This is a genomic window from Motilimonas thetidivivens (genome assembly GCF_046452435.1).
GTDB lineage: Bacteria > Pseudomonadota > Gammaproteobacteria > Enterobacterales > CBDFNC01 > Motilimonas.
Genome location: NZ_JBKFDK010000014.1, coordinates 56762 through 114432 on the forward strand (window position 1 = coordinate 56762; position 57671 = coordinate 114432).

51 protein-coding genes (2 of these 51 running past the window's edge) are annotated in these 57671 nt (G+C 46.7%); 20 read left to right on the top strand and 31 right to left on the bottom strand.

Translation table 11 applies throughout. From position 1 onward, the window contains the following. Positions 1-220, top strand: the 3' end of a protein-coding gene (locus ACK8OT_RS11900; protein ID WP_410196739.1) for a LysR family transcriptional regulator. It extends 671 nt beyond the left edge of the window; the window shows 220 of its 891 coding nt (coding positions 672-891); the start codon falls outside the window, past its left edge; its stop codon occupies positions 218-220. A gap of 85 nt (positions 221-305) precedes the next feature. Here ACK8OT_RS11900 and ACK8OT_RS11905 read toward each other — a convergent pair whose 3' ends face one another. The 6 genes from ACK8OT_RS11905 to ACK8OT_RS11930 all read right to left on the bottom strand — a co-directional run bounded on the left by ACK8OT_RS11905 (position 306) and on the right by ACK8OT_RS11930 (position 10069). Continuing rightward, on the bottom strand, positions 306-5801 hold the full coding sequence (locus ACK8OT_RS11905; RefSeq protein WP_410196740.1) for a choice-of-anchor U domain-containing protein: 5496 nt from the start codon (positions 5799-5801) through the stop codon (positions 306-308). Continuing rightward, complete coding sequence (locus ACK8OT_RS11910; RefSeq protein ID WP_410196741.1) at positions 5791-6933, bottom strand: TIGR03032 family protein; 1143 nt, start codon at positions 6931-6933, stop codon at positions 5791-5793. The genes ACK8OT_RS11905 and ACK8OT_RS11910 overlap by 11 nt, the downstream gene beginning before the upstream one ends. 4 nt (positions 6934-6937) lie before the next feature. After that, the gene (locus ACK8OT_RS11915) at positions 6938-7894 is read right to left on the bottom strand and encodes a S8 family serine peptidase (RefSeq protein WP_410196742.1); all 957 of its coding nucleotides are present in this window, start codon (positions 7892-7894) and stop codon (positions 6938-6940) included. Positions 7895-8433: 539 nt separating this feature from the next. Continuing rightward, complete coding sequence (locus ACK8OT_RS11920) at positions 8434-8958, bottom strand: phage tail protein (protein ID WP_410196743.1); 525 nt, start codon at positions 8956-8958, stop codon at positions 8434-8436. Positions 8959-8966: 8 nt separating this feature from the next. Further along, positions 8967-9494 (bottom strand): phage tail protein, encoded by a 528-nt coding sequence (locus tag ACK8OT_RS11925; protein WP_410196744.1) that lies wholly within the window; start codon positions 9492-9494, stop codon positions 8967-8969. Positions 9495-9520: 26 nt separating this feature from the next. Continuing rightward, positions 9521-10069, bottom strand: coding sequence for a phage tail protein (locus ACK8OT_RS11930; protein ID WP_410196745.1), 549 nt, complete (start codon positions 10067-10069; stop codon positions 9521-9523). A gap of 65 nt (positions 10070-10134) precedes the next feature. Between ACK8OT_RS11930 and ACK8OT_RS11935 the strand changes: the two genes are divergently transcribed. Further along, a complete protein-coding gene (locus ACK8OT_RS11935) occupies positions 10135-10677 on the top strand; it encodes a GNAT family N-acetyltransferase (protein WP_410196746.1) in 543 nt (180 codons plus the stop codon). Positions 10678-10688: 11 nt separating this feature from the next. Here the strand turns inward: ACK8OT_RS11935 and ACK8OT_RS11940 are convergent, their stop codons facing one another. From ACK8OT_RS11940 to ACK8OT_RS11955, 4 genes are all read right to left on the bottom strand, one after another. Further along, positions 10689-10976: a DUF6916 family protein gene (locus tag ACK8OT_RS11940; RefSeq protein ID WP_410196747.1), complete on the bottom strand. Its 288-nt coding sequence runs from the start codon at positions 10974-10976 to the stop codon at positions 10689-10691. A gap of 12 nt (positions 10977-10988) precedes the next feature. Then, a complete protein-coding gene (locus ACK8OT_RS11945; RefSeq protein ID WP_410196748.1) occupies positions 10989-11699 on the bottom strand; it encodes an NHL repeat-containing protein in 711 nt (236 codons plus the stop codon). Between the two features lie 533 nt (positions 11700-12232). Then, positions 12233-12505, bottom strand: a complete 273-nt coding sequence (locus ACK8OT_RS11950) for a hypothetical protein (RefSeq protein WP_410196749.1) — start codon at positions 12503-12505, stop codon at positions 12233-12235. Between the two features lie 158 nt (positions 12506-12663). Continuing rightward, positions 12664-14430: a M61 family metallopeptidase gene (locus tag ACK8OT_RS11955; RefSeq protein WP_410196750.1), complete on the bottom strand. Its 1767-nt coding sequence runs from the start codon at positions 14428-14430 to the stop codon at positions 12664-12666. A 174-nt stretch (positions 14431-14604) separates the two neighbouring features. Between ACK8OT_RS11955 and ACK8OT_RS11960 the strand changes: the two genes are divergently transcribed. Next, the gene (locus ACK8OT_RS11960) at positions 14605-15267 is read left to right on the top strand and encodes an HAD family hydrolase (RefSeq protein WP_410196751.1); all 663 of its coding nucleotides are present in this window, start codon (positions 14605-14607) and stop codon (positions 15265-15267) included. Positions 15268-15358: 91 nt separating this feature from the next. On the opposite strand, the gene ACK8OT_RS11965 is transcribed toward ACK8OT_RS11960, so the two are convergent. Next, positions 15359-15886 carry a hypothetical protein gene (locus tag ACK8OT_RS11965; RefSeq protein WP_410196752.1) on the bottom strand — a complete coding sequence of 176 codons (528 nt, stop codon included), beginning with the start codon at positions 15884-15886 and terminating at the stop codon, positions 15359-15361. Between the two features lie 149 nt (positions 15887-16035). On the opposite strand from ACK8OT_RS11965, the gene ACK8OT_RS11970 reads away from it, so the two are divergent. From ACK8OT_RS11970 to ACK8OT_RS11990, 5 genes are all read left to right on the top strand, one after another. After that, a complete protein-coding gene (locus tag ACK8OT_RS11970; protein WP_410196753.1) occupies positions 16036-17331 on the top strand; it encodes a protein kinase in 1296 nt (431 codons plus the stop codon). A 122-nt stretch (positions 17332-17453) separates the two neighbouring features. After that, positions 17454-18242 carry an ABC transporter permease gene (locus ACK8OT_RS11975; RefSeq protein WP_410196754.1) on the top strand — a complete coding sequence of 263 codons (789 nt, stop codon included), beginning with the start codon at positions 17454-17456 and terminating at the stop codon, positions 18240-18242. 643 nt (positions 18243-18885) lie between these two features. Next, positions 18886-19404 (top strand): methylated-DNA--[protein]-cysteine S-methyltransferase, encoded by a 519-nt coding sequence (locus ACK8OT_RS11980; RefSeq protein WP_410196755.1) that lies wholly within the window; start codon positions 18886-18888, stop codon positions 19402-19404. A gap of 10 nt (positions 19405-19414) precedes the next feature. Beyond that, the gene (locus ACK8OT_RS11985; RefSeq protein ID WP_410196756.1) at positions 19415-19675 is read left to right on the top strand and encodes a nicotinamide mononucleotide transporter; all 261 of its coding nucleotides are present in this window, start codon (positions 19415-19417) and stop codon (positions 19673-19675) included. A gap of 381 nt (positions 19676-20056) precedes the next feature. Next, a complete protein-coding gene (locus ACK8OT_RS11990; protein ID WP_410196757.1) occupies positions 20057-20443 on the top strand; it encodes an MmcQ/YjbR family DNA-binding protein in 387 nt (128 codons plus the stop codon). Here the strand turns inward: ACK8OT_RS11990 and ACK8OT_RS11995 are convergent. After that, complete coding sequence (locus tag ACK8OT_RS11995) at positions 20440-21720, bottom strand: MipA/OmpV family protein (RefSeq protein WP_410196758.1); 1281 nt, start codon at positions 21718-21720, stop codon at positions 20440-20442. The genes ACK8OT_RS11990 and ACK8OT_RS11995 overlap by 4 nt on opposite strands. A gap of 87 nt (positions 21721-21807) precedes the next feature. Further along, entirely contained in the window at positions 21808-23745 is a 1938-nt protein-coding gene (locus tag ACK8OT_RS12000) for an alkaline phosphatase D family protein (RefSeq protein WP_410196759.1), read from the bottom strand. Between the two features lie 186 nt (positions 23746-23931). Between ACK8OT_RS12000 and ACK8OT_RS12005 the strand changes: the two genes are divergently transcribed. Further along, entirely contained in the window at positions 23932-24573 is a 642-nt protein-coding gene (locus tag ACK8OT_RS12005) for an FXYD domain-containing ion transport regulator (protein WP_410196760.1), read from the top strand. 55 nt (positions 24574-24628) lie between these two features. Here the strand turns inward: ACK8OT_RS12005 and ubiK are convergent, their stop codons facing one another. The 3 genes from ubiK to ilvY all read right to left on the bottom strand — a co-directional run bounded on the left by ubiK (position 24629) and on the right by ilvY (position 26786). Continuing rightward, the gene (ubiK, locus tag ACK8OT_RS12010) at positions 24629-24913 is read right to left on the bottom strand and encodes a ubiquinone biosynthesis accessory factor UbiK (protein WP_410196761.1); all 285 of its coding nucleotides are present in this window, start codon (positions 24911-24913) and stop codon (positions 24629-24631) included. A 66-nt stretch (positions 24914-24979) separates the two neighbouring features. Then, complete coding sequence (locus ACK8OT_RS12015; protein ID WP_410196762.1) at positions 24980-25801, bottom strand: AAC(3) family N-acetyltransferase; 822 nt, start codon at positions 25799-25801, stop codon at positions 24980-24982. Between the two features lie 106 nt (positions 25802-25907). Next, complete coding sequence (gene ilvY, locus ACK8OT_RS12020) at positions 25908-26786, bottom strand: HTH-type transcriptional activator IlvY (RefSeq protein ID WP_410196763.1); 879 nt, start codon at positions 26784-26786, stop codon at positions 25908-25910. Positions 26787-26955: 169 nt separating this feature from the next. On the opposite strand from ilvY, the gene ilvC reads away from it, so the two are divergent. Further along, a complete protein-coding gene (gene ilvC, locus ACK8OT_RS12025) occupies positions 26956-28443 on the top strand; it encodes a ketol-acid reductoisomerase (protein WP_410196764.1) in 1488 nt (495 codons plus the stop codon). A 163-nt stretch (positions 28444-28606) separates the two neighbouring features. Then, complete coding sequence (locus ACK8OT_RS12030; protein ID WP_410196765.1) at positions 28607-28975, top strand: DUF2799 domain-containing protein; 369 nt, start codon at positions 28607-28609, stop codon at positions 28973-28975. Between the two features lie 99 nt (positions 28976-29074). Here ACK8OT_RS12030 and ACK8OT_RS12035 read toward each other — a convergent pair whose 3' ends face one another. After that, the gene (locus tag ACK8OT_RS12035) at positions 29075-29914 is read right to left on the bottom strand and encodes a substrate-binding periplasmic protein (RefSeq protein ID WP_410196766.1); all 840 of its coding nucleotides are present in this window, start codon (positions 29912-29914) and stop codon (positions 29075-29077) included. A gap of 226 nt (positions 29915-30140) precedes the next feature. On the opposite strand from ACK8OT_RS12035, the gene tcdA reads away from it, so the two are divergent. Beyond that, entirely contained in the window at positions 30141-30944 is an 804-nt protein-coding gene (gene tcdA / locus ACK8OT_RS12040) for a tRNA cyclic N6-threonylcarbamoyladenosine(37) synthase TcdA (protein WP_410196767.1), read from the top strand. Here the strand turns inward: tcdA and ACK8OT_RS12045 are convergent. Both ACK8OT_RS12045 and ACK8OT_RS12050 read right to left on the bottom strand, forming a co-directional pair. Beyond that, positions 30925-31356 carry a SufE family protein gene (locus ACK8OT_RS12045; protein WP_410196768.1) on the bottom strand — a complete coding sequence of 144 codons (432 nt, stop codon included), beginning with the start codon at positions 31354-31356 and terminating at the stop codon, positions 30925-30927. The two genes, tcdA and ACK8OT_RS12045, sit on opposite strands and share 20 nt — an antisense overlap. Continuing rightward, on the bottom strand, positions 31356-32576 hold the full coding sequence (locus ACK8OT_RS12050; RefSeq protein WP_410196769.1) for an aminotransferase class V-fold PLP-dependent enzyme: 1221 nt from the start codon (positions 32574-32576) through the stop codon (positions 31356-31358). The genes ACK8OT_RS12045 and ACK8OT_RS12050 overlap by 1 nt, the downstream gene beginning before the upstream one ends. Before the next feature lie 150 nt (positions 32577-32726). On the opposite strand from ACK8OT_RS12050, the gene acuI reads away from it, so the two are divergent. Together acuI and ACK8OT_RS12060 are read left to right on the top strand one after the other, a co-directional pair. Next, positions 32727-33713 carry an acrylyl-CoA reductase (NADPH) gene (gene acuI, locus ACK8OT_RS12055; RefSeq protein ID WP_410196770.1) on the top strand — a complete coding sequence of 329 codons (987 nt, stop codon included), beginning with the start codon at positions 32727-32729 and terminating at the stop codon, positions 33711-33713. A gap of 325 nt (positions 33714-34038) precedes the next feature. After that, complete coding sequence (locus ACK8OT_RS12060) at positions 34039-35061, top strand: GGDEF domain-containing protein (RefSeq protein ID WP_410196771.1); 1023 nt, start codon at positions 34039-34041, stop codon at positions 35059-35061. 4 nt (positions 35062-35065) lie between these two features. On the opposite strand, the gene ACK8OT_RS12065 is transcribed toward ACK8OT_RS12060, so the two are convergent. Then, positions 35066-35779 (bottom strand): hypothetical protein, encoded by a 714-nt coding sequence (locus ACK8OT_RS12065; RefSeq protein ID WP_410196772.1) that lies wholly within the window; start codon positions 35777-35779, stop codon positions 35066-35068. A 131-nt stretch (positions 35780-35910) separates the two neighbouring features. Continuing rightward, on the bottom strand, positions 35911-37413 hold the full coding sequence (dacB, locus tag ACK8OT_RS12070; RefSeq protein ID WP_410196773.1) for a D-alanyl-D-alanine carboxypeptidase/D-alanyl-D-alanine endopeptidase: 1503 nt from the start codon (positions 37411-37413) through the stop codon (positions 35911-35913). Between the two features lie 172 nt (positions 37414-37585). Here dacB and ACK8OT_RS12075 point away from each other — a divergent pair, with 172 nt between their 5' ends. The 6 genes from ACK8OT_RS12075 to ACK8OT_RS12100 all read left to right on the top strand — a co-directional run bounded on the left by ACK8OT_RS12075 (position 37586) and on the right by ACK8OT_RS12100 (position 41237). Continuing rightward, positions 37586-38140, top strand: coding sequence for a sigma-70 family RNA polymerase sigma factor (locus tag ACK8OT_RS12075; protein WP_410196774.1), 555 nt, complete (start codon positions 37586-37588; stop codon positions 38138-38140). After that, positions 38130-38696: a hypothetical protein gene (locus tag ACK8OT_RS12080; RefSeq protein WP_410196775.1), complete on the top strand. Its 567-nt coding sequence runs from the start codon at positions 38130-38132 to the stop codon at positions 38694-38696. Before ACK8OT_RS12075 ends, ACK8OT_RS12080 begins: the two co-directional genes overlap by 11 nt. Before the next feature lie 8 nt (positions 38697-38704). Beyond that, positions 38705-38932: a hypothetical protein gene (locus ACK8OT_RS12085; RefSeq protein ID WP_410196776.1), complete on the top strand. Its 228-nt coding sequence runs from the start codon at positions 38705-38707 to the stop codon at positions 38930-38932. 115 nt (positions 38933-39047) lie between these two features. After that, on the top strand, positions 39048-39983 hold the full coding sequence (gene pyrB, locus ACK8OT_RS12090) for an aspartate carbamoyltransferase (protein ID WP_410196777.1): 936 nt from the start codon (positions 39048-39050) through the stop codon (positions 39981-39983). Beyond that, complete coding sequence (gene pyrI, locus ACK8OT_RS12095; protein ID WP_233071079.1) at positions 39980-40435, top strand: aspartate carbamoyltransferase regulatory subunit; 456 nt, start codon at positions 39980-39982, stop codon at positions 40433-40435. Before pyrB ends, pyrI begins: the two co-directional genes overlap by 4 nt. 325 nt (positions 40436-40760) lie before the next feature. Then, positions 40761-41237 (top strand): Lrp/AsnC family transcriptional regulator, encoded by a 477-nt coding sequence (locus ACK8OT_RS12100; protein WP_410196778.1) that lies wholly within the window; start codon positions 40761-40763, stop codon positions 41235-41237. Positions 41238-41243: 6 nt separating this feature from the next. Here ACK8OT_RS12100 and cobD read toward each other — a convergent pair whose 3' ends face one another. The 10 genes from cobD to metA all read right to left on the bottom strand — a co-directional run. Beyond that, positions 41244-42326 carry a threonine-phosphate decarboxylase CobD gene (gene cobD / locus ACK8OT_RS12105; RefSeq protein ID WP_410196779.1) on the bottom strand — a complete coding sequence of 361 codons (1083 nt, stop codon included), beginning with the start codon at positions 42324-42326 and terminating at the stop codon, positions 41244-41246. A 17-nt stretch (positions 42327-42343) separates the two neighbouring features. Next, positions 42344-43300: an adenosylcobinamide-phosphate synthase CbiB gene (cbiB, locus tag ACK8OT_RS12110; protein ID WP_410196789.1), complete on the bottom strand. Its 957-nt coding sequence runs from the start codon at positions 43298-43300 to the stop codon at positions 42344-42346. A gap of 76 nt (positions 43301-43376) precedes the next feature. Continuing rightward, complete coding sequence (prsT, locus tag ACK8OT_RS12115) at positions 43377-46190, bottom strand: XrtA/PEP-CTERM system TPR-repeat protein PrsT (protein WP_410196780.1); 2814 nt, start codon at positions 46188-46190, stop codon at positions 43377-43379. Between the two features lie 24 nt (positions 46191-46214). Continuing rightward, positions 46215-47810 carry an FAD-binding oxidoreductase gene (locus ACK8OT_RS12120; protein WP_410196781.1) on the bottom strand — a complete coding sequence of 532 codons (1596 nt, stop codon included), beginning with the start codon at positions 47808-47810 and terminating at the stop codon, positions 46215-46217. A 99-nt stretch (positions 47811-47909) separates the two neighbouring features. Then, on the bottom strand, positions 47910-48725 hold the full coding sequence (locus tag ACK8OT_RS12125; protein WP_410196782.1) for a PEP-CTERM/exosortase system-associated acyltransferase: 816 nt from the start codon (positions 48723-48725) through the stop codon (positions 47910-47912). A 241-nt stretch (positions 48726-48966) separates the two neighbouring features. Then, complete coding sequence (locus ACK8OT_RS12130; RefSeq protein WP_410196783.1) at positions 48967-50046, bottom strand: EDSAP-1 family PEP-CTERM protein; 1080 nt, start codon at positions 50044-50046, stop codon at positions 48967-48969. A 194-nt stretch (positions 50047-50240) separates the two neighbouring features. Beyond that, positions 50241-52982, bottom strand: coding sequence for an XrtA/PEP-CTERM system TPR-repeat protein PrsT (prsT, locus tag ACK8OT_RS12135; RefSeq protein ID WP_410196784.1), 2742 nt, complete (start codon positions 52980-52982; stop codon positions 50241-50243). A gap of 12 nt (positions 52983-52994) precedes the next feature. Continuing rightward, a complete protein-coding gene (locus ACK8OT_RS12140) occupies positions 52995-53210 on the bottom strand; it encodes a rubredoxin (RefSeq protein ID WP_410196785.1) in 216 nt (71 codons plus the stop codon). A gap of 99 nt (positions 53211-53309) precedes the next feature. Continuing rightward, positions 53310-57002 carry a methionine synthase gene (gene metH / locus ACK8OT_RS12145; protein WP_410196786.1) on the bottom strand — a complete coding sequence of 1231 codons (3693 nt, stop codon included), beginning with the start codon at positions 57000-57002 and terminating at the stop codon, positions 53310-53312. A gap of 101 nt (positions 57003-57103) precedes the next feature. Beyond that, positions 57104-57671 carry the 3' portion of a homoserine O-acetyltransferase MetA gene (gene metA / locus ACK8OT_RS12150; RefSeq protein WP_410196787.1) on the bottom strand. The gene runs 359 nt beyond the window's last position, so 568 of the gene's 927 nt are visible here — the last part of the coding sequence; its start codon lies beyond the right edge, outside the window; the stop codon is at positions 57104-57106.

The window sequence follows — 57671 nt, forward strand, 5'->3', positions numbered from 1 at the left end:
AGATAAGTATCAACTGATCAAAGCGGGAGTGGGATGGGGCCGAGTGCCTTTCTATCTGGTTAAACAAGATCTAGCAAAAGGCAGGCTGCAAAAGTTAGCGCTTAATGATGCCCACAATGAGTTAGTGGGCGATATATACCTGATCAAAAGCAAACACCAAGTGCTAGGGCCAGTGGCTGATTTTATTTGGCAAACACTAAGCAGGGGCCTTGTTACTTAACATAGACAGTAAACAATGCCACCCACTCTGCCACCAAAGGTAAACAAGTGAACAGCATTGGCACCTTACTTCAAGTTATCTGAAATTATTGATTTCCTTTAGTGACGCGTCGCAACCACAGCCAACCAAGCGCAAAAATGCTTAACCAGCCTGTTGAGCCTCCCCCCCCAGAAGAAGTTGGTGTTTCCTCTTCAGGCTCACTTTTACGCACCATAATGCCACCTGGGTCAACCACAGCATTATTCGCTACGCCGTCCGCGTCGTTCGGGCCACCATCTTCAATTCGTAAGCTGACACACCAATGGCCTTCTGTTAAACCACTGGTGTAGGCAACGTCGCCAGGAGGAGGACAGAAGCCCATCGCCCCTGTCGCAGAGTATATCGAGTTATTCGCATCTTCCACGAAATCAACCCAACCATTTGAAGGAGTTAATTTACGATAAACCCCATCAGCAGGAATTGGCGCCAGCTGTGGGATCACGATTTCGACCGTTTGTCCCCGAACGGGTAACTCTTTAACCTCAAAATCAAAAACCCCACCCGAATTCTGATCGGTATCATCAAGTTGAATAAGGCCTTCTTCAGGCAGTAACGCGCCCCCATTACCTCCTTGTAAAGAGAATTGTCCTAACGTTGCTTTGGTGCCAGGCTCCGTTTCCAATATAAAGGTATCGCTTTGGCTTGCCTTATGGGCAAGCACGTTTGCCGCCAGTGCTACATTATCGAGAAAATCAGGCACCCCATCCAAATCGCTGTCACCAGTTCCTTCCTCGCGATCACTCAGGCCGTCGCCATCACTGTCTTCGTTATCCGAAAGTGTCGGCAGTGATTCTTTAATCACTAGGTTGATTTGTAGCGAATCTGAGCCCGAAGGCGAGCCTGAATCCGTCACCGCTAGGTTGAATGAGTAAGCCCCCGCAGCCAAGGACGCAGGACTGAAACCAATAGCAGTTAGGCTGGTGTCAGCCAGCTCAATTTGTTCCGGCACAGTCCAAGTAAAGCTGTGAGTGTCATCCGCGTTAGCATCGGTTACCGATGCGGTCAACGTAACATCACCGCCAGATTGATCAATCCACGTTTTTACTTGCTCGTCCTGAGTGACAACAACCGTTAATTCAGGGGCAATATTTTGCTCACTGACGGTGATGCTCTGGCTCACTTTGCTGCCTAAGTTAATTTGCTGCTGCGCGAGTGCATTCTCAGAAGGCAAAATGCGAATAATAAATTGCTCATCGCCCTCTGCAAAATCATCTGCAAAGGTGTTAAAGGTTATTGCGGCCTCACGACCCTCGTTGATTTCCAGCTCACCCGAGACTAAATCATGGTCACTGTTGTCTGCTGTTAATGACTCAACCTGATATCGCACAGTTAGGGGATAGAATGGCGAATCGCCATTTAAGATCACCCGCGCTTTCACTTGCGCGCCTTCCGCGACGATTTGATCTTTGCTTAGATTAATCAGCGGACGAATATGCAGCATTTGCTCAGCCGTTGCGATATTGCCAACAGCATTGATGGCTTGCCATGTTAACGTATGAGTACCCGGAGCCAGTTTAGGCTCATCCCCCAAGCCATCGGTGACAGTCAATACAACTTCATTATCAGTTGCATCGCTCACAGTCACATCGTCACGATTGATAACCGTAAATAAGCCTGTTGCATTCACCCAGCGCTCTGCTTCAACGTTAATAACAGGCACTACACTGTTAACACTAAAGGTTGCTTCTGGTGTGAAAACTTGGGTGTTGCCAGCATCATCAACAAGAGTAAGGGTTAGTTGCTGTGAAGAAGCTGAAATATCACCCGCTTCAACCTGATAGGCTGCGGTCCACACCCCATCAGAGAAGCTCGCAGCAACAGCCGATGAGCCGCCAGCCGCACTAAAATCAACCCACACATTAACCACATCTGGATTTGGGTCTTGCCAATTCAGTTGAATAAAATCGCCTACCTTGTAAGCTTCACCTGCCCCTGTTCCAGTATTGAAGGAAACTTGACCTTCCTCAATAACAGGCAGTTTGGTATCCAGTGTCGCATTGGCATTATCGGTGATTTGCACTCGATTACCCGCGCTGTAATCAACCGTGATAACCACATTGGTATTGGTGCTATCAAGATCGCCCGCTGTAATGGTGTACGAAGCTTGCCATAAACCATCTACTTTAACGGCATTTACCTGACCACCACCAAAGGCGCTAAAATCCACCGTGACACCCGCTATTTCTTGGCTCGCATCACTGCCTTGCCAAACAGCGGTTACGGTATCGCCTACTCGATAACTCGCATTGTCACCCGTAGCCCCAGTAAGGCTCACCTCCTCAGCTGAAATCGTTGGTAACACACCATCAATTTGCACATTACTTGAAGCAGATAACGAGCCTACTTGCCCCACGTTTGGCAATACCAAGGATACGGGCACATCATCGCTGTCTTGAATACTTCCGCCATTCAATACCAATGGCTCTGTGGTGACATAGGATAATTGCGTCGCCACATCACCCGACTGTATTGTGTATTTAAAAGTTAGCTTGTCTGAGCCTGAGCCGCCTTGATAACTTGCATTAACCTGCTTGTCGCTAAGTTGTAAGGCTAAGTATGGGCTGCCACTAACCGTGACTGCGGCATCAAAATCCAACTCGATAATGATTTCATCACCGATAATATATGCCCCATCTGCGACCAGCGCAGACACTTTGTCTACTTTTACCTTAGGACGTACGGTCAGAGTCGCGTCAATGTTCGTTACAAGGGTGTCTTGTCCGCCATTAAAGCTGCCACCATCATCACTGACACTTAGCAGCTGAACCCTCTGTTCAAATGGCTCAGTGATAGACGCTAAATGTTCATAGGTCATGCTCTCAAGTAAGGTTGCAAATACCTCTGCCGCCACTGAGCCACTTGATACAGTAAGCACTAAGTTTTCGTTAGCAACTGCAACTTGATAGCTAAAGCCAGTTTCCGTGGTGCCTTGTTCGCCAGCATTGAATGGGATAGCGGTGCCATCAAAACTCAACTGCGCGCCAGTTGCCAAAGTCTGAGCTATCGCTAAGGTGAAGCCGGACATTCTTTGGGTCGACTCCACAGGGGAAGCGCTAATGTCAGCAAACAATGCAACCCCTGGTTCACCGATAACAAATAATGCCTCATTGCCCGTGGCACTGAACACTGGGGCTAGGTTTACACTTCCCACAAGCGAAGTTAAGCTGCTACTAATTTGCTCTGATGCACCAAAGCCATCAACATAACTCACTCGCACCGCAATCGCCTTACCCACATCGGCAGCGGTTAAAGTATAGGTGTTTTGATTTTCGCCAACGGCCTGTCCGCCTGACAGCCACTGGTAATTCAGTGAACCCAAACCATCAAGGTCAACCAAACCACTGACATCCGCCGTTAAGCTAGCCCCCTCAATCAGAGTGCCCATGATGGTGATATCGCCAGTTGGCGCATCGTTAGCATTAGCAACGGCTGCGGTGGCATTCGACGTTTTACTTTCTGCTGTGCTGCCGCCATCGGTATAACTGACCGTGACCGCGATGGTTTCACCCACATCGTCCTGAGTCAGTGTATAGGTGCTGCTGGTTGCACCTGAGATATTTGCGCCGCCACGCTTCCACTGGTAGCTCAGGGCACCTAAACCGTCGGCATCAGCTAACGTATTGTTGGCTGTTAAGGTTTGGCCTTGAGTGGCCGTGCCTGAAATGGTGACCGTTCCTGTCGGGGCGTCATTAGTGTCCGTTACAACTGCGGTAGCATCCGACGTTTTACTTTCTGCTGTGCTGCCGCCATCGGTGTAACTGACCGTGACCGTGATGGTTTCACCTACATCGTCTTGGGTTAAAGTATAACTGCTGCTTGTCGCGCCGCTGACATCACTGCCACCACGTTTCCACTGGTAACTCAGGGTTCCTAAACCATCTGCATCGGCTAAGGTGTTATTTGCCGTTAAGGTTTCGCCTTGAGTGGCCGTACCTGAAATGGTGACCGAGCCAGTTGGCGCATCGTTAACATTAGCAACGGCTGCGGTAGCATTGGACGTTTTACTTTCTAAGGTGCTACCGCCATCGGTGTAACTGACCGTGACCGTGATAGCTTGACCCACATCATCTTGGGTTAAGGTATAAGTACTGCTGGTTGCACCGCTGATATTGCTACCACCACGTTTCCACTGGTAACTCAGGGTTCCTAAACCATCTGCATCGGCTAAGGTGTTATTGGCCGTTAAGGTTTCGCCTTGAGTGGCCGTGCCTGAAATGGTGACTGAACCGGTTGGGTTGTCATTCTGTGCTGTGATATTGATGCTTACAGCTGGATTTGATGCCAACGAAGCTACGCCATCACTGGCGCTGATGGTCAGGGTTGCGGCAGCGTTACCGCTGACATTACTTGCCCCTGTGTATTTCAGGTTGCTGGCGGTATCCAGCCAGGTATTGATATTGGCAGCACTGCCAACCAGCTTCACCTGAGTAGCACTCTCCAGCGTGGCGGTCACGCCCCCTGCACTGGTCACGGCACTAAAGGTACCGCTGTCGATATCCAGGGTTACCGTCAGGTCACTGCCCTCTACATCGGCAAACGTCAGGGCAGACAGATCTACATTGGATTCGGTATCTTCCGTTACCGTCACCGAAGCCGGTGCACCTGAAACAGTTGGCGCGTCATTTTGCGCTGTAATATTAATATCGACCGCAGGATTTGAGGCCAGATTGTCGGTACCATCGTTGGCACTGATGGTCAGGGTTGCGGCAGCGTTACCGCTGACATTACTTGCCCCTGTGTATTTCAGGTTGCTGGCGGTATCCAGCCAGGTATTGATATTGGCAGCACTGCCAACCAGCTTCACCTGAGTGGAACTCACCCGCGTGGCGGTCACGCCCCCTGCACTGGTCACCGCGCTAAAGGTACCGCTGTTGATATCGAGGGTTACTGTTAGATCGTCGCCATCGCTGTCGGCAAATACCAATGCCGACAGGTCAAGGTTGCTTTCAGTATCTTCAACCGCATTCACGGATCCCGGCACACTGCTAACCGTTGGTGCACTGTTAGGTACTGGCGTTGGAGTAGGCGCAGGGCAAGTATTATCAGCTGGATAACCATTGGAAACATATGTCGTGCCGCTAGTGGTGAACAAGCAATTATCCCCCCCGTTGGAGCACTTACCCCTGCCATTGCCAGGGCTTGAAGTGTAAGTGGCATTACACCCACCTGAGGAAAATCTCGGTTTACCAACAATGCCGACTAGTTCTTGATCCCTAGCGGCAATATGAAACCGACTGCTTAGCCTAGCGCTTTGTTGGCGACTCTGTTGCAGAATTTGTAATATTTTTCCTTCGTTAACAGAGCGATGAGGCTGTGCAGGTGTTTGCGTGGATAATGATTTGGTCGCGAAATTATTAAATACGTTGGCGCTAGCTGTTGATGTATCAGCGGCTTGTTGCTGTAAATACACCGCCCTTTTTTTATCCCCGCGGCTTGAGCTGGCTCGGCTTCCCGCAGCAGCGTGACCAGCCAGAGCGATGGCGGCAACCGGCACTAACCCTTTGATCATCCCTGTAAGTGGCTTTTTGGTTTTATTTTTCATGTGTAACCTCGGTGTTTTGCTGCGCCGCTCTGCTATCCGCAGGCAAAGGCAAAAAAGTAAATATGTCACGAACTTTTTCATCATCCCAATGTAATAGCTCGGGAAAATGGGTGTTTTGTAAAATAGCAACGTCATATATCTGGCTAACATCACCGTCAAATATAAGCTGGCCAACCACTTCTTCTTGCTCCAAATCGATAAACCAAATGCCCGCCAACGTCTCATCAACGGCTTCATTGAGTGGCAATGGACTAGCTCGCTCTGAAGGGCGCGATTCAGACGTACCCACCACCATCAGCGGGCCATAAAATGCCAGCCCACGAGTAAATCCGGGCAAGGTGACAATAGTGCGCCGCGTTTTGGTCACAGGATCCAGCGTACATACTTGGCCGTAACCCGAATGGCAAAAGTAGATTTTATCGCGGTAGTAACGAGGCGAATGAGGCATTATCAAATCATCTGCCAACATTTCATTGGTTTCGATGTCGATAAGCGTGCCTGCTAAACGCTGCTGATCACGCCATGCTCTGGGGGTATTGGATTGATCAAAAGTGGTCACGTATTTAGGTTTACCCTCTTTCATTGCCATACCATTTAAGTGACAACGGTCTTCAGGGGCTAAATCGGTAATAAATTCAGGCTTCCACTGGGGGATAAAACTGTAATCAGACGATAAGGTTGCCAAGCAAGAAAAGTTGGAGTTAACAATCCACAATCCTGCATCTCCCCAAGCGATATCATGAATATTGACCATGCCCGTAATATGCGAAGCGCGAGGCACATAGCAAGCATCTATCTTATCGGCTTGGTCACAACCTGAGATGACGGTGTCGTTACGCCTAAAGTCCAGCACCTGAGACCAAATACCCAATACTATCCGGCTTTCATCCACCGCCAGTCCCATCGGGCGTGGATATTGCTGAAAGCTTACGTCAACTTGCAGGCCATCGGAGCGCACCAGCATCACCTGACCCGCTTGATAAGAGGTCAAGATTAATGAAATATTAAGCTCATAGAGTAATGCTGGTAAGTTAGCACTGTAAGAGCTAGCGTAATCAAAGGAAGGTACTTCCTCTTCATTCGAGAGCGTCCCTTGCTCAAATTGAGCATCGTTATTTTTATTGTCTGTCATTTACTTATTCGTTATTGGTTTTGTCAGGTAAATCAGAGGAAAGGACTGAAAGCAATCGATGTGGTTCAAACAGTCCTTTGCCACGCACTCTTAAATCTAGTTCATCTTTATGGGTTACCGATTGTTTTAATCTGGTTATCACTTGTTGAGCCGTTAGGTTAGGGTGGCGAGCGAGTAATAGCCCTGCCGTTCCAGCCACCAAAGGAGCAGCCCCCGAGGTATAGCCTAAGGTGGTGTAATGCCATTTAAAGATGTCCGAACGCTGGGTGGTGGGTAGCTGGGTGCGTGCAGCAAGATCAACCGAGTCTCCCCAAGCCCCAACTAATTGGCCTTGTTGGTCAACTGCAGCCACTGTTAATGCATATTCAGTGGCGGCCAAATCGTGTTTAGTTAGTTCGCCGGCTTGGTTACCCGCTGCAAATACAATCAAGGTTCCTTTACCACCACGACCATTGAGAGCCAGACTCGCAATCACATCGGCAATCGGTTGACGATTTAGCTTTACACTCCAACTGCAATTGATGATGTCTGCTTCTGCTGAGCCTGCCACCAAAAATGCATTGATAATGTCTGTGGTCCAGCTTGAGGCAAGACGAATCAGTACCGCTTCACTATCGGGGATCAGCCCTAGCACCTTAGGCACTGCAAGACCATCGACTTGGTGTTGCGCAAATAAAATGCCCGCCACTTTAGTACCGTGGGTGTCTTGGCGCGATTGCGGCGCAGCATCCATGACCCCTCGCGTGACATCAACAGCCACAACTGTATTTAATTTTTGCAATGCGGGGTGGTTTAAATCAAATCCATCATCAATCACTGCCACCCGGACCCCGGCACCTTTAGTCAATTGCCAGAATTGCTCCATTTCCGGCAACGGATAACTACGTTGTGCCTGTTCATCATCTTGAGTGTTTTTCCTGTTGCCTGGCTCGGCCAGCTCAGGCCCGGCTACCTGCCTCACTATCGACCTTTTTTGTGCTTTATTTTGGCTTACACTGGCCAGGTCAGGCTGAGCGTAGACAACACCTTCCTCCTCGTTAAGGGCTGACGCCAACTTAACAGCATGGAGCGCTGTCTCGGTATGAATGAGGTATAGTGACGTGGGATAGGCTACAGCTGAAACATGAGCGGGAATGTGTGTAAGGGGAAGAGCCCTGAAGTTGTAACGTTGCTGCAATGCCTCAATACGTTTACCTGTGGCTCTGAGCAGCAGCCTATTCCGGGAGAATACAAACTCTTCAGGCCCAAACTGCCAGTAAATAAGCGGCGCATTAAGGGTGTCTCCCTTAATCGTAAGCTCAATGTTACGTTGATAGTTTTTAATATAAAATCCTGTCTCAGGCTCTGTGGCGCAGACTAGTCCTGACGCAATCACGGTGACAGCGCAGCACAGGAACGACCTTGTGCTGCGCTGACAAGCCGAATAAAACCGCCTTATGCAGGCCAGAAAAAACGATACCAACACTGATAATAACTTCACAGCAAGCAACGCCATACAGACTAACTTCTCACTGGAAAGACGCCATCCAACGCAATACAAAAAGGGACCACCAGATAGGGCTGACGATTTTCATGTGCTGCGCCCAAGCCGGCACTTTTTAACGATTCGGAGTGCATTGGTACCATTCCAGTTGCCTCATCAGCATTCTTAAAACCTGCTGCTTTAATTCTGGATACCAGCATATTTCCAGCTGAGGACTCCTCCCCAAAATACTGATATGCGGAAACAGTATGGCTGTGCTCAGGCATCTCATCAGTCGATAACTCAACTCGGGGAAAACCCCATTTTTCAGATACATATCTAGGTGTCAGACCCGGCCCGTTACCCGCATGCATGGGGGCTCTGCCCCGCAAATCTGGTAAAGCCATGGAAGTTTGGCCATTGCCGCCATAATAATCTGCAATGACTGCGAACAAAATCGTATTTTGAGCGATGGGAATTAAGGAACCATCACAATACGCCCAGTTTCTGGGCGCAAAACCATAGGGCATCATTCGAATTTCGCCAACAAAGGGTTCCGCCATAACTCCTCCTAATTTCGAGATGGGTATACCCCGATCAGGGATATAATAAAACGCATACCAAGGTACGGCATCATGTTGTAATGTTTAGTATCCCCGCCCTCACTCCCCTCTGCCGATGCATTCAGGGGAGCAATGCCGGTTTCATCTTTTGCTGGTGCGTTATACGTGACAACACCCGATTCAGCCAACACTGCACCATATAAATCGTCAGTGCTTCCCTGCTGGATTGATACCTGCATAGGGTGATTATGTTCAGGTAACTGATTTGCAGTTAAAGCGACATCTTCGGCTCCCATTTTCTGCCCCTGGATACGAGGTTTTAGCCCCGGGCCTGTGCCACTATGCACCGGCACTCTCCCTCTCAGATCCGGTAAACCAAAGGTTTGTCTGCCATCCCCCCCAAATTGGGTTCCAAGTAGGGAAAACAACGCATTGTAATCCTTGATGCTAAGCAACTGCCCGTCACAATAGGTCCAGTTTCGCGGTGGATAATTGCCGGCGAACATTCGAATTTCGCCCAGATAAGGTTCAGCCATAACGACTTCTCCAATTGTTCACTAAATTAGGATCGAGGCGGAAAAACGCCCGTCTGAGCGATGCAGAAATTCATCACTAAACTGGGCTGCATATTTTCATGGGACAGCCCCTTCCCTACCACTTCAGAGCTTTTAGGATCCAGCGCTATCATGTTGGTAGCAGGACCGTAAGGAGGATCCCCAAAAATAGAGGAACGATTGGGATCCGTACTTTTCAGGATGCGCGTACCCACCAATCCCGGGGCAGTTCTTCCGCCGCTAGGGTCCCTATCCCCGTATAGTTCATGTGTATGCGCAGGCATTTCAGCCAAAGACAAGGCAACGCTTTCCAGCCCTCCCTTATTACCACGCTGATAAGCATCACTACCAAGGGTTCCTGGCCCTATTGGAACTCGACCGCGCATATCGGGAAGGCCAAAGTTGGATTGGCCATCTCCCCCATAATGATTGCCGAGAAGAGCAAACAGTGCAGGGTTCTGCGAAATTGGCACGATGGTGCCATCACACATAGCCCAGTGTTTTGGCGCAAACGTATAAGGGAAAATTCTCATTTCTCCCAGAAAGGGCTCTGCCATTGTTTAGTTCCTTTTTTACCGTTAAACAGTCTATTATCTAAAAAACATCAATTTTGGAGCTAATCTTGCGTAACGAGCATTTACCCGACATCGAACAAACGGATATAAAACAAGGTACTGGTATATCTTCAAACATCCTAAACCGACTAACACAGCGTCGTTTCAAGCCTGACGACCTTTCATTTCTGACCAGGCTATATGGTGCACTGCGCGAGCCAGAGCTGAGACATGCTGCTATGAGTCCGGCTCAAAAAACAGAATTTGTTGCCATGCAATTCCAGGCCCAGCAGCATCACTACACTAACCACTACAGCACCGAACACTTCAATATAATAGAGCTGTCGGGGCTCCCTATAGGCCGCCTATTTGTAGACTTCTGGCCCTCTGAAATTCGTATCGTAGATATCGCGCTAATGCCTGAATATAGAAACCAAGGCATTGGTGCTCATCTGCTTAGTGAGCTTCTCCATTCAGGAAAAGCACGCAATGTTCCGGTTTCAATCCATGTCGAACGCCACAATCCAGCAAGACACCTATACGAGCGACTTGGCTTCGTGCACAAGTCTGACTTTGATGAAGTGTATCTGCTGATGGAATGGCGTCCCTGAACAAAACTGGCTCATTCCGAAACCCGGCTAAAAATCAACTCATATTCCAACTCTGACTTGGGAGAAACAAATAGAGGGTGTTCCCCCAGTTCAGAGTGAGAAAAAATATATGTGCCCTGGGGTATGTGTTCCCCCTCGAGGCCGTCCAGCATGACTGTAAACGACTGCACACTTCCAGCGTCATTTGCTCTTACTTCCCGTACGTTAACAGTGGCGCTTGTCCCTGCTCCGTCCCGGACCGCGATAGGCTCGCCCAACAAACGCGTGAATAATTCGGGTGTTAATATTGTTTCTGACATTAAAAGGGCTCATCAAACTGCTGATAAAAACATACCATGGGACGAAAAATACCAGGCGTTATCTCTGTGCGTACCACCTGTCACTCGTATCTCCTCAAGACCATCAATTTCATGAAACTGACGGTCTTTCAACCACCTCGACTGACCATACTCGTGCTCAGGTTGTCCCTTGGCATTGAATACCTTAATGGTTCGACTGCCTGTATTGAGTACATGAATTCTGTTTTCTCTATCCAGCGTCAGGCTTGTCGGGCCATTGAGATGATGGGAAAGCGATGTGCCAAATTCACCGAGAACGTTTAATACCAGCCCACGAGAATCGAGTTGAACAATCTGATGATGTCCTCTTGGTAAAAGGTATATGTTGTTTTCACTATCCACCGCGAAGTCATTTAACGCTGTAACCTGCTCAGGAAGTGAAACCTTGCCCGACAGCTGTCCATGCTGGTCGTATTGATGAATTTCAGGCAGAGTGTCAAACCAAACGTAGACAACTTCCTGATAGCGCCGAACGATGCGCGGCTCAATATCCAGCGGAACACCAAAGCCATCGGCTCCTAAAACAACTTGTGTATAAGGTGAAATACCAAGATTTCTAGCCTCCTGGCGACTCAATCTCGAGTAACCCGGATTGGTCACAGCAGCAACACTAAGGGACATTGGAGCCACCCCCGCAACACTGACTGCAGCCATACCTGAACAAATAAAGTCTCTGCGCTTCATATCTCTGCTCACCAATTTTTGATATATAATCAAAATATAGAGAAACTATGAAAACAATCAATAACAAGTAATATAAATGAGACTGTGGCTACAAAATTGGACACGGGTCTGCTTATTATGAATAACAATGATGAAATTTGACTTTGAAAAATGAAGTTGCTTGCGTTAAATGAAAGCTGGCAAAAAGGTAAGTGTTCTTCATTGGCCAATCGACAACTTACTTGATGCCTTCGTCCACTTCGAAAACCTCGGAGCACGCCGATATCACAAAGCAATGACAATCGAGAATGGGTTATCAATGTGCCAAATTGAAGATCCCTTTGGCAACTTAATTGACCTGCGTGGCAAGGCCGCGATCTAAGCTTTGCACCTAAGTAGGTTGTGAATGCTTAGACTTGGACGTTGTCACCTTTGATAAATTAGTGCTTATCAATGTGGTTGCACCTGACAAAGAATTGGGTCATTTCAGATCAGCCGGCAACCTAGGTTCAAGTTGCTGGCCGACTGCGATAGCAATAAGCACACTCGTGCAATTAACTCTGTTGGTTTTGCCCGCTCGCTTTGGCAAAACGCTTTTCGTTAACCACCCAGTTCACTAAGCCAAACATTTGCCCGATAAACAGCCATACCCCAAGGTGAATGGCGACCGCGGTCATGGTGTAGCCTTCGGCAAAAGGTTGATTAACAATAAACGACATCACCACAAATAGCGGCACACCGTACATCAGCATGCCGTTAAGCATCATGTAACGATTTCGGCCTAGCTTTCTCACTTTGGCCCACGCTTGGTATTCTCTTGGTTTCATTTACGTTCCTTACCTATGTCCTTTTTTCGCACGCCTGTGTTTTTTGTTGCTGCAGATTGATCTGTTTTTCTGTGGGACCTGAGCTTGCTCAGGGAATCGTTATTTTCGCCGAGCGAGCTCAGCTCCCACAATCATTTCCACAACCATTACCACAGCTGTTACGACAACCATTGCTTGCTTAATTCGGCGTCGCTAATACTTAAGCTTACTGTGTCTTTCACGGCTTCGGCCACCAGCAGCTCGCCTTGCATTAATTCGTCACGGCGGAACCAATCTAGCTGGATCACCGCGCCCACTGGGTAGCTTTGCAATTGCTGCTCAAATTGCGCCCCTACTTGCAACTTGTCGGCGGCAATCAATAAATCGCCAGCACTTAAGCCTGCTTGATGGGCAGGACTACCTTGACTCACGGTCAATACACGTAAACCAAAACCTTCTGCCTTGGTGCGAGCGCCAAAGCCAATTTTGTCACCTTCTACGCCTGCGCCGCCTTGATCTGCGCTACCTTTGCTGCTGCGCAGTTCCATCTTGATGCCCACTTTGCTGAACAAGTCTGCCAGTGGCAAATCCTCTGTATTACTCAGGTAAGCAAAAATGTCATCACAGTTGCGATTTAATATCCCTTCAACAATGCGTTGATGGCTGGTCACATCTGTGCCCTTGCCCGTTAAACCATATTCTTGCCAAAGCTGGCGCATCACGTCATCTAGGCTGTGTTGGCCTTGGCTTTCGGTGCGAATAGTAAGATCAAGGTAAAGAGCAAACAAGGCACCCTTGGTGTAATAACTGACGATGGCGTTGGCGGCATTTTCATCTTGCTTGTAAAACTTGGTCCAAGCGTTAAAGCTTGAATCGACAAGACTTTGCTTAAAGCGCCCTTGGCCACGATAAACACGGGTGGCGATTTCGCTGAGCATAGTCAGGTATTGGCTTTGATCGACACAGCCCGAGCGGTAGGTAAGAAAGTCATCATAGTAAGAGGTGATCCCCTCATAAGCCCAAAGCTGCTGGGTGTATGACTCTTGTGATAAGTCAAACGGGGTGAATTCGGCTGGCTTAATGCGTTTTACATTCCAGCTATGGAAGTATTCGTGGCTGCAAAGTGATAAGTAAGTGCGGTAGCCTTTTTCTACCGGCGCATTAAGGTCGCTTGACGTGGGTAAATCACTGCGTGAACACATCAGCGCGGTGGAGGCTTTATGCTCTAAGCCGCCAAAGCCATTGCCCAGTACCGTGGTCATAAACACATAGCGCTCAAACGGCGCAGGGGTGCCAAACAAGTTAATTTGATATTCGCAAATGGCTTTAAGATCTTGGCACAGGCGCGCCATGTTGCAGCGATGCTTGCCGCTTAATACTACGTCATGAGGCACGCCAGCAGCGATAAAGGTCTCGATGGTGAGGTCGCCCATTTCAACGGGGTGGTCGATTAAATCATCGTAATCTGGCGCGCTAAATTCGCCAAAACCAAATTGCTCGCCCGCGGTGCGGGTCATGCTGGTTGCGACTTTCCAATCGGCCAATTCGGTTAAAGCAGGCGCGGCGATGGTGACCGTGTGTGGGGTTTGCTCTAATCCTTTGGCAGCTATAAACACGCTGCTGCCATTAAAAAAGCCGTGAGTGGTATCTAAATGGGCGGTGCGCACCGATAAGTCCCACGCATACACTTGGTAGGTTAACTGAATTTGTCCCGCTGCGTTGTCGACGCGCCAAGTTTGCTTGTCTAGCTGAGTTAAGGCTAATGACTCTTGATTGGCATCTTGCGCCTGTAGATCAATGAGATTTTTAGCGAAATCACGGATCATATAACTGCCCGGTAGCCATGCGGGTAAGTACAACACTTGTTGCGCTTGAGCTGCTTCAATGGTCAGGGTAACGGCAAATAAATGGGCTTTAGGATCAATGGCGTGAATATGGTAATGCATAAGGGCAACTCCGAGACTCGAGGACAAAGGCAAAGCAAGCCGCCATGCTGCCAAAAAGCACCAGCCTTAGCAATCACCTCGCGCGACGTCTCACCCAGTGACCCGTATATACTCATACCTATACCTCTCACTAGGCGGGTATGGGATAATGAGCGCCCACTCAAGAAATAGAGTATGCCAATGCAATTTAAAGCCGCGATTTTCGATATGGATGGATTACTGCTCGATACCGAGCGAGTATGCATGCAAGTGTTTCAACAAGCTTGTCAACAGGTTCAAGTCCCGTTTGACCAAGACGTTTATCTTTCCATTATTGGCCGCAATGCAGCAGGCATAGAGCAAATATTGCGTGACTTTTATGGCGCAGATTATCCAGCGGTACATCAAGCATGGCGCGAGCGCTACAACGCCATTGTGTTGCACCAGGCTATTCCGGTCAAAGACGGGGTTATCGAATTATTAGACTGGCTTAAAGCCAACCAGATCCCAGCCGCGGTGGCGACCTCGACCAAAAAAGAAGTGGCAGGCATAAAATTAAAGCTGGCCAAGTTAGACCATTACTTTGATCACTTCACCACCGGCTGTGAAGTTGAACATGGCAAACCCGCCCCCGATATTTACCTCTTGGCTGCACAGCGTCTAGGTATCGCGCCGGAGCATTGCTTAGCCTTTGAAGACTCGAACAACGGCGTCAAAGCGGCGGTATCCGCCAAAATGATCACTTATCAAATCCCTGATTTGACCGAGCCCGATGCCGATATTCTGGCATTAGGTCACCAAGTTGCCCCTTCATTGCAGCAAGTGCTGGCCGAGCTGAAAACATTGAAAAGCAACTAAGTCATTGTGAAGTAGGTGCTTCTTTGGAAAGAATCTGGTGAAATTGAATTTAAAACCTCAGGCCACATATTTTCAGCATTCAAAGAGAGCCCTAAATGCACTCTGCTGGTAAAAATAACCCTTTGCAACCACTAGATTTTAATTTCTTCGCCAATAACTCACTAACTAGCAAATGCACAGGATAACTCGACTCCCTTGCAATGATAAAATTCCCTTCGTTGTATTTTATACTATTGAATCTCATTATCTCTTGCGTACCTGGAACACAATCAAAGATAGACTGCTCTTTATCTAAAGCATTGACTAAACTCAACACATTGACAACGGAAAAATCTTCTATCGTTCCATCCTGACATTGAACAACGGCTTTGATAAACTGCAGGTCATCGGAATGAACAGATAGCAAATCTCGTATATCCCTATTAACTAAAGGAACTCGCGTACTGTTTGCTAATTGACAAACATCATACAGTTTTTTTAACTTACAATTAAACTTAAAAACTGGAACTGTATCTCGACTTACTTCTACCCCCTTCTGAAACACCCCAAAACCTAAATCACTAACTAACTCTCCGACCATTGTTTCTGGAACATTGGGATTTCTCCAAATATAAACCATTTAGTTTTAACTCCAGTTATCTTTTAATTAAGCACAACCAACTTACCATGAAAAATTGCTCTCTATATACATTCATTAGGTAAATAAATAACCTCACATCGGCTATCATGACGCCTTTTTGCAACCATTACACGTAAGGGATCCTACTCGTGCATACTTTAGCGCAACTTAAATCTGGCCAACTAACAGGTTGCAAACGCCTGCAACTCGCCGAGGGCTTAACCGAGTTCCCGAGTGAAATATTTACCTTGGCCGACAGCTTAGAAATTCTCGACCTCTCCAATAACCAATTGTCGTCCTTGCCTGATGACTTACATCAGCTGCACCAGTTGAAGATTATTTTTGCCTCTAACAACTGTTTCGATCATTTACCCGAGGTGTTGGGGCAATGTCCAAAATTGGAGATGATTGGCTTTAAATCTAATCAGATCAAGCAAGTATCTGGCGCATCCTTACCATTACAAACACGCTGGTTAATTTTAACCGATAACCAAATTGAACAGCTGCCAGAGCGCATGGGCGAAATGTATCGGCTGCAAAAATTAGCGCTGGCAGGCAATCAACTTACCGAGCTGCCCGCTAGCATGGCCAACTGTAATAATTTAGAGCTGGTGCGCCTTTCGGCCAATCGATTGTCGGCCATACCCAACTGGTTACTGACCCTGCCTAAGCTGGCTTGGTTGGCTTTTTCGGGGAATCCATTTAGTCATGTAGAACATTGCCAAAGCGCAACCATCCCCAGTATTAGCTCGAGCCAATATCAGCTTGGTGAGGTGTTAGGACAAGGCGCATCGGGGGTGATTTATCGCGCTCAGCTCAACCACCAGCAAACAGCTCAAGACGTGGCGATTAAGGTATTTAAAGGTGGCCTTACCAGTGACGGCTATCCCAGTGATGAGCTCGATTGCTGCTTAACCACAAGCTCTCATCCAAATTTAATCAAGGTGCTCGCTCAGGTAGATGAAGCGGATCAACTCGCATTAGTGATGGAGTTAATCCCCACCAACTTTACCAACTTAGGTTTGCCGCCTTCATTGCAAAGTTGTACCCGCGACACTTTTGCCGATGGCACCCAGTTTACGCCAACCCAAATTCACCTAATCGCCCAACAAATGGCCGACACCCTCGCCCATATGCACCAACAAGGCGTCAGCCACGGCGATATCTATGCCCATAACATATTAATTAATGAGCAAAATCAGGTGCTATTTGGTGATTTTGGCGCTGCCACTCACCTTAATCACATCACCCCTACACAGCAAGCCGCGATGGAAGCGATTGAAGTGCGCGCCTTTGGTTGTTTGTTGGATGATTTGTTAGGATTAGTGACAACCGATAATCCAGCATTAACGGCTAAGCTCAGGGAAATTGTCGACCTTTGTTTCAATGAGCAAATCGCTAACAGGCCAAGTTTTAAGACTTTGACTGGATTATTACAGCTGTGATCCATCGCCGCATGACCGCGGCTTCTACTTGGAAGTCAATCAGCTTAGGAAGTAATAAGCCAATTCCAGAATTGTTTATCTGTTGTTATGCTTATCGTATTGATTGCATAAAAGGTTAAGCCATGTCGCAACACTCTATTGATATCGCTTGGTGGCAGCTGGGGCTATTTAGCCTGACCTTACTGATCCCTTTTGCCATTAACCATTACTACCGTTTACAGATAGGTAAAGAGGCGATAGTGGCGCTACTGCGCATGACGTTGCAGTTAGTACTTATTGGAGCCTATTTAGCCTTTCTATTTGAATTAAATAACTTATGGCTAAATCTACTGTGGCTTGGCGTGATGTTCTTGGTGGGATGCAGCGCCATCATAAACAAGGCAAAACTGCCACATAAGACAGTATTTGTACCCGTATTAAGCGCGTTAGCAATTGCCTTGCTGCCACTGTTAGCGCTGCTATCTATCGCCATTATTCAGCCAACACCCTACTATGATGCCCAATACCTGATCCCCATCGCTGGTATGTTGCTAGGTAACAGCATGACCGCCAACATTGTCTGCCTACAGCACTTTTTTGGAGCGTTTGAACATCGTCGGTCTGAGTATGAAGGTGCTTTAGCATTGGGAGCCACACCACAGCAAGCTTGCCTTGGGTTTGTACAAAGCGCACTGCAAAAAGCCCTCGCGCCTATCTTAGCAACCATGGCAACCACTGGCTTAGTGTCGTTACCGGGAATGATGACAGGACAAATTTTGGGCGGTGCCAGCCCTATGGTGGCCATTAAGTATCAATTGCTGATCATGGTAGCAATTTGGGTGATGATGAGTATTTCAACCAGTTTATGTCTGGCATTTCTGGTGCGCAGTTGCATAAATCGTCAGGGGCGTCTTCGCGTTTCATTCACTTAGAGATAAAGCTGTAGCAAAAAAATGGCGGCTGATTCAGCCGACAAAAAGTGGGTTTGCTCTGGGTCTTTAAGCAGTCCCAAGACAGGTCAAACTTTTGGATCATCAAGGTGTAACCCATGTCTCAGCAAAAAATCCTGCTCATGTTTACGCGCAGCAATTTCACATGAAAACAATGATTGATTAAACCCCGCTAACTCCTTTGACTGACAAGTATCGATGTAGAGAATATGTCTAATTAGCCAAGTGACACAAGCTCCCAGCCCATGACCATATCGAATTAAGCCATTACAAAAAGATCAATATAATCAATCTATTAGAAACCGAGCGCATAAGGCTTATTTAATGCCAAAGTATGAGTTCGCTTTAGAGAGGTATTAATCATATGATTAATATTGAAAAAACCATCAAGCTATCGTTTTATTGTGCAGCGCTCTCAACTTAATTCGAATTACTGTGAATGTGAAACCAAACAGAAATGGAACCGTTTTCACTTTATCTGATGTTTTCGTTTATAAGCATCCAAAAATAATGTAATTTTATTAATTAGTTAAGCCTAGGTCGCAGAGCGCTAACGCACTCAATCTAAATCAAGCGAGCCTTTAGTCGTTATATTCATAACCACCAGCGCTAAAGATGAACTAACATGAACCGCAATCAGATCAGCATTCAATATTACAAACATCCTTACGCGGAGTTCATCATCGGCGTGTATCAAGGTCAACTTTGTTTATGTGACTTTCGCTATCGAAAAATGCGCGAGTCCGTTGATAATCGGCTCAAAAAATATCTTAAGGCTGACTTTGTTGAGCAAGAAGATCCTGTCATTAATCAAACGATTGAACAGCTTAACGAATACTTTCTTGGTCAGCGCAGTGAATTTGATTTACCCCTACTTCTGGTTGGCAGTGATTTTCAACAAGCCGTTTGGCGGGCATTAATGCAAGTGACATACGGCGATACGGCCAGTTACTTAGATTTAGCCCAAGCCATTAATAATCCAGGGGCAGTAAGAGCGGTGGGCACGGCCAATGGCGCGAATAGTTTGGCCATTATCGTGCCATGCCATCGCATTATTGGCCGTAATGGCGAGCTTGTTGGCTATGGCGGCGGCTTAACCATGAAGAAAAAGCTATTAGAACTCGAACAGAACTTATTTATATAACAGGAAGATAATGGATATTTGGCAATATCATGGTATTGATTGGCTCGCCTTAGTACTGACCTTTTTGGCCATTTGGCAAATCGGTAATAAGAATAAAATGGGGTTCATCTTAATGATGTGTGGCAATACCTCTTGGATCGCGATTGGCTTTCTCAGCGATAGCATGGCGATGATGCTAGCCAATGTGATTTTTTTCACCATGAATGTACGGGCGTTGGTAAAGTGGTCACAGCCTGAAGCTTCAATCAATAGGTGTGAAACCGAAAATTAGTGATGTCAGAGCCATTAGTATTTGGTGTCGCGCCCGCCGCTTCTAATGAAATGTAACCATAATGACGAGAGGCATTAAGTGACACGCTTAACCACAATCGCTCCCATTTTTATTGCATTTGGTTTACTTTTTGACCTGCTTACTTTGCTCTATGGCACGATTGGCATAGTTAAAAAACAATACAAATCTGGCTTCCCCATTATTGGTGCAGCCTGTTACTGCTTAGCCATTATATGCGCATGGCTCTGGCCAACAGCAAATGCACAACTCTCCGCCGAGGCGCTAGGTGTTGTATTATTGACGACACATTTCATCTGCCAAGCCCCCTGTTTTATTTTGGCCCGCAAATATAGTGATAGATAAATTCAAGGAGATAACACCATGACCCGAGATGAGTTTAACCAATTTTGCGCGGCTAAGGTGGCCACTAGCCATGTGGTGCAATGGGGTGGCGCTGATGTTTGGAAGGTGGGCGGTAAGGTGTTTGCTATTGGCGGTTGGGGGCCAAAGCGAGACGATGGCAGTGAAATGCCCGCGTATGTGTTTAAAACCTCGGATTTAAATTTTGATTTTTTAAGTCATAGCCAAGGTTATCGCCCCGCCCCTTACATGGCCTCTCGCGGCATGAAGTGGATCCAACAAATTGATGATTCGCCTGAAAAAGATGAGGCGTTGACCTACTATCTCAACGAATCTTATCGTTTGGTTTCTTTAGGATTAACTAAGAAATTACAACGAGAGCTAGGCTTGAATCAAGTTCCAGATTAAAAATCCCACTGTAGGTATACCGTATTGTAGTTACTACCACCTTTAATGCGTCCAAACGCAGAGGAACTAGAAAAAATACCAGAACGATGATGCAGACTATATCCTAACCATAAGGCGTTTAATTCCTTACGGCCGACTAGGTCTCCCACATTTAGATCAGCCGAAAAATCTAAATAATTTAGCAAATTGCTTGGATTATAATCTTTTCTGTCCATCTCACTTTGCTCAACATAGCTGATTTTGCTGCTGTATGATAACCCTTCCGCAAAACCCAACCGCCACCTTACAGGCCATTGCAGGGTGTAATAAGCCTTAATGGCAACAACATACTCAGGAAAAGGCCCCTGCACATCAGATTTATGGTGATGAACTAAACCACCCGTTAGATATAGATCCAATGGCCAATCGAATAAAGTATCCGCTATTGGATGACCATAAAATAGCGAGGTTAATTGATTATTGTACGGATCTTTTTCACGGTTGAAGCTAAATATATCACCGATATTGGAGGGGGTAGCCCAGCCATGGGCCAGCCGAAAGTAGCCTCTGGCCCCTAGTTGCGAATAGCCAGCCTGGCCTGGCTGATTGAAAAGCCCAATACCAATGTACGATTCTAGTTGCGTAGATGAACGAATATGCTCGTGTTGATAGACATCTTTCTCCAATCGCGAGGCGCCAAGATGTCCCATCAAGTAAAGGTTTTGATACACTTGATAACGACCTTTTGCACCAATACGCCAGTCAACACCACTATTTAAGTTGTATTGCTTGAGGCCATAATAATATTCATTAAATCGCTCAGTTTTATAGCGCGCCACTAGATACGGAGTGAGGTCCCAATCCGCGCCTTTGAAATGGGTTTCAACCCTCAAGTTTGAATGAAATCGGCTTTCCTCATCTGAAAGCACTTCCCAGCTAAGCTTCAGTTGTTGATTGACACGCCACTGCACATCGCCACCAAAGTGCATGCTGAACCCCTGCAGCTCATTCTGAGATTCTTTTGGCAAATCAAAGAAACGAAATCGTCCAACGAAGCCGGCGGAAACATCCTCATGCTGGTATAATTGATAGCCACTTGTCATCCCGTCAAGGTAAAATTTATCACCTTGATAGAATAATAATGGCATGACATCTTGAACTCGTTTATCTGTCGTGGCAAAGGGGATATCCGCATCACGAATGCCAATCCCAACCCCCCAACTACCAGCCTTTTCAGCATAATCAACAGCATATGAATGAGAAGATAAAATAACAATGAGCAGTAGTAGTCGTTCCATTTATTGCTTCATGATGGGTAATAGTCAACCAAAACAGGATTGTACCACAGCAGCCGAGCTTTACTTGCTAGATGTAAATAAGATAGCTCACTGCCAATGGGCTCCCTTGGAGTTTGCTTCAAATACAATGGGTAATCCTTGGCTAGGTAACAACCTCACCTCAGCAACAGAGCCATCCTCATCAAGGGTTAACAAGCCTATACCAGAAGCATTCACAAGGCACTCACCTTTAGCTACGTGATTTGGCGTCAACGGCACCACTTTCATGCGGCGACGGCGGGTAAACCAGTTTAATGGTGAATACGGTGCGTAAAGCCAACGGTTTAGTCTATCTAATACATCCAGCAACTTGGCTGGAAACTCATTTTTAATCCCGCTGCTGGTCACTTGCCAGATATCCGGCCCACCTTGACGCCCTCTTAGCTGCACTTGATAGGCAAATGAGTAATGCACGTCGCCCGATAAAATGACAAACTGCTGGGGCGTTTTGGAGTGACGAAATAGGTTAAGCAACACATTGGCCGCGCCCGGGTGCGCCATCCAGTTTTCGGCATCCACCATCAAGGGCTTACCTAACCAAGTGAATATTTTTTGCACCACTTCGATGAGTTTCACCCCAAAAATAGGCGCGGGGGACACTAAGATCACCGCTTCTTTACCTAGTAAGGTTTGTTGTAAATCGGTCAGCGCCTCCCAATCCATTAACCCCGATGGCGCATTCAGATTGCGCTCCGAGCGCCATCTGTGGGTGCGCGTATCCAGCACCACTAAGGCGGGCTGAGTGGGCCATTGATAATGCCAGTGGTCAAAATTGAGCAAGGTTTGGATCAGCTCGTCGTGTTGCTGGGTACCGGGCTGGCGACACACTTGTTGTACTTGCGCCATTAAACTCGGACTAAACTGCTCGGGGGCATTGCCCCAACCTTGGCAAATGAAATAGCCGAGCAGCGCGTTACCCAGGATACGTTTAGAGAAAGGATGGCCATAAGCCGCTTGCTCCCAAGCCGCGGTTAAGTTCCAGTCATCGGTGACGTCATGATCATCAAACATCATGGCGCAAGGGATATGCGCCATTAACCGCTGCACCTTGGCTAATCCAGTCGCAAAATCCGTGAGGGTGTTACGTTCAACTTGATAAGCTTGCCCCTGTGCCTCGGTCAGCCCTGGCGGCATACTCATATCAACTAACTGCCAAGGCGCGGGTGACCACACCAACAGATACATGGCCAATACTTCAGCCAATGAGATCAGATGGTTATGGGCGGTATCTGTAGTGAAAATCGGCTTTTTCACCGCTTTGAACAAGGCGGCGATCGCATCGTCTGCATGGTTACCATCAAGCTCGGGCAAGAGTTGCTCGCGCTTGAAGTAATGAGCCAGCTGATTGTGGAGCCGATTGCTATCATCGATTGCGGCATGGCTAAAGGGCTCATTAAACATCCCCAAACGCTGAATTAACTGATGACAGGCAACCAACATAGGCGTGGCCACATCATCGGCATAAATCTGGTCACCACTAAGCATCAACAAAGAAGGCCAAGCATTTGTATTTTCTTTATTTAAGCTTAGCGCTAATTGCTTATCGGCTGCCAACAAACCATCGCCACTAGGATGATGAGGTTTACGACACGAGCCGTGCAACAAATGAGTAATGTTAGGTTTGATGATAAACCCGGGGTTACGCTGATCTTGATAAACAAGTTCAGGAGCCCAGTCGCGCCATGAGGTTTGCTCACCGCCTTGACTGACCAATTTGAGATCGTATTCAATCCAAACTTGCTCAGGTAATGCCTCTGTCAGCTTGAGATCGATAAGATAAAAGTACAAATGCTCGCCTGCGGCAATCATTTGCGAGGCTTGCGCCATTTGCTCGTGGTTAAGATGAAGCTTGTCATCACCATCAGGAAGCAAACACAAAGACATATCCACTTGCTCGCTCGTGGCCAACCAGAGCGAGATGCGCTCACAAGTGACTCTCCTGATCACAGGGCCCGCTAACATTAGCGGGATAGGCGTTGCTGTCATTACCACCTCAGCATTGTTGATGAGCATGATCTAGCTTACGCATTACCCCAGCTATTTAGCCAATCAGTTTGCATTTCTTTACCCAGTTTTCTCAATGACTACCCCAAACTTGATATGCTGTTGTTAATTTACAGACCTTATCACTTTACTATTGTTGGCCAGTTCGTAGCTTAAGGAACACATTAAATGGGATTTTTTAATCAAATTAACCTAGGGGAAACACCAGAGGCACCTTCACCCCAACCGGTTTCAGGTAACACGTCGATCGAGCAGCAAGTGAGCTGGGCGCCATTATGTTCTGGCGGCAGTAACTTTAAAACCGCGAAGTTGATGCATCAGTGCAATCGTTTAATGGTAAAAAAATCCATAGCAGGATTACTGTTTGCCTTGGTCTTTTTTATTCCTGGGATACTGGTGTTAACCATTGGCGGCCCCTATGTGTTTTTCAAAGGCGAGCCGATTGCCGCACTATTTTTAATCTTATGGGGCGCAGCTTTTGCTGGCGTGGGTTGGTTTTTATTGGGTGTCAGCCGAGGCTTGGTCATCGACCTTGAGCAAGGTATCTATTATCGCGGCAAATTGAAAGACAATGTCGAAGACTATCGTAAACAAGGGCAACTTAAAGATGTGGTGGCGCTGCAAGTGTTAACCGAGCTAGTAACCTCAACCAGCAATAACCGAACCTCTCGTTATTACAGCCATGAGTTAAACCTAGTGTTAACCGATGCTAAACGTGTGAACATAATGGATCACGGCAACAAAAACGCTCTCGATAAAGATGCCTTCACGGTAGCTAAGGCTCTAGGTATCCCAGTATTACGCCACTAAAAGTATTAAGCCACCGCGCTAAGTGAAGTGGCTTAATTGTATGCCAGTATCGGCTTTACTCTTGGTCTTGTGATGGCATTGATGGCTTATCTTGTGCTGCCAACTGAGCTTCTAGCTGTGCCAATTTCTGTTCCATCGCTAACAGCTTTTCTCGAGTGCGCAGCAGCACTTGAGTTTGCACTTCAAACTCTTCGCGGTTAACTAAATCTAACTTGTTTAGTTGGGCTTGTAGGACTTGCTTAACCTTACGCTCGGCTTCTTCACCTATGGTTTTTACCCCAGGAGGCAGCGCTTCGGAGACTTGCTTAGCAATTTCTTCTAATTTCTTTGGATTAATCATAATAACTCCTTCAATACTGCTGTCATTCTAGCCCCTTTAGCGCGCAAAAACAGCCCCCTCCTGGGTTTAGCTCGTTGCACTGGCGATGGCATCTTGGCAACGCAAACAATTCACATCATCACAATGGGTAATCGCTTGTTGCTGCTGGATCGCGCGTTTACAACGGGAAATCAGAGGGTGCAACGGATACAAGGTCCAATCACTCGCGCCTACTTTAAGCTCGCGCGCAATAGGCTGCACATAAGGCTGCAGCTTATCAAAGCCATTCGAACAGCTGCCGATGGCCACTAAATCGGTATCTACCTCACCCGTATTTGGATTGACTTGCTGAGCCCAGCGTTGAAAGAGCTTACGTCCCGCTTGTTGTTCGCCGTAATGAATGGGTGTCACGCTAGTTAGGCTCACCCCCATGGTTAATACCCACGCCTGTGGCTGGTTATCATATAAGCCATACACATGCTGTAAGGTTTGCTGGGCCAAAATCGACTCGGCCAAGGGGCCGATACCGACAAAGGAATTAATCGGATGCTGGCTACGCACTCGCGTTGGCTTATTGAGTAACGCTCTAGGGATGACCCCCATGCTGGATTCAATCTCACTATCGCGATAATCATAAGCGCGCGTCGGCGGCAAATCCCATGCGCCACGATGACCCCCATAAGCGGTATCAGCCATGTCAGGGGCATTAGCTGGCGGCGGGCACAAGGGAGCATAAGTAAAACTCGGCATGATCAAGGTACAACCCGCCGCAATTAGCGGATCGAGTAAGGTGTCGGGGCCACCTTCTAGCTGACCAAAGGATTTTATTGCGCTATGGATAAACAAGGTCTTACCCGCTAGCGACAATGCGCTAATGGCTTGCTCTATATCTTGCCTAGTGGTGATCATCTTGGGTTCCTAACAAAGCCTCAGCAAATTTGCTTACTCAGGCAAAATACATCAAAAAGAACCCTATACCTACTCAACCACCCGCAATATTTGATAAAAATGTGAGCTAATTCAATGCCATCAGAAAAGCATTAATCAAGGGCTCGGTGACGCGCTTTTTCAGCCCCACCACACCTAAATCAAACGGCTCTAATAGCTTTTCGGTTTTGATCCGCTGCACCCTGTCCCTGACTGGACTATTTTCCACCACTACATCAGGCACGATCCCCACACCACAGCCCAGCGCCACCATGCTAACTAAGGCTTCGTGGCCCGTTACATTGGCGTAAATATGCGGCTTGCGAATATGCATTTGGCGAAACCAAGAGTTGATGCGTCGCCGTGCTGGGCCATGCTCAGGCAAAATAAATGGCAACTGCTGCCAAGGCACGGGGGTCATACTAATTTGTTGTTGCACGCTGCAATTAATCACAGGGCCAATCACGGATAAGGGAATTTCAGCCAAGCTATGAAACGTTAACTGGTTGGATAAGTTATCGGGGCAAGCGGCAATGGCTACATCTACTTGCTCCGATTGCACCCGCTCCACCGCTTGCGCGGCATCGCCGGTCGCCAACACAATTTCAATTTGTGGGTGATGTAAACGAAAGCGATCTAATATCTGCGGTAAATGACTGTAAGCGGCGGTGACAGAGCAATAAATGCTAAGTTTTCCCTCTAACTGCGCATTATTGCCTTGTAGGTCGGCTTTCAAAATTTGCCAGCTGTCTAATTGCTGCTGGGCAAACCCAAGGAATTTCTCTCCCGCTGGCGTTAATGCCACACTGCGGTTATCTCTTTGTAACAAACTGCTGCCAACCTCTTGTTCTAAGCGCTGAATGATCCGGCTCAGCGTTGATGGGCTCAAATGCAGCGCTTCTGCTGATTTGGCAAAGTGGTGGCTATTGGCCAGATGGATAAAAGCTTGCAGTGATTTAAGGTCCATAAATAGCGCTCTTGGGATCAAGTTGACGTTGCAATATTTGCAACACAAGTTTGCAAATATATCATTTTGAGCAATGTAGATCTTGTTATATAGTGCTTTTCGTCGAGTGGCATTTAGATTTTTATCCTAATCCACCAAGAATTCTAAAATATATGTAAAGGGAAAACTCATGGCTAACAATTACTTTAATACGCTGAACTTGCGTCAACAATTAGAACAATTAGGCAAGTGTCGTTTCATGGATCGTAGCGAGTTCGCTAACGGTTGTGAATTTATCAAAGGCTGGAAAATTGTAATTGTTGGTTGTGGCGCACAAGGCCTAAACCAAGGTCTAAACATGCGTGACTCTGGTCTAGACATCTCTTACGCCCTACGTGAAGCGGCGATCAAAGAACAGCGTCAATCTTACAAAAACGCCAAAGAAAACGGCTTTAACGTTGATACTTACGAAAACCTAATCCCAACGGCAGACCTAGTATTAAACCTAACGCCAGACAAGCAGCACACTAGCGTAGTAAACGCAGTAATGCCGCTAATGAAGCAAGGCGCAACCCTAGCTTACTCTCACGGTTTCAACATCGTTGAAGAAGGCATGAAGATCCGTGAAGACATCACAGTAATCATGGTTGCACCTAAGTGTCCTGGTTCTGAAGTACGTGAAGAGTACAAGCGTGGCTTTGGTGTACCAACCCTTATCGCGGTTCACCCTGAAAACGACCCTAAAGGCGAAGGCTTTGAAATTGCTAAAGCTTACGCAAGCGCAACCGGTGGTGACCGTGCCGGCGTACTAGAGTCTTCTTTCGTTGCTGAAGTTAAATCTGACCTAATGGGTGAGCAAACTATCCTATGTGGTATGTTGCAAACCGGTGCTATCTTGGCATACGACAAGATGGTTGCTGACGGTATCGAAGCAGGTTACGCGGCTAAGTTAATTCAATACGGTTGGGAAACGGTAACCGAAGGCCTAAAATACGGCGGCATCACTAACATGATGGATCGTCTATCTAACCCAGCGAAAATCAAAGCATTCGACATGGCTGCTGAACTAAAAGAGACGATGCGTCCTTTATTCAACAAGCACATGGATGACATCATCACAGGTCACTTCTCTAAGACCATGATGGAAGACTGGGCAAACGACGACGCTAACCTACTAAAATGGCGTGAAGAAACAGCTGAAACTGGCTTTGAAAAAGAAGGCCCTTCAGATGTAGTTATCGACGAGCAAGAATTCTACGACAACGGTATTCTGCTAGTTGCTATGGTTAAAGCGGGCGTTGAGCTAGCGTTTGAAGCCATGACTGCGTCTGGCATCATCGAAGAGTCTGCTTACTACGAGTCACTACACGAGACGCCACTAATCGCCAACACCATTGCACGTAAGAAACTTTACGAAATGAACGTGGTTATCTCTGACACAGCGGAATACGGTTGTTACCTATTCGCTCACGCTGCAGTGCCGCTAATCAAAGATTACGTTAACGGTCTAAGCACTGAAGTTATCGGTAAAGGTCTAAACCTGAAAACCAATTCAGTAGACAACAAGCGTCTAATCGAAGTGAACGAAGCAATTCGCACTCACCCTGTAGAAATCGTAGGTAAGAAACTACGTGGCTACATGAGCGATATGAAAGCGATTGTTGAAGCAGCTCAATAATAATTGAGTCGCCATTCATTGCTAGATAAAAAGCTAGGACAATATGTGTCCTAGCTTTTTTGTATCTAATGCTTGTTCACTTAATCTACTGACAAAAAGATCGACTAAGATTTTACCTACGTACTACACAATGTGGCTACGAAATGGTACTAGGAGATCACCCATGAAAATATTTTTCGTCATTTTCACCATCCTTGTAATATCCGCTTGTGCGTCAAGTTCTGAAGATATGGGACTTGTCAAATCAAGCAATTGGAGCGAGATTGGTCGCAATGATGCTGCAAATGGCTCCCATAAAAAATCAATTAGCCAGCTAGAAGAGTTAAATGACAAGTACATGGGGAGCGAAGTTGATTACCAAGCTTATTTAGAGGGTTACGACACTGGATTAGGCTCCTATTGCACGTTAGACAACGCTTATTTATTAGGCTATGAAGGTAAAATGTATAACGGTATTTGTGATGAACTGGAGTCAGGTAAAAAATTCAGAGAACGCTATGAAGATGCTAAAAGAGCTAGTGAAGATTTCTAAAAAATAGCCGTTCAGATTTAAATTAAATCATTCGCAACCATGATGGCTTTGTAAAACAGTATTGATATCAATTAACTAATGATATTTATCCAAACCTTATTATTCAGCCATCAACTCTACCAAACTCGCACCGTAATAATCTTGATATAAGGTATTAGTAAATCCACTTATAGCAAGTTCTTGTAATGCTAATCGAAACTTGTCCGCAACACTGTCTGAGACTGTTTTAGTTGGGTAATTATGCCAAGATAGAGGTTGGCTAGCATCGTAGCTTGGGTTTGGCTCACTGGCAAAGTGTGGAGACAGCTTCGAAAAGCCCAATGTCAACTCGGTCAAACCACCGCAACAATTCATATGAAACATTAATTCATTTTGACGAGGATGGCGCAATAAGTAGTAATACAAGGTACCAAAATCGTCCATATAGAAGTCAGCTTGCGCTGCCAAAATCAACTCAATGGCGCGTTCAAAGGTCAACTCCGGTGGTCGCTTGTATTGAACATTTGCAGCATTGGTTTTCGGCCCCGGCGACCCTAAAGCGACCAATACGACCTTGTTGGCCAATTGATCAAAGTGTCTCATTTTTTTCTCACCAACGCGGGTTAAGCCCACATCGGCAGCCGGTATGCCATTAGAATAAAAGAAAATTTGTTCGGATCGTGTCTCGGTAAAGGTCAGACCGGGATAAAAGTCGATTGTCCCTTCAGCTAAGCCACGTAAAATGCGATTTTTAGGGGAGCGCACCACCACAAGTTGGCAACCTATTTTTTCCGCGGCTGCCTTGTATAAATCATAATACAAGCCCGTATTGTTAGGGCTAGCATTAATATTGGGCATACGTGCCGTCGTGCGATAGCCCATTTTAATTTCGCAAGCTTGTAACTGCGCAGATACCAAGTAGAAACTTAAACTAACAATGAGCCCGAACCATTTAAACATGTTGTCCTCACTTGCTGGGATATAACATTGACTTAATTATAGGAACAGTGGCGCACACGGTAGATCATTTTTCTATCATTGAATGCTCTATTAGCCGAGCTATCTCGGCTCTTACTCTGGGGGATAACTTTGGCCGAGTTGGCAGTGATAGTTTAGGCTCGCGATCGTGCATCTTGAGGTAGCTTGGGTATAATGCGCGCCTAGTAAGCAAAGGGGAAAGATAGCTATGTCATCATTTGATCATAGGTTCGGCGGCATTGCCCGTTTATATGGTGCCAATGCCTTGCAAGGCTTTAAACAGGCGCATGTTTGCGTCATTGGCATAGGTGGCGTTGGCAGCTGGGCGGCAGAGGCACTAGCGCGCTCTGGCATAGGTCAGATCAGCTTGATTGACATGGATGATATCTGCACCACCAATACCAATCGGCAAATTCATGCGCTAGCCACCACCGTAGGCCAGCAAAAAATTGATGCCATGGCGGAGCGCATTGTTGCTATCAACCCGGAATGCCAAGTCCACTGCATCGATGACTTTGTCAGCAAAGACAACCTGTTTGAGTTAATCAATAACGACTTTGATTACGTCATTGACGCCATTGACAGCGTGCGCGCAAAAGCCGCGCTAATTGCCCACTGTAAACGCAATAAGGTGCCTATTATTACCATGGGCGGCGCTGGCGGACAGATCGACCCCACTCAAATTCAACTCGGCGATTTAGCCAAAACCATTCAAGATCCGCTCGCCGCTAAGGTGCGATCAGATTTGCGTCGGTTCTACAATTTTACGAAAAATGCCAAGCGTAAATTTGGGGTCGATTGCGTCTATTCGACCGAGCAATTAATTTATCCCGATCTAAACGGCGGGGTTTGTCATGCCAAAGCGCAAAGTGACGGCAATATGAAAATGGACTGTAGCTCAGGGTTTGGCGCGGCGACCCATGTCACCGCCAGCTTTGCTTTTGTTGCAGTTGGCCGAGTATTGAAAAAACTCGCCGAAAAAGCCAACAAGGCTAAAGCGTCAGGCGCTTAATTTCCGCAACCACCGCATACAGCCCATTACTACGTGATGGGCTAAGTTGTTTAGTCAACCCCAACTCAGAAAAATATTCTTCGATATCAAATTCTTGAATGTGTTCGCTAGATTTTCCGTTATAGGCTGCGAGTACGATTGCCAACAAACCATTGACGATACGGGTGTCACTGGCAACATAAAACTGCCAACTATCATCTTGTTGCCGCGCCACTAGCCAAGCTGCACTTTCACAGCCATCAACTTGATGTTGTTCTATTTTAAATAACTCGGGCAAGGGTGCGAGCTGCTTACCCAATAAAATAATCTGGCGATAGCGCGCTTCCCAACCGCTCTGTTGAGCAAACAAACCCAGCATATCGTCACTGCTGATTTCATTACCAAAAGTGTTATTTATCAACTGGTTGGGCATTATAAAAACTCCAATGTTTTTTGCAGTGCACTAATAAAAGCATCGATATCCGACTGAGCCGTGTAACAAGCAAACGAGAGCCTTAGGGTACCATTTAGCCCTAGGGTATCCATCAAGGGCATAGCACAATGATGACCAGCGCGGATGGCGATGCCCTGCTGATCAAGTAAAGTAGCAATATCGCTATGATGCTCGCCATTAACAATAAAACTGATCACCGCCATGGGCTGTCGAGGCTGGCCGACTAGCGTGACTTCGTTAATTTGCTCAAGTTGCGCTCTGGCATAAGCCAATAAAGTTTGTTCGTGATGATGTAAGGCGGTGCGGTCTAAGTTGTTGATAAACTCGATGGCTGCCCCTAAGCCAATTACACCAGAAATATTGGGCGTGCCGGGTTCAAATTTAAACGGAATAGGATTAAATGTCGTGGCGGCAAAACTAACCTTTTTGATCATCTCACCGCCGGTTTGCCAGACTGGCATGGCATTGAGTAACTCGGCTTTACCATAAAGCACACCAATCCCCGTTGGCCCATACATTTTATGGCCTGAGAATACGTAAAAATCACAGTCTAAGGCTTGCACATCGACGGGCATATGAGCCACCGCCTGCGAGCCATCCACCAGCACTTTTGCACCAACTTGATGACTCATGCTGATTATCTCAGCCATCGGATTGACCGTGCCTAACACATTGGACACATGAGTAATGGCAACCATCCGCGTGCGCTCAGTTAACAGCTCAGCAAAAGCGGCCATGTCTAACTCGCCTTGCCCGGTTAACGGGATCACCTTAAGCACTAAGTTGCGCTGCTGCGCTAACTGTTGCCACGGCACAATATTGGCGTGGTGCTCCATGGTTGAGAGTAAAATCTCATCGCCACTGTTAAACAAGCGGCCATAACTTTGCGCTACGAGGTTAATGGCCTCGGTCGCCCCCTTGGTCCAAATAATTTGCTCACGAGTCGGCGCGTTGATGAATTGAGCCACTTGGCCACGCACTTGTTCAAATTGCTGCGTCGCCCTTGCGCTTAAACAATGCGCCGCGCGATGCACGTTAGCATTATCTTGCTGATAATAGTCGTTCATGGCCGCTATGACCGCCTTGGGCTTTTGGGTGGTTGCTGCGCTGTCTAAATAGATCAGTGGGTAGCCATTACACTTTTGCTGCAATATTGGAAATTGCGCTCGCACCGCCGCGTGGTTATTTTTTGGGTTCAACTTCATCACCTTTTCAACTAAGCGTCTATGATCCACTTTTCCGGCCATACTGACAAGGTAGGGGTTTATATTGATTGCAGCATGCGCTATTCATGCTTATGCTGAAAATAGAGTAAACACACTACTTTCAAATACTTTTAGGAGCGACTTATGTTCAACGCACTGCTACTGCGCCAACAAGACAATCAAACCTTAGCCAGCGTCGAGCAAGTCGATGAAACTCAACTACCTGAAGGTGAAGTATTGGTCGCGGTGGAATATTCATCGTTAAACTACAAAGATGCCCTCGCTATCACAGGCAAAGGTAAAATAGTGCGTCAGTTTCCTATGGTGCCCGGCATTGATTTCACCGGTAAGGTGATCAGCTCAAGCGACCTGCGCTACCAGCCGGGACAACAAGTGGTATTAACGGGCTGGGGAGTCGGAGAAAGCCATTGGGGAGGCTTAGCCGAAAAAGCCCAAGTAAAGGCTGATTGGCTAGTTCCGTTAAACGAGGATTTAACGGCTCAGAAATCAATGCAACTTGGTACTGCGGGACTAACAGCAGGTCTGTGTGTACAAGCGCTGCAACAAGCAGGAATAACCCCAGAGCAAGGCGAAATATTGGTTACTGGTGCCAGTGGCGGCGTAGGTAGCGTTGCCGTTGCATTACTGCACGCCCTTGGCTATCAAGTTGCCGCGGTGACAGGACGAGCTGAAAATAGCGCTTGGCTAACTGCGTTAGGGGCCAACCGTATTGTCAGTCGCGAAGAGATGCTTAGCCCAAACCGTCCCCTCGACAAACAACACTGGGCGGGCGCTATTGATACGGTGGGGGGTCATGTGCTGGCCAAGGTATTAAGCCAAGTTAACTACAATGGCGCGGTTGCGGCGTGTGGCTTAGCCGGCGGGTTTGATTTACCCACCACAGTGATGCCTTTTATCTTACGCGGAGTGAAACTATTAGGCGTTGATTCGGTCAATTGTCCATTCGCACAACGCCAGCAAGCCTGGCATTTACTGGCAACGACGCTGCCACCATCTTATTTTCAACATGCTTGCCAGAGCGTCACCCTTGACCAAGCGGCTGACTATGCTGCGCAGCTACTGGATGGCAAAGTAACAGGCCGCGTGTTAGTGGAAATTAATCCGAGCTAATCCTGCTCATAACAAAGGCTACAGCGATCTATACCCAAGCATCTTGAGGTTGATTAGGTGTTGCAACCTAATCACTGTAGCCTTCGACGAAATCCCATCAAAATAAGCACGTTATAACTCTCAACTCGCCATTCAACGCTCAATGGCTCACTCAACTTAAATCGGATTCGGTGTGTGTTAAGTCGCAAAATAAGCGATAGCTGTTGGCCTGAAGGCGCGCAAATTCATATTTATCGAGAAACCCAAGCCAATTTCAGCTAACTTTAGCATAATGCTTTGTAATACGTTTAAGCACTTTCTATGGCTATGTTTGGCACAGGTAATAATGAGTAAGAAACTTTTTCAACAATCTACCGAGAACCTGCGTAAAGCGGTTCCCTTGATGATCAAAAACCAAGTGCCCACCACGCCGACTAACTATGCTCTGTGGTACACCTATGTGGATAACAGTGTGCCGCAAATGAACAAGGAGCTAGACCAAACCATCGCCGATTATGGCATGTGCCCGCCGGCAACGGGCGAAACCTTATATCGCACATACATCGCCAGTAAGACAGAAACCGATATTCGCCAACTGCGTACTAGCTTAGAGTTATTACTCAATGAAGTAACCCATTCTATGTCTGACACCTTGGCCGACACCCAAGAGTTTCAAACCATGATAGATAAAAATTTTGATTGTTTGGCACGGGTCGAAGACGAAGGTTTATCATTCGATGAGGTGATGGAATTGGTGCGCGGGTTGATTTCAGAATCAAAAGAAATCCGCCACTCTACGCGTTTTTTGAATAATCAGTTGAATAACGCCAGCGCCGAAGTGACACGACTCAAGGCGCAGCTAGAGCAAGTACAGCAAGACGCCCTTTATGATGGCCTATCCGGCTTACTAAACCGCCGCGCCCTCGACAACGATCTTGCTAGCATTTGTGCTGCCAATCAGCCTTTTAGTTTTATCTTGGTGGATATCGACCATTTTAAAAAATTCAATGATGAATATGGCCACTTGTTTGGCGACTCCGTGATTAAAGCCATTGCTCGTCGCTTACAATTAAGTTGCCGCGATGGCATTACCGCTTACCGGTTTGGTGGTGAAGAGTTTGCTTTATTGGTGCCCGCAAAAAACTTGCGGATTGCAAGACAGCTAGCCGAGTCTATTCGCCGCGCCGTAGAAAAAGTGTCGGTGAAAGATAAACGCAGTAACCAACAGGTCGATACCATCACAGCCTCTTTTGGTGTTACTGAATTTACCCCAGGGGACAGCGCCAGTCTGTTAATCGACCGAGCTGACAAACAACTATACGAAGCCAAACGCCTCGGTCGTAACCGCGTGTTACCTATGTCTGTTTAACGGCTTAGGCACTCAGCTCTATGCTCAGAGGCAGTAAAGCTTGTAGTAATCGCTTTCTCGCAGGCCGCACATCCATCGCGAGATCATGCTGTAATTGCTTGAGAGCAACAAGATGAGTGACGCGATAACCGGCTTCCAAACCAGTCATGGTTCGGTCATGCTGTAAACAACGCAACTGAAGCTGCTCTACTATCCCAGCAGAGCGCCAATCTAAATCGGATAAGTCTGGCCAAGGTTGGGTATTACCCAATAGAGTTAGCCCAGTTGTGATACCTGAGGCCACGCCAGACACATGTTGATGCGCCGCAACGACATGATAGTTTTGCAGTAACAAAATTGCCTTACGATAATGATCCCCTGACAATGCGGGGCTATCTGCCGCAATATAGATGAACTGCTGTAAGCCTTGCCGGCGCAGCTGTTCATCTAACTCAACGAGGTTATGACCTATGCCGCTGCCATGATAACTAACTACTTGCCATGGCTGCTTTTGTTGATGCGTATCTGCGAGGTATTCAGCCCAACTAAGATCTTGCTCAGGAACCGCCAACACCACCTTTCCCGGCCAAACCTTCGCATCTTCCAACGCGCATTCAATAAATAACTGGCTCAGCTGCATCGCTCGTTTAGCGCCTAACTGAGCTGCTAATCCCAAACGACAATGACCCAAGCGAGGCCGTTCAAGCAACACCACTAAGCTGGGAATAAATCGTCTCATGCACACCTCACATCAGTCGGATTCACGAGCTTGTTGCCAAGCAGTCAATAAACGACATAAATATCAACAGAATCTACTATACCAAATATTCTGCGTGCGCCTATTTGTCTGCAACAAATATGAAACTAGTGTCACTGTTTTTTCTGCGTTTGCCCGGTTGTCAATAACTCAGTGAAAAAGTCACGCTCAAACTGACGAATAGGATTTAGCTTATTCTTGTACTTTTTGGCATGCCTTGGTGGCAGGTTATAACCCGATACCATATAGGCAAATAATCTTGGTCCTTGAGTGGTTTCGATAACGCCCACCATATTAACAACGCTCTTAAGTGAGCCAGTTTTACCTCGCACCTTGCCTTTTAACGCATCGACACGCAATGAGGTGCGCCATTTCAAAGTACCGTCCACACCCGAAATGGCTAAAGAATCCAACAGCTTTAGTTTGGCTTCATTGTTGTAAACATACTGCATTACCTGCAACAGCTGGTCGACCGTCACTAAGTTGTGGCGCGATAAACCTGAGCCATCGGCCATGATGGCATCATACAAATCCAACTTGGCTTGTTTTTTAAGGATGGCCTTCACTGCCGCTTCACCACTGCGATAGCTTCCCGCTTGGTTAAAATATTCTGCCCCTAGGGTTTTAAAAACCACATCGGCAATCAGGTTATCCGAATCCTTTAGCATCTTTTTCAGTAGGTGATTCAAGGTAGCCGAGCGCTGCCTGACGAGCACCTCACCTTCCGGTTCAACCGTTGATTCCTTTAAAATTTGTCCGGTATGGGTGATCCCCACCGCTTTTAAATCAGCCGTAAGAATACTGGCGAAGTAAGTAACAGGATCGTTAACCGAGAATTTCATCGGGATGGCATCTTTGCCTGCCACAAAACAACCTACAAGTTCATAGTGATTAGCATCACCGCGATGCAGCTCTAAACCACAATGACGATCGCGCATCTCACGCCACGTTTTAAGCGCATAAGTGCTATTAGCAACGCGAATCGGCTCATGGGGAGGAATAAACACACGGGTTTCCCCTTGTTTAGTCACCGAGAGATTACCTTGCACGCAGTTGCGATTAATAATCACCGCACTGGCAGGAGAGGTATAACACACGCCTAAATCATTCCATGATTGGCCATTACTCCAGTAGTAGCCATCAAATCGAGCCACGTTGATCAAGATGTCACCGCTAATCTTGCTCACGCCGCTTTGACGTAGCGTTTTTAGCATCTCGCGCAATTGCTCACGGGTAAAATCAGGCGCACCCGACAAACGAAAGCGAATATCCTGCGTGATTGTGCCTTGATTTAGGCTAGCTTTAGTTGCGGTTTCTATCTGTGTGTTAAAGCGATAGCTCCCACCTAGAAATAACTTGGCAGCGGTGGCAGTGATCAGTTTTTGGGTACTGGCGGGTGCTGAATTAAGATATCGATTTTGCTGGTTAATCACGGTACCGTCCGGTTTCGCCACCACATAAGCCAACATTGGCTTAGATTCCATATCTTCAAATTGTGCTCCCGCCCACGCAGAAGCCGATAGCCAAAACAATAATAACCCAATACCACGCACCATGATGGCGAACCCTCCTCTAAACTGAGTCAATAGCTTAGGACTTTCATCTAAAAAAAGCATCAACTTTTCACCAGATTAACCCATTTCTCAATATCTTTGGTTGATAACTCTAGAGCGAGGGAAATCAAGCAATCTCAAGTCACTAGCAACAGAAATATAGTGGCAAAACTTGAGCGCGATGCAGGGCTAAGGTATGTTGGAGCCATCTAGTTTTTGTTGCGGTGGAATGCGCTTGAGTAATTCAGAACCATTAACCGATGAGCAGCTGATGCTGAACTACGGACAAGGCGATGCAGCCGCTTTTGAGCAGCTGTATCAAAAACATAAGGGCGGCGTATATCGTTATTTTTTACGTCATTGTAGCCGTGCTGACGTGGCAGAAGAGCTGCATCATGATATTTGGATGAAGCTGATTAATGCCCGTGAAACGTATCAACCAACGGCAAAGTTTACAACTTGGTTGTACACCTTAGCGCATAACCATTTGGTGAATTACTATCGCAAGAATAGCAAGGCTCAGCTGCTTGATTTTGATGACATCGCCGAGCCAGAAGACGAACTCCCTGAGTTGGAACAGCAGCTCACTCACAGTCGTCAGGCTAATGATTTAATTAGCCAAGTTGAAAGTTTACCCGCGCAACAAAAAGAAGTGTTTTTGCTGCGCCACGAGGCGGGATTTAGCTTAGAGGAAATTGCTAGCCTAACTAAATCAAGTTTTGAAGCGACGAAAAGCCGCTTGCGCTATGCCATGACCAAGCTGAAAAAAGGGGTTTCATATGAGCAATAAATCACCGATTCATGATGATGCCATTGGCCAACAGTATCAGCAACAAAGCAATGAACTGCCGAGCAACGCATTAGATCAGCAAATCTTAGCAGCTTCACGTAAAGCGGTCGCTGCCAAGCCTCAAGCAGTTAGTCATAAGCGCAATTGGCGTAATATGCCGTTTATTCCCGCTATTGCTGCCTCGTTTTTTGTCGCTGCTGTATTTTGGGCGCAACACGAGCCAGACAATGAGCAACTAAAACCTCAAGCTGACATAGCACCTATGTCTATATCAGCTCCGGCATTATTAAAAAATGCCGCACCACAATTGATGGAGCAAACTGAAGTCGCAGCGCTAGCGGATCCGGCGCCCGTTGAGCAGTTAAGTCAGCTACAGGGGGTGCTTGAGCAGCGCGCGCAAGCCTGGTGGCTGATTACCCCAGAGCAGGAATTATTAATCAAAACGCCCCCCAGTAATATTGCCGAGTTTGCCAAGCAACCGGCAACAATCCAAGGGGTAGTGACTAACAGTAATGGTGTAACAGAGTTAACCATTCAAGATATTAAATTAGATTAGGAGTTCACATGGCATCTCAAGGCTCAACCGGTAATGTCATTGCCGCAATTTGTAGCTTTTTTATCCCTGGCCTCGGCCAATTAGTGCAAGGTCGCATCTTAGCCGCACTGTTGTTTTTCTTATTTGTTACTGCAGGCCACGCGATTGCAGGTATCACCTTTGGCATTTTCTTCATTATTTCCGTGCCACTACACATTTGGTGTATCGTCGACGCAGCCATATACAAAGGCGATTAGTCAATCTGGCCCAAGCTAAGCTTGGGCCAATTCTTACCGATAAAACATAAGCATCGCGCGACAAGGGGTGTTATAATCTCGTTCCGGTTGTTCCACGCACCCGGCAGGAAGAAAAATGACAAACCCCTTATATCAGAAAGACATCATCTCAATCGCTGATTTGTCCCGCAGTGAACTTGAGCTTATCGTAGCAACAGCAAAAAAACTCAAACACCAACCCCAACCTGAACTGCTTAAGAATAAGATAGTGGCAAGCTGCTTCTTTGAAGCGTCAACTCGTACTCGGCTTTCATTTGAAACCGCAGTACAGCGCCTTGGCGGTTCGGTTATTGGCTTTGACAGTGGCGGTAACACTTCACTTGCACAAAAAGGGGAAACCTTATCGGATTCGGTTAAGGTCATCTCGTCTTATGCTGATGCTTTCTTTATGCGCCACCCACAAGAAGGGGCTGCACGCCTTGCTGCGGAGTTTGCTTCGATTCCGGTGATCAATGGTGGTGATGGTTCAAACCAGCATCCAACCCAAACCTTGCTGGATCTGTTCACCATCTATGAAACCCAACAGCAGCTTGAAGGCTTGAACATTGCCTTTGTCGGCGATTTAAAATATGGCCGCACCGTGCACTCATTAGCGCAAGCCTTGTCATTGTTTAACTGTAATTTCTTCTTTATTGCTCCCAGTGCGCTGGCGATGCCAGATTACATTTTGGAAGAATTAGATGATGCCGGTATTAAATATTCTCTGCATAGCAGCATTGAAGAAGTCATCGATGAACTGGATATTTTATACATGACGCGGGTGCAAAAAGAGCGTTTTGATGAAACCGAATATCAGCATCTAAAATCGGCATTTGTCCTCAGTGGCAGCATGTTAGAAAACGTGCGCGAGAACCTGAAAATTCTGCATCCGCTACCGCGCATAGACGAAATCACCACTGATGTTGACAGCACGCCTTATGCCTATTACTTCCAACAAGCTGAGAACGGCGTCTACGCAAGACAAGCCTTGTTGGCCTTGGTATTAACCAACTTTTTCCAGGAGCAAGCATGAAAAAGAAGTTAGAAGTTCAAGCCATAGAAAATGGTTCGGTGATCGATCATATTGCTGCTGGACAAGGTGTCAAAATCCTTAAGTTTTTTCAACTTACTGACACCAAGCAAAAAATCACCATAGGTTTGAATTTACCAACGGGTGGCAGCCAGACTAAAGATTTGATCAAGATTGAAAACACTCAGATCACCGATGCCCAAGCCAACCAATTGGCGTTATTTGCTCCCGATGCCACTATCAACTTGATTGAAAACTACGATGTAGTTAAAAAATTCAAGGTGCATTTACCTGAATCCATCAGCGGTGTGCTAGCTTGCCCGAATTCTAATTGCATTAGCCACAGTGAGCCGGTTGATAGCCAATTTTACATTCGTCAAAAGCAACAAATTAAGCTCAAATGCCACTACTGTGAAAAGAGCTTCGCAACGTCCTTCTTTAAAGAATTAGACTAATTCCTTTAGTCAGATTCTTGCCATAAAAAAAGCGATTCCGATGAATCGCTTTTTTTATCTCTCTATATGAACTTAGGTGTCATTCATCTTTGCCGGTAAGCTTAGGTGCGAAATCTTCGCCTGAGCGGCTAATCACTTGCGGTAACAAGGTTTTTGCCAAAATAATGGGTAATTATTCCTGCTGCTCAGCTGTGCCCCACTGAGAAAAATAATAGCTAATACAAGACGCAATAACTTACCTTTTTAACCCAAACCTTGCTATAAATAAGCAATAAAATTTCAACAATAAAAATAATTGAGCAATTATTATTTAAGGAAGTTCAAAGTGGCGAAATTAGACCGTACCGACAAACTCATTTTGACCCTAATGCAAGAAAATGGCCGCATCAGTAATTTGGAACTTGCCGACCAAATAGGCCTTTCTGCGTCCCCCTGTTCACGCCGAGTAAAAAGCTTAGAAGAGGCGGGTTATGTTGATAAACACGTTACCTTGCTCAACCCGCAAAAGTTAGGCCTTAAACTGACGGCCTATATCCATATCAGCATGGATCGGCACACCCCAGATCGGTTTGAGAATTTTGAACGTGAGGTGGCACAGTATCCGGAGATCATTGAGTGCTGCTTGATTACAGGAATGGATGCCGATTATCAACTCAAGGTAATGGTGCCCGATATGGAGGCTTACCAAGAATTCCTATTAGGTAAGTTAACTCGGATCCCCGGTGTCACCGGCGTGCGATCGAGCTTTATGCTACGCAGTATTTTTCATAATACCGCGCTGCCCCTTAATCACATCAAGTAAAATTGCTTAAGCATCATAAAAGCTCAGTTGCCGCAACGTAGTAATCAAACGCTGATTGTCGCTGCGGCTTTTTATGGCTAGACGAATGTAAGACTCATCTAGGCCATGAAAATTACTGGCATTACGAATAACGATACCTTGATTAAGCAGCACTTCACGCAGGGCTGTTGCTTGCCAAATGGGAGGTAATTTACAAAGCACAAAATTAACCCGCGATGGATAAGCAACCCAGCCCGGCAACTGGGCTAATTCAGCCATTAAAAACGCCCGCTCTGCATTTAACCATTGCAGCGAAGCTTCAATATACTCGCTATCTTCAACTGCCGTCACCGCCGCCACTTCGGCCAATGCATTCACGCTCCAAGGTTCGCGTATTTGTGCAATCCGTTCAATTAACGCAAGCTCATGACAGATCGCAAAACCAAGGCGTATGCCAGGCAGGGCAAAAAATTTGGTTAAGGCACGGATAACAAAAACATGCGGCAAACCTAAGCGAGCGACACTGCACGCTTCACCATTATCGACAAATTCAATAAATGCTTCGTCTACCAGCATTCGGCAATCATGATTTTGGGTCAATGTGGCCAACTGCGCCATTTGCTCTAAATCGATAAACTGACCCGTTGGATTATTAGGATTGCAGACCACCAGCACATCATAGTGTTTATTCGCCAGCTGGGCGCTAACCTGCTCTAGGCACAAACTAAACTGACATTGCTCATGCAACAGGCAATAATCAACTTTAGCGCCAATCGCTTCACCAGCCCGCTGATACTCTGCAAAGGTAGGGCCTATAATCAACACCTTACTTGGCGATAACGCTTTAAAATACAAATAAATCAGCTCAGTAGCGCCGTTACCTTGGATAATATTGTGACTTGGTTGCTGGCAATACTCGGCCAAGGAGTGGCGTAATTGCACATAATCTGGATCGGGGTATTGGACTAAACAATCCAGTTGCTCGGTTAAGGCACGACGAACACTTGACGGTAAACCAAGCGGGTTTATATTTGCACTAAAATCGAGCCAACCTTGCTCGCCGTATTGACGAATCAAACGATGTACATTTCCTCCATGTAGCTCGCTCATACTCTCTCCCTAAACACTTAATATCCAACAAACACAGCTAATCCGACCATGACCAATGCGAAACTCAACAACGAACTCACATAGACCAAGGCAACGTTTTGCTTAATGTGCTCGAGTTTAAAAGCGAGGTGGTTATCTCCTATGGTTGGCTTAGCTTGCTGCTGGCCAAAATACGAGGTCAAACCACCAAATTGCACGCCTAAAGCCCCCGCCACAGCCGCTTCGGGATGCGCCGAGTTTGGGCTGGCATGATTGTGTCGATCACGCCAAAATATCCGCCAAGCACCACGCCAATCGTAACCCAACAGAAACGCCGCCATCGGGATGACCAAGGCCCCTGTGATACGCGCAGGTAACCAATTGGCCCAATCATCTAAACGCGCAGAAAACCAGCCTAAGGCCAAATAGCGCTCATTCTTATAACCCCACATGGAGTCAAACGTATTGATGGCCTTATAGGTCGTCACCAGCGCGGCGGTCGCGCCCGGCAACCAAATACTGAGAATTGCTCCCAACAAAATATAAAATAGCGGCGCGGTAATGGCATCGACGATATTTTCTGACAAGGTTTCCATGGTGCTGCGAATGACCTGCTGCTGATCCATCTCATCCGTATCTCGGCTAACCAAATAGCTTAACTCTTGCCGCGCCTGCGCCATGTTTCCTTGCTGCAAAATCCGCCTAACCTTAATGCCTTCCTGACATAAGCTACGCGTAGCTAAGCAAGTATAGAGCAGGTAAAGTTCAAGCAACCAATGGCTCTGCGCCAGAGTTAAGCTAACTGCAAATACCACGATTAAGATCAATAAATTGGCAATAACGCCGTAAAGCCGAGGCGGGATATTTAAACGGCCATAACTTGACTCGGCACCCTTAATTAATGCGCCGATACCTTGCACTGGATGCGGGATGCGGTGAGGATCACCAAATATCAAATCGGCGAGGTAAGCCAACAAAATTACAATGGGGGTCAGAGCAGCCGCCTAACTTGCTATAAATAAGGGCGCCTAAGTTAACAAAACTTAGGCGCAATAGACAGAGTTGGGCAAGTTAACTCAGCGATGACAATAACGCCTTGCTTTCGGTTAAAGCTGGATAATCGGCAAAATCAGCAATGAGCTTTTCCAGAACCGCTTTAGCTTCTTCTTTTTTGCCGTTTTTGATCATCGCCTGCGCTAAATGATGTTGAATTTCGGGATTATCAGGTGCGGCTTGCACCGCTCGGGTTAACAAGCGCTCGGCGGTTATGCCGTCACCTTGATGCAATAAAATGACCGCAAGCGTATCTAGCACGCCGGGGTTATTGGGAGCCATATCATGAGCTGATTGGGCATGCTTTAATGCTTGGGGGAAGTTGCCTTGCTTTTGATATAACCACGCCAGATTATTTTCAATATGATAATCAGGCTCGACCAAATCACTTAGCCTAACAAGTGATGCAATCGCGGCTTGATCTAGGCCTGCCAACATTTGATAGTCAGATAGAACTCGCAGCGCTAGCACGTCCTGCTGATAACGCTCCAGCCACTGCGATAGCAGCTTAATAGCTTGCTGCTCCTCTCCTATCGACCAGTGGGCGTTAGCTAGCTGGACTAATAAAAAGTTAGTCTCTGCAGCTTGCAGTGCCCGCTCATAATAGCGGATAGAGTCAGCAATATTGCCTTGTGCCAACTCCAACCGTGCTTGCATTTCATCTACCATAGCCGTGTTAGGGAAACGCTGGCGATAACTGTTAATCGCTTCACGGGTCTCAATATATTTTCGCTCGCTTAATAGCAAACGAATATCCAACATCGCCATGGGTGGGTAGAAAACATTCGCTTGTAGTGCTTTATCTAACTCACGTCTGGCCGCGGCTAAATCATCGCTCATCGCGTAGGCAAAGGCCAAATGAAAATGCCCTAAATAGCTGGCCGGATAGCGAGCGGTAAAGGCCTCCAAGCGTTGCTTAGCTAAGTCCCATTGTTGGAAATGCTGTAACAGCACCCCGCTATAAAATAAGATTTTGGCTTGTGCGGGAGTTGGCTGAGGGTGTTTTTCCAGCATGTTATTTGCTAAGACTAACGCTTGCTGCGGCCGGTTGTTGAAAAACAGGTACTCTATCATGGGTAAATTCACCTCTAAGTTATCCGGGTGATAACTTAAGGCTTGATTCAAATAATCCAGAGCTTGCTCCAATTCGCCAGCCCTAATAGCTAAATAATGTAATTGCATTAGGCTTCTTAGATCTGTTTTATCTTGTACTAATACCTCTTGATATCGCTGTTTGGCCAGCGCGTAGTCTTTGTTTTTTAATGCCAGCGCAGCCAAATTGTAGAGCGCTGATTTATTATTCGGCGCAATAGTCAGCGCTTGAAGGAAAGCTTGCTCAGCGGGCTCAAACTGCTCATTGAGAAAATAGGCCGCCCCCTGCAATAACCAACCAACCTCTGACTCAGGCAGACGTTTTTGCAGTGCCACTGCTCGCTGCAATGCCTCGTTATAATCTCGTTTTTTCAAATAATTGAGGATCAAGGCTACTTCTATCTCTGCTTGCTCTGGTAGCTGCTTTTGTACCTCCTGTAACTGGGCTATACCTTGTTCTATGTCGGGTTGTAAAAAAGCGGCTTTTGCCATGAGTAAACTAAGCGACTGGTCGTCTTGCGCCAACTGCGCAGCCTGTGCAAACAGCTGACGAGAAAGAGTGAAATCGTTATTGTTTAGCATGGCTTGGCCAGCGGCTTTGAGCAGGCTTGCATCTTGTTGATTAAAGTCAGATGAATTAAGCACGCTCAAGGTTTCGGTGGCTGCAAGCTCGTCACCTAACTTAAATTCGATAGCCGCCTTTAATTTAATGCCATCACTGTAATTGGGGTACGCGTAGGTGACCTTAGTGATGTGCGCAAACGCTTTTTCATATTGCTCTAATGAATAAGCAGACGTCGCCGCAACAAAATGCGCAGCTATGTGCGCGCCATCTAAACCTAACACTTTATCTGCCATATCAAGAGCCGCTTGATACTGCTTATCTTCGAGCAATAAATAGGCCTTAAGGTAGTTGGCTTCAACATGATTGGGTATAGCCTGAAGAATTTTTGCCAATGTTTGCTCAAGCAATTCATCTTGCTCGTCAAGGAGATAGGCACGGGCCAAATTAACCAAAACATCGGGATTAGCGTGCTGTTGCTGAGCCAATTGTTTAAATTGCTCAATCGCTTGGGGGTAGTCCTCCTTAGCCATCAACACTTTCCCTCTTAATTGCATCGCCTTAGCAAATAAAGGCTGTTGCTTGAGGGCTTGATCTAGGTTGGTTAAAGCTTGATCTAGTTCATCGAACTCCAATGCTTGCAGGGCACTGGCAAACAGCAATTCCGCTGTCACTTTCTCCAACTCACGCGCTTGAGCTAAATAAGCCAAAGCTTGGTCATTTTGCTCTTGCTTGGTTAACTGATCTGATAGCAAAGCAAGCTGGGCCTGCAAGGCAAAACGGTCGACGGCTATTTCATCAGACCAAATATCAACAGGTTCAAGTAATTGAGCCACCCTTTGATTGTCGCCTAGTACCAGTAATACCTTAGCTAACGCTAAGCGATTTTCGGGCGTATCCTGCTGCGCCACAACCTTACTTAACTCTTTTTCGGCAAATAAGTACATGCCGATAGTTTCATAAGACTGTGCCAGGAGTTGTTGGGCTTCAATGCGTTGTGGATTTACCTTCAACACATTTTTCAATTCTATGATGGCGCTTTTATGATCATTTTGCTGTTGGTAAGACTGAGCTTGCTGGAATGCGGCCTGCTCATCAATGCTACCTTCACCACATCCTTGTAACCCCACTATGCAGATAAAAATAACGTAACTCAACCAAGTGCTAATAGGTTTCATAGTTTGTTTCCTTACTGATTAATCCTACTCTTGATAACGCCCCGGTGAAAAAATCATATTTGGATCTAAGGTTTGCTTAATTCCCCTCACCACTTGTAAATAACCAGCAGCAGCGGCTGGCAGCATAGTCATTGCGCGTGTTGAAAGACGATAGGGAAAGTAACCTTCACTGGTTAACGCGCTGAATAAAGCGTCATGACAAGCCAAGGCTTGTTTTTCTTGCTCGGCATTCTCTCTGTCGTAGGTGATACAGATAACGCAATCTATACAGCGCTCGGTTAACAAGGTCATTGATATGGCAGGCTCAAAGCCGTACTCCAACAAGTATTTATAAACCAAATGTTCAAGCCTTGTAGCATGCTCACCTGTCATAGGCGCGACCGGCGCTAGCCAAAGTAAACCGCACTTATCTCTGTCAGGGTGCGCCGCATCCATTTCAGGCGGTGGCTGTTTTTTACGCCAATAGGTACTGGGAATAAAAGCATTGGTGGGTACACCTTGTTTCAAATGATAAACAGGTAAACTCTTATCAAGCGCCCCTTTAAGATCGAATCCCGTTACCCATTGATAGGGAGTTTGTACCAAGCGCGCCACTCGCAATAAAGTATCATCAAGAAACTTAATTTTATGGGAAGGAATATGTTTAAGGGCTTGTTTGATTTTCCTTCGTGCCACAGCAACTTCTAGCCAAGTGCCATATAAGGCTCCCGATGCATTCCATTCTTTTGCGTCTAGCTGTTTCAATCTCTGCGCCAACCACTCCCGAGATAAAGGGGTGGCCTCCTCCATTGCTTGCCATGGATACTGATCAAAAGCGGACACAACTTTGTCACCGTTCACTAAATGCATAGCACTTTTTAAGGTGCCATCTAACCGAAGTGGCCGTAACGCATCAACCATGGGGCCAAAATCAGCCTTATCAACACTGCAAAAGAAGGCTTGGAAATATGCCGGTTTAGGCATCAACCAAATCGTCATTTGCGTCACTACCGCAAAAGATGACTGACTAAATAGGCCATCAAGGTACGGACCTACACCCCAATGATAAACCTCGGCAGCTTGTGCATTTGCAAAGCGAGCGAAGCCTGTTTTAAAGCATTCACCATTGGCTAACACAACTTCAAGGCCACTGACATTAGCAAAGTGGTCGCCATAGGGGGTATGACCAAACCCTCGCTCCATGGTGTTACCAATAATGCTGCACTCCTGCGATGAGCCGGTGGCATCCATCCACAGCTTCCCGCCCTGCTGCTGTAAAAAATCGTATAGTTGTTTTTGGGTAACACCCGGCTCAACTGTGACATAAGCCAAATCTGGATCAAACTTAACGATATTACGCATCAGGCTCAAGTCTAATATGGTACAGCCATCCGCCGTGGGCACCGCTGAACCATAACCCCAGTTTTTACCAGAACTAATTGGGTAAAGCGGATCTTTAAATTCATTGGCAAGCTTAACAAGGGCTTGAACTTGTTCGGCTGACTCGGGTTTAAGCACGGCCTTAACCGTTTCGGTCGTTTCATAGGTTGCGGTTTCATAAGGCTGTAACTGCTCAGGCTGAGTAAGTAGATTATCAGTCCCTACTACCTCTGCGTATTTTTGGAGTAATTCCTCATTCATCAAGCTATTCCTCACCTAAACCGTATTTTTGAGTGTAGTTAAAGGCCCTCTCTTTCGCTCGACTAAGTCAAAATAAATCCTCGCTTGATCGATAGTGGGCTAATGCTTCATGGCTTTGGCGAGCCCCTTTTCTAAGTTCAAATGTAATAATTTAAAACCCGGCGAGAGATTTCTTAAAAATAATACCGGGTTAATGTAATAAGGGGCGCGTTTGCCATGGTATTCCACGGTCGGTCCAATCTGCTTAAACTTAATCCCAACAAAACGCATACTTCTCGCTAACCTTGGCTCCATCATGACAAAGCAATGTTCTATGTCTTGATTGATTACAATTGAGGCTGCGCTCAGATAAAGACCAATAGCAATAAAAGGAAAACAGCGTAGTTCGGTTTCGGAATAGGTATCTTCATTAACCGCACCGGTTTCAGCACCAGCAAATTTATCTGCATTACGTCGACGAAATTCAGCGGGCACCGCAAGTCGCGAAATTTCGCATATTTTGTGACGCGGGAAATTGGCCGGATTGAGGTGCGGATCGGTTATCGCTCCCTGACAATACTTTTCTAATGGCAACAGTTGATCGGGCTGTTGCGGTGTCACCACGCGGACACAGCCCGCATAATGATGGCTCGCCTTATGCTCAATCACGCAAAAGATGGAGTAAGGGTCAAAATCGTCTTGCTCTTTGCCATCTGGCTTAGGAGGTTCAAATGCCAGTTCTTCACAGTAAACGTTATGACGTATTTTATGCACCTCGTCGCGTAAGGCAGGCTCATGAGCTATCAGAGGTTTGAGATATTCGTCGAAATGGTGGGCAATTTCATTCGCCTCTCGACTGGCTTTAAATGAAACCACTTTGCGTATTAGATAGTTGATACCGGGTAGATGAATTAGCTCACGCTTGAGGTTACTCATACTGCACTTCCCTGAATAGCTTCATTGACTAACGTTACTCGCTGCCATCCTTGATCAAACAGATAACTGCTTAGATACCCTCACTGACTCATAATGACCACAACTTGTCATCAACAAGGGAGAGAGCGAATATCTAAGTAATCAGCGCCGCAAGCCTTAGGCTAGGCTGTCAGCTTTTTTTACAACTTAGGCAAACCCAAAAAAACCAAGCACCTAATGAATTAGGTGCTTGGCATCGAGATTATTTTTTACGACGAATTTGCGATAAGCCCAATAGACCTAGGCCGAATAACGCCACTGAAGCAGGTTCAGGTATTTTTAACGATGCCGTTGCTGTCGTAGCGGTTGTCGCTTGAAAGCTATATTCACGACCCGCAACTAGAAATTCGTTAGAGCTCAGAGTAATAGTATCGTTAAACTGAGCAGTTCTAACACCCGGTGCACCATCTGTTCTTGAGTTAGAAAAATTAAGCTCTGTACCAGCCCAGGTTAGTATACCGACACCAGTTGCTTCATCCACCAACTCAAATGTTTGGCTAAAGCTGACAACGGTATTGGCGCTTTCTGGTGCATTAGGTATTACGTCAACAAAGGACTGCGCAAACAACGAGGCCTCAAAAGTCACATTGAAAAGCGTATCTGGACCGGTCCAAACAAAGGTAACGGCAGAGGTTAAATCAGTCCCTACATTAGCAAAACCTAAACCATCAGAAATGAGCTCGACTGTGCTTTCAGCGCCGATATTAGTACCCGTCGTAAGATAGTCAAATACTTGAATATCTGGAGTTAAAGGATCATTATCGTGATCAATAAACACGCCTACGTTATTAACTACACCATCACCATTTAAATCATAGTCAATAGCAGTTCCTGAAAGAAGGGAGTCGGAGTAAGAGCGATTAACAAGATCACGAGTCAGATAGTTCATCTGTGTGGTATTAAAATCGTTATTGACTAAGGTACAACCAGAGCCAACACAGTAATCATTTGGATCGTAATCAATCTCGAGAGCAGCTATCGAGCCACCAGCAGCAAGCACCTCAAATGGTTTTATTTCTATGCCACCATCATCTTTGGTTACGCCATTTAGCGTAGCAGTAATTTCTGATGTGTTACTACCTGCAGGAAGTGGGCCTGAGGTGTTCGTTGGTCCAAAATTAAGATTGGAAAATGTTACATCGTTATCATCGTGAAAGCGTAGGTTTTTCAATTCTAGGGTTGATGTGGCAAGCACACCAACAGCGTAAGCGGGAAGTGACATACCTGCAAACACTGCTCCCGCAAGGGCAATATTGAGGGCTTTCTTAGTAAACTTGTCCATGGTTTTACACCTCGTATTTAGGATGATTCAAAGGCCAAACTACAACCTCTGAACCTACCAATTGCATACAAGGTGCCAAGTTTTTAAATCGATTGTATTTCAGCTGGTTAAGGAAAATTGGTCGCCGCTTTTCGGCTCCGGCTGAACAGATGTGTAAAAGATCCTGACACCCACAGTTCGAGCACGCTCAGCGCCTAGATACCTTGATTCATCAGGACAATAGCTTGCAATGCATTAGCTTGCTTTTTGATTGCAGGCTGCATGGTTCGCCCCGAAAATCGCTGGAGAATAACTTGTGCCTGCTGGTAATCTTCCAATCCTAGATAGCCTTGCGCTAAGTGTAACCAGATTACATCTTCTCTCTGGGACGGAGAGATCTGCTCTAACATCTTAATGGCTTGCTGATAATCCGACTGCGCCATTAGCACGGTGGCATAGGTATCAATAACTTGGTGGTTTTGCGGGGCAAGCTGATAGGCCTGTTGAATCAAGGGCAAGGCCATATTGACTTGCCCGAGTTGATTATAACTCCAAGCGAGATTGTTAAGCGCCACGATATGTTGTGGATAAAGTTGCAACAAACGCTGCCAGTTTTGTTGTGCTTTAGTAGTATCGCCTCGTTGCCATGCTAGCTGCGCATGCGCCTCCAATAAATCGGGCTGATCAGCAAAATTCCCTGAACCGTTAGTGATTAACTTTTCCGCCTTAACCGGTTGCCCAATAGCATAGATGTAAGCTAAATCGATTAAAGCCGGTTGCCAAGTGCCCGCCGCGAGCTGGGATTGGATCGCCGAATTTGCTCGGCTTAGTTCACCTCGAGTGAGTGCAAGATAAGCATTTAACTCTGACTTTTGTAACGGCGTTAACCCATCGGCACGTGCCAAAGATAGCTCGACATCACGCCAATGGCCGAGCTGAATATGCAATCGCACCACCAGCTCGCTATACCAGCCATTTTGATCGAGTGGGTATTGCAACAAGCTGGCAAGCAGATCCTCGTAGGCCTGCTGGCGAAGTTTAATATGGGCAAGTAAGGCGAGGTATTTTTGCTGCAACGTATGGCTAGCCAATAAATTGTGCAAATGTTGTTCCGCCTGAGACCAATGACCTAACTGCACATGTGCCAGCGCACTTAACCATAATCCTTCGGCACTGGCTTGATGTGTACTCGATAACCCAGCTAATTGACTTAATGCTGACTCGGCCTGCTGTTGTAAAATACTGAGCCGAATTAAGGTCCATTGATTGGACAAGGAAAGCGGTTGATTAGCGGTTGCAAGTAAACGCTGCATCGCTTGCTCAGGTTGTTGCAGTTGCAAGTCGATATCTACCCATAAGCTCAATGCCTTTTGGTCTATTGGCGCTAGGTTAGCCAAACGCTCCAAGCTGGCCTGTGCACCGTGCCACTTGCCTTGGGCGTGTTGGCTCAGTGCAAGTAAATACAATAAGGCAGGCTGTGATGTTTGCTCAAAGGCGGCTTGCAAACTTTGCTCCGCTAGCAGGGGCTGCTGCTGCGCCAACTTCAACCGTGTGAATAAGGTATAACCTTGTAGTTGATTACCCGAGGTGACCGCATCAACAATAGCTTGGGCTTGGTGCCATTGCTCAGCCTTTAGGTATGTATCAAATAACAATTGTTGGCCTTGCTCCGAGCCTTGTAACTCACTTGACTCGAGCGCTGCAATGCCTTGCTCTAGGTCTCCTTGCAACAGCTTAACCACCGCCTTATTGGCGCTGTTTTGCTCAGTTTCAACCAGCCTATTCGCTTTTTCCAGTAAACGCTGGCCGGTTACGCCGCTCCCTTGCTCGATTAATGCTGAGGAAAGAGACAGCAACAGCGGTAATTGAGCCACTTGTTGCCACTGAGCTCGCTCTAGAATTAAGGCTGATTGTTCTAGCTTGCCCAGTTTCATGAGCGTATCGGCTAGCAACTGTTGCACTACATGCTGGTTGGGAAAGGTATCAACCGTTTTTTGCAGTTGACCATAAGCTTGCTCCCAGTTACCCAAGTAGTAATGACTAATGCCGTTAACCAAGCGTGCCGGATAACTTTCGCCTTGCGCAAGAATTTGCTCACTTAAGCGCAATGCAAGATTGAAGTCTTGTTGCTGCAATGCGAGATAAGCTTGATTAAAGATATGTTGAGGCTGCTTAGGATCGCGCTTTTGAACCTCGGCAATATAGCGTTGGGCAGCAGGTAAATCGGCCATTGCAAAAGCAATATCGACTGCCAATAAATAATAACTGACCCGATCAGGTGCTATGGTTAGTAGCTGTTGTAACGACCTGTTAGCCTCATTGTAACGCTTTAAGGTATATAGCGTCTTTGTTTGTAACCACAAACTTCTCTGGTCGTCTGCCTGCACCGCTAATGCTTGTTCAAGCCAGCCTAACGCGGCTTCGGGTTGCGCTTCAGACAACAATATCATCGCTTTGGCAACGTGATGATAGAGGCTCTTGGGCGCGACCGCGGCCAGTTTACTATACCAATCCAGTACTGACTGTTGCTGTAATGCGAGAGCGGCTTCAATGTGGTACATCAGCAATTCAGCTTGCTGCTCAAAAGTCAGACTGGGGGCTACATTCAAGCGCGTGATCGGCTCATAGTTGCCTTGCCAACTGTAGGCGCTGGCAAGGGCAACTCGCGCTTCCTCGCTACCCAAATGATTCGCAACACGTAATTCTTTCACCGCGGCATCCAGCTGATAATCAGCCAAATACAGCAAACCAAGCTGCAGTCGAGTCGCTGCGTTTTTATCATCTTGGCGGATGCTTTGTTTTAAATGATAAGCCGCACTTGGCCAATCTTGCTGCTCAATATACAAATTTGCTTGTGCTTGATGCTCTTTCGCCGTTGGGCCACCGCAAGCGGGAAGCAAAGCACAGCCAAGCACAAATATCGAAGCGTGTAATCGTTGCAAAGCAAAGTTGCTCATAAGCAAGCCCAATTAACTCATCACCTGCATATCAAAACTGGCTTTATCGGCACCACAATCTGGACACGTCCAATCATTTGGTACATCTTGCCAAGTTGTCCCAGCAACGATGCCATCTTCGGGCCGACCTTTGGCTTCATCGTAAATAAAACCACAAATCTGACAACACCATTTTTTCATCGCCATAAACCCACCATTACCCAAATTACGCCCAACATATTCAGCCAAAACATAATGCTTTGTTACTAAGCATAGCTGTCAGCTAACAGAAGGCACAAAAAAGCCGCTTGAAAAAGCGGCTTCGGGGAGGTCATTGCATCGCTTGCACTAAGCGTCTGGGTTATAACCCAAATTCGGTGCTAACCAGCGCTCTGCTTCGGCCAAGGTCATGCCTTTACGTTTGGCATAATCTTCAACTTGATCCTGCTGGATTTGCGCCACGGCAAAGTACTTACTTTCTGGATGAGAGAAGTACCAACCTGAAACCGCAGCTCCCGGCCACATAGCGTAGCTTTCGGTTAGTTTCATACCAATTTCGTTTTCAACGTCAAGCAGCTTCCAAATTTCACCTTTTTCGGTGTGCTCAGGACAGGCAGGGTAACCCGGCGCAGGACGAATGCCTTGGTACTTTTCACGAATTAAATCTTCGTTGGCTAGGTTTTCATCGGGTGCATAGCCCCAAATTTCTTTACGCACTTTTTGATGCAGCAATTCCGCAAAGCCTTCTGCCAATCGGTCACACACAGACGACATCATGATGGCGTTATAGTCATCATGATTAGCCTTGTACGCCTCGATTAAATCTGACTCACCAATACCACCGGTGACCGCAAAGGCACCAACATAGTCGGCTTTACCCGACGTTTTCGGCGCCACAAAGTCAGATAGACAGTTGTTAGCAAAGCCTTCACCTTTTTTAGTTTGCTGACGCAAGCCACATAAGGTGGTTAGCACTTGGCTACGAGATTCATCGGTATAAACTTCAAGATCATCACCCACGCGGTTAGCTGGGAAAATGCCCAAAATACCGGCCGCTTGTACCTTGCCGCTGGCTTCAAGCTCATCCAGCATGGCATTGGCATCCTTAAACAGACGCTTGGCTTCTTCGCCAACCACTTCATCTTCAAGGATGCGAGGGTATTTACCCGCCAGCGACCAAGTCATAAAAAACGGCGTCCAGTCGATAAATTCACGAATCTCTTTAATCGAAAAGTTTTCAAATTTATGAATGCCCGGCTGCAAAGGCGCAGGCGGTGTGTAGCTATCCCAATCAAGCGCTAAGCCATTAGCGCGCGCTTCGGCTAATGTCACCGGCGGCGTGCGCGGTTTTTTACGCGCATGTTGCTCGCGTACGGTTTCGTACTCTTTATTGAGACGCTCAACAAAAGCAGGCTTGCCATCTTCACTGAGTAAGGTTTGACAAACACCCACCGCGCGAGAGGCATTCGGCACATACACCACTGGATGGTCATAGTTTTGTTCTATTTTAACCGCGGTATGCGCCTTAGAGGTGGTTGCACCACCAATCAGTAAGGGGATGGTAAAGCCTTGGCGTTGCATCTCTTTAGCGACATGCACCATCTCATCGAGTGATGGGGTGATCAGGCCTGACAAACCTATCATGTCGGCGTTTTCTTCTTTGGCCACTTTTAGGATCTTGTCGCACGGCACCATCACGCCTAAATCAATAATTTCATAGTTATTACATTGCAACACAACGCCAACAATATTTTTACCGATATCGTGCACGTCGCCTTTTACGGTCGCCATTACTACCTTGCCCGCCGTTTGCGCTCCTTCACCCTTTTCTGCTTCGATAAAAGGCTGCAAGTAAGCAACAGCACGCTTCATTACCCGCGCCGATTTAACTACCTGAGGTAGGAACATTTTACCGGCGCCGAATAAATCCCCGACCACGTTCATGCCGTCCATTAATGGCCCTTCGATCACATGCAATGGACGCTCGGCATTGGCTCGCGCTTCTTCGGTGTCTTCTTCGATAAACTCAGTAATGCCTTTAACGAGGGCGTGCTCAAGACGCTTGTTAACAGACCAGCTGCGCCATTCTGCCGCTTTAGGATCTTCCGCTTCCGCGCCAGATTCGGCGTATTTTCCAGCAATATCCAGTAATTCTTCGGTGGCGCCAGGGTGGGTGTTAAGCACCACGGCTTCCACTTTTTCTTTTAGCTCGGCTGGAATATCGTCGTAAATCGCTAGCTGGCCGGCGTTAACGATACCCATGTCCATGCCGTTTTTAATACAGTAATAAAGGAATACGGCGTGGATTGCTTCGCGCACTGGGTTGTTACCACGGAACGAGAACGACACGTTAGACACACCACCGGAAATCATCGCGTGCGGCAGGTTATCTTTAATATCTTTAACCGCATTGATGAAGTCCACCGCGTAGTTGTTGTGCTCTTCAATACCGGTTGCTACCGCAAAGATGTTGGGGTCAAAGATGATGTCTTCCGGTGGGAAGCCCACTTCATCAACCAGAATGCGATATGACTTCTGACAGATTTCAAACTTACGTTCACGGGTATCGGCTTGGCCAACTTCATCAAAGGCCATCACGATCACGGCTGCACCGTAGCGACGGATCAGCTTAGCTTGCTTGATAAAGTTTTCCTTACCCTCCTTCATACTGATGGAGTTAACGATGCCTTTACCTTGTACACATTTCAGACCAGCTTCTAAGATCTCCCATTTCGATGAGTCGATCATGATCGGCACTTTCGAAATTTCTGGCTCGGTGGCACATAAATGCAGGAATTTTTCCATACAGTGCAACGAATCCAACATGCCTTCGTCCATGTTGATATCGATGATTTGTGCGCCTGCTTCCACTTGTTGCTGTGCCACTTCGAGTGCGGTGTCGTACTGCTCCTCTTTAATCAGACGCTTAAAACGCGCCGAACCAGTTACGTTGGTTCGTTCACCGACGTTTTGGAATAAGGTTTCTGGGAAGATATTAAGGGGCTCTAAACCACTTAAGCGACACGCAACTTCGATTTCAGGCAACTCACGCGGTTTTACCCCTTCAACCGCCTTGGCCATGGCTCTAATATGAGCAGGTGTGGTACCACAACAGCCACCCACCAAGTTTAAAAAGCCTTGCTCGGCCCATTCCTTGATATGCACCGCCATCTCATCGGCTTCAAGATCATATTCACCAAACGCGTTCGGTAATCCCGCATTGGGGTGTGCCGACACGTAGGTTTCACAAATACGAGACAATTCTTGCACATAGGTACGCAGCTCATCAGGGCCTAAGGCACAGTTCAAGCCAAAGGAAATAGGCTTAACATGACGTAGCGAGTTATAAAACGCTTCGGTGGTTTGCCCCGATAAAGTACGTCCCGACGCGTCGGTAATGGTACCGGAAATCATCACGGGTAAAGTGAAACCGAAATCGTCAAATACGCTTTCTACTGCGAATGCCGCTGCTTTGGCATTTAACGTATCAAAGATGGTTTCAATCAAAATGATGTCCGAGCCACCTTCAATCAGTGCCTTGGTTGACTCGCGGTAGGCCTCAACCAGCTGATCAAAGGTAATGTTACGAAAGCTTGGGTCGTTTACATCTGGCGAAATAGAAGCGGTGCGGTTAGTTGGGCCTAATACGCCCGCCACAAATCTTGGATTGGATGGATCTTCAGCCGTTTTTGCATCAGCAACTTGGCGCGCTATCTTAGCCGCTTCATAGTTGATTTCTGCGGATAACGATTCCATGTCGTAATCCGCCATCGCAATGGTGGTGGCGTTAAAGGTATTGGTTTCTAGAATGTGCGCGCCAGCATCAAGGTAAGCCTTGTGAATGTCTGCAATCAACTGTGGCTTAGTCAATACCAGCAGGTCGTTGTTACCTTTAACATCGCAATGCCAATCAGCAAAACGTTCGCCGCGATAGTCGGCTTCTTCCAGTTTATAGGACTGGATCTCTGTTCCCATACCACCGTCAATTAGCAAAATTCGCTTGGCTAATTGTGCTTCCAATAACTGCTTTTTATTTTCCATTGCTTCTACTGCCTGTGCCGCGGTCATAATTGTCGCGATTGTATCATATTTGTGCTGAGTTAAGGGTTTAGCAAAACACCTTTGGTCAGTGCTTAGTTGGCTTATTCGCTACGTCCAAGTTGGTCTAAATCATAAGGCGTTTCTTGATAAACGCAGTAATTCAACCAGTTGCTATAGAGTAAATTACCATGGCTGCGCCAAGTTGCTCTTGGTGGCTGCTCTGGATCACCATTGGCATAATAGTTTACTGGTACATTAGGGTTTAGCCCCTCATTAACATCGCGCACGTATTCCTGATGCAAGGTATCAGAGTCATATTCGGGATGGCCCGTGATATAGACTTGGCGACAATCTGTGGTTGCAGCCAGATAGACACCTGCTTCTGCTGAGTTTGCAAAAATATTCAAGTCGGTATGCTTAGCGATGGTCTCTGGACAAAACTTAGCGTAACGAGACAAAGGCGCTTGGAAGAAATCATCAAAGCCGCGCACTAAAGGGTGCTGCTGATTGAAAGTTTGATGCTCAAACACCCCTGAGTATTTAGCCTCGTGGGATTCTTTTTTCAATCCATATAAAACGTTTAATGCCGCCTGCGCAGCCCAACATAGAAATAGTGTCGAGGTCACGTTATGTTTCGACCACTCTACAATCTCGACAAACTTATCCCAG

What these genes read in the sequence shown, in the direction of transcription:
- ACK8OT_RS11905 (WP_410196740.1), bottom strand. Translation starts at nt 5,801, where the DNA reads ATGAAAAATAAAACCAAAAAGCCACTTACAGGGATGATCAAAGGGTTA.
- ACK8OT_RS11910 (WP_410196741.1), bottom strand. Translation starts at nt 6,933, where the DNA reads ATGACAGACAATAAAAATAACGATGCTCAATTTGAGCAAGGGACGCTC.
- ACK8OT_RS11920 (WP_410196743.1), bottom strand. Translation starts at nt 8,958, where the DNA reads ATGGCGGAACCCTTTGTTGGCGAAATTCGAATGATGCCCTATGGTTTT.
- ACK8OT_RS11925 (WP_410196744.1), bottom strand. Translation starts at nt 9,494, where the DNA reads ATGGCTGAACCTTATCTGGGCGAAATTCGAATGTTCGCCGGCAATTAT.
- ACK8OT_RS11930 (WP_410196745.1), bottom strand. Translation starts at nt 10,069, where the DNA reads ATGGCAGAGCCCTTTCTGGGAGAAATGAGAATTTTCCCTTATACGTTT.
- ACK8OT_RS11940 (WP_410196747.1), bottom strand. Translation starts at nt 10,976, where the DNA reads ATGTCAGAAACAATATTAACACCCGAATTATTCACGCGTTTGTTGGGC.
- ACK8OT_RS11945 (WP_410196748.1), bottom strand. Translation starts at nt 11,699, where the DNA reads ATGAAGCGCAGAGACTTTATTTGTTCAGGTATGGCTGCAGTCAGTGTT.
- ACK8OT_RS11950 (WP_410196749.1), bottom strand. Translation starts at nt 12,505, where the DNA reads ATGAAACCAAGAGAATACCAAGCGTGGGCCAAAGTGAGAAAGCTAGGC.
- ACK8OT_RS11955 (WP_410196750.1), bottom strand. Translation starts at nt 14,430, where the DNA reads ATGCATTACCATATTCACGCCATTGATCCTAAAGCCCATTTATTTGCC.
- ACK8OT_RS11960 (WP_410196751.1), top strand. Translation starts at nt 14,605, where the DNA reads ATGCCAATGCAATTTAAAGCCGCGATTTTCGATATGGATGGATTACTG.
- ACK8OT_RS11965 (WP_410196752.1), bottom strand. Translation starts at nt 15,886, where the DNA reads ATGGTTTATATTTGGAGAAATCCCAATGTTCCAGAAACAATGGTCGGA.
- ACK8OT_RS11975 (WP_410196754.1), top strand. Translation starts at nt 17,454, where the DNA reads ATGTCGCAACACTCTATTGATATCGCTTGGTGGCAGCTGGGGCTATTT.
- ACK8OT_RS11980 (WP_410196755.1), top strand. Translation starts at nt 18,886, where the DNA reads ATGAACCGCAATCAGATCAGCATTCAATATTACAAACATCCTTACGCG.
- ACK8OT_RS11985 (WP_410196756.1), top strand. Translation starts at nt 19,415, where the DNA reads ATGGATATTTGGCAATATCATGGTATTGATTGGCTCGCCTTAGTACTG.
- ACK8OT_RS11990 (WP_410196757.1), top strand. Translation starts at nt 20,057, where the DNA reads ATGACCCGAGATGAGTTTAACCAATTTTGCGCGGCTAAGGTGGCCACT.
- ACK8OT_RS11995 (WP_410196758.1), bottom strand. Translation starts at nt 21,720, where the DNA reads ATGGAACGACTACTACTGCTCATTGTTATTTTATCTTCTCATTCATAT.
- ACK8OT_RS12000 (WP_410196759.1), bottom strand. Translation starts at nt 23,745, where the DNA reads ATGACAGCAACGCCTATCCCGCTAATGTTAGCGGGCCCTGTGATCAGG.
- ACK8OT_RS12005 (WP_410196760.1), top strand. Translation starts at nt 23,932, where the DNA reads ATGGGATTTTTTAATCAAATTAACCTAGGGGAAACACCAGAGGCACCT.
- ubiK (WP_410196761.1), bottom strand. Translation starts at nt 24,913, where the DNA reads ATGATTAATCCAAAGAAATTAGAAGAAATTGCTAAGCAAGTCTCCGAA.
- ACK8OT_RS12015 (WP_410196762.1), bottom strand. Translation starts at nt 25,801, where the DNA reads ATGATCACCACTAGGCAAGATATAGAGCAAGCCATTAGCGCATTGTCG.
- ilvY (WP_410196763.1), bottom strand. Translation starts at nt 26,786, where the DNA reads ATGGACCTTAAATCACTGCAAGCTTTTATCCATCTGGCCAATAGCCAC.
- ilvC (WP_410196764.1), top strand. Translation starts at nt 26,956, where the DNA reads ATGGCTAACAATTACTTTAATACGCTGAACTTGCGTCAACAATTAGAA.
- ACK8OT_RS12030 (WP_410196765.1), top strand. Translation starts at nt 28,607, where the DNA reads ATGAAAATATTTTTCGTCATTTTCACCATCCTTGTAATATCCGCTTGT.
- ACK8OT_RS12035 (WP_410196766.1), bottom strand. Translation starts at nt 29,914, where the DNA reads ATGTTTAAATGGTTCGGGCTCATTGTTAGTTTAAGTTTCTACTTGGTA.
- tcdA (WP_410196767.1), top strand. Translation starts at nt 30,141, where the DNA reads ATGTCATCATTTGATCATAGGTTCGGCGGCATTGCCCGTTTATATGGT.
- ACK8OT_RS12045 (WP_410196768.1), bottom strand. Translation starts at nt 31,356, where the DNA reads ATGCCCAACCAGTTGATAAATAACACTTTTGGTAATGAAATCAGCAGT.
- acuI (WP_410196770.1), top strand. Translation starts at nt 32,727, where the DNA reads ATGTTCAACGCACTGCTACTGCGCCAACAAGACAATCAAACCTTAGCC.
- ACK8OT_RS12060 (WP_410196771.1), top strand. Translation starts at nt 34,039, where the DNA reads ATGAGTAAGAAACTTTTTCAACAATCTACCGAGAACCTGCGTAAAGCG.
- ACK8OT_RS12065 (WP_410196772.1), bottom strand. Translation starts at nt 35,779, where the DNA reads ATGAGACGATTTATTCCCAGCTTAGTGGTGTTGCTTGAACGGCCTCGC.
- dacB (WP_410196773.1), bottom strand. Translation starts at nt 37,413, where the DNA reads ATGCTTTTTTTAGATGAAAGTCCTAAGCTATTGACTCAGTTTAGAGGA.
- ACK8OT_RS12080 (WP_410196775.1), top strand. Translation starts at nt 38,130, where the DNA reads ATGAGCAATAAATCACCGATTCATGATGATGCCATTGGCCAACAGTAT.
- ACK8OT_RS12085 (WP_410196776.1), top strand. Translation starts at nt 38,705, where the DNA reads ATGGCATCTCAAGGCTCAACCGGTAATGTCATTGCCGCAATTTGTAGC.
- pyrB (WP_410196777.1), top strand. Translation starts at nt 39,048, where the DNA reads ATGACAAACCCCTTATATCAGAAAGACATCATCTCAATCGCTGATTTG.
- pyrI (WP_233071079.1), top strand. Translation starts at nt 39,980, where the DNA reads ATGAAAAAGAAGTTAGAAGTTCAAGCCATAGAAAATGGTTCGGTGATC.
- cobD (WP_410196779.1), bottom strand. Translation starts at nt 42,326, where the DNA reads ATGAGCGAGCTACATGGAGGAAATGTACATCGTTTGATTCGTCAATAC.
- prsT (WP_410196780.1), bottom strand. Translation starts at nt 46,190, where the DNA reads ATGAAACCTATTAGCACTTGGTTGAGTTACGTTATTTTTATCTGCATA.
- ACK8OT_RS12120 (WP_410196781.1), bottom strand. Translation starts at nt 47,810, where the DNA reads ATGAATGAGGAATTACTCCAAAAATACGCAGAGGTAGTAGGGACTGAT.
- ACK8OT_RS12125 (WP_410196782.1), bottom strand. Translation starts at nt 48,725, where the DNA reads ATGAGTAACCTCAAGCGTGAGCTAATTCATCTACCCGGTATCAACTAT.
- ACK8OT_RS12130 (WP_410196783.1), bottom strand. Translation starts at nt 50,046, where the DNA reads ATGGACAAGTTTACTAAGAAAGCCCTCAATATTGCCCTTGCGGGAGCA.
- prsT (WP_410196784.1), bottom strand. Translation starts at nt 52,982, where the DNA reads ATGAGCAACTTTGCTTTGCAACGATTACACGCTTCGATATTTGTGCTT.
- metH (WP_410196786.1), bottom strand. Translation starts at nt 57,002, where the DNA reads ATGGAAAATAAAAAGCAGTTATTGGAAGCACAATTAGCCAAGCGAATT.